Annotated in this window: 39 protein-coding genes and 3 pseudogenes; 33 read left to right on the top strand and 9 right to left on the bottom strand. The window is 34.2% G+C overall.

Features of this window, described 5'->3' with window-relative positions; genetic code table 11:
* Positions 1-89: 89 nt before the first annotated feature.
* On the bottom strand, positions 90-368 hold the full coding sequence (locus FD18_RS09200; protein ID WP_057719620.1) for a DUF1827 family protein: 279 nt from the start codon (positions 366-368) through the stop codon (positions 90-92).
* Positions 369-494: 126 nt separating this feature from the next.
* On the bottom strand, positions 495-2,663 hold the full coding sequence (locus FD18_RS09195; protein WP_057719606.1) for an ATP-dependent Clp protease ATP-binding subunit: 2,169 nt from the start codon (positions 2,661-2,663) through the stop codon (positions 495-497).
* A gap of 207 nt (positions 2,664-2,870) precedes the next feature.
* Between FD18_RS09195 and FD18_RS09190 the strand changes: the two genes are divergently transcribed.
* The 5 genes from FD18_RS09190 (at position 2,871) to FD18_RS09170 (ending at position 6,533) form a co-directional block, all read left to right on the top strand.
* Positions 2,871-3,053, top strand: a complete 183-nt coding sequence (locus tag FD18_RS09190; protein ID WP_057719605.1) for a hypothetical protein — start codon at positions 2,871-2,873, stop codon at positions 3,051-3,053.
* A 119-nt stretch (positions 3,054-3,172) separates the two neighbouring features.
* Positions 3,173-3,439 carry a phosphocarrier protein HPr gene (locus FD18_RS09185; RefSeq protein ID WP_004893814.1) on the top strand — a complete coding sequence of 89 codons (267 nt, stop codon included), beginning with the start codon at positions 3,173-3,175 and terminating at the stop codon, positions 3,437-3,439.
* A complete protein-coding gene (gene ptsP, locus FD18_RS09180; RefSeq protein WP_057719604.1) occupies positions 3,439-5,178 on the top strand; it encodes a phosphoenolpyruvate--protein phosphotransferase in 1,740 nt (579 codons plus the stop codon). The genes FD18_RS09185 and ptsP overlap by 1 nt, the downstream gene beginning before the upstream one ends.
* A gap of 198 nt (positions 5,179-5,376) precedes the next feature.
* On the top strand, positions 5,377-5,778 hold the full coding sequence (spxA, locus tag FD18_RS09175) for a transcriptional regulator SpxA (protein WP_023599818.1): 402 nt from the start codon (positions 5,377-5,379) through the stop codon (positions 5,776-5,778).
* Between the two features lie 101 nt (positions 5,779-5,879).
* The gene (locus FD18_RS09170; RefSeq protein ID WP_057719603.1) at positions 5,880-6,533 is read left to right on the top strand and encodes an adaptor protein MecA; all 654 of its coding nucleotides are present in this window, start codon (positions 5,880-5,882) and stop codon (positions 6,531-6,533) included.
* Between the two features lie 69 nt (positions 6,534-6,602).
* On the opposite strand, the pseudogene FD18_RS09540 reads toward FD18_RS09170, so the two are convergent.
* Positions 6,603-7,100 (bottom strand): annotated as a pseudogene (locus tag FD18_RS09540) (transposase); the annotation flags it as partial.
* 277 nt (positions 7,101-7,377) lie between these two features.
* Between FD18_RS09540 and FD18_RS09160 the strand changes: the two are divergent.
* Positions 7,378-8,238 carry a competence protein CoiA gene (locus FD18_RS09160; RefSeq protein WP_057719602.1) on the top strand — a complete coding sequence of 287 codons (861 nt, stop codon included), beginning with the start codon at positions 7,378-7,380 and terminating at the stop codon, positions 8,236-8,238.
* A gap of 19 nt (positions 8,239-8,257) precedes the next feature.
* Here the strand turns inward: FD18_RS09160 and FD18_RS09155 are convergent, their stop codons facing one another.
* Both FD18_RS09155 and FD18_RS09150 read right to left on the bottom strand, forming a co-directional pair.
* Positions 8,258-8,863 (bottom strand): DsbA family protein, encoded by a 606-nt coding sequence (locus FD18_RS09155; protein WP_057719601.1) that lies wholly within the window; start codon positions 8,861-8,863, stop codon positions 8,258-8,260.
* Positions 8,864-8,931: 68 nt separating this feature from the next.
* Positions 8,932-9,555 (bottom strand): CYTH domain-containing protein, encoded by a 624-nt coding sequence (locus tag FD18_RS09150; RefSeq protein ID WP_057719600.1) that lies wholly within the window; start codon positions 9,553-9,555, stop codon positions 8,932-8,934.
* Positions 9,556-9,632: 77 nt separating this feature from the next.
* Here FD18_RS09150 and yjbM point away from each other — a divergent pair, with 77 nt between their 5' ends.
* The 4 genes from yjbM to FD18_RS09130 all read left to right on the top strand — a co-directional run bounded on the left by yjbM (position 9,633) and on the right by FD18_RS09130 (position 13,836).
* Entirely contained in the window at positions 9,633-10,259 is a 627-nt protein-coding gene (gene yjbM, locus FD18_RS09145) for a GTP diphosphokinase (protein ID WP_057719599.1), read from the top strand.
* Positions 10,259-11,062 (top strand): NAD kinase, encoded by an 804-nt coding sequence (locus tag FD18_RS09140; RefSeq protein WP_057719598.1) that lies wholly within the window; start codon positions 10,259-10,261, stop codon positions 11,060-11,062. The genes yjbM and FD18_RS09140 overlap by 1 nt, the downstream gene beginning before the upstream one ends.
* Complete coding sequence (locus FD18_RS09135; RefSeq protein ID WP_057719597.1) at positions 11,062-11,961, top strand: RluA family pseudouridine synthase; 900 nt, start codon at positions 11,062-11,064, stop codon at positions 11,959-11,961. Before FD18_RS09140 ends, FD18_RS09135 begins: the two co-directional genes overlap by 1 nt.
* Positions 11,962-12,060: 99 nt before the next feature.
* The gene (locus FD18_RS09130) at positions 12,061-13,836 is read left to right on the top strand and encodes an oleate hydratase (protein WP_057719596.1); all 1,776 of its coding nucleotides are present in this window, start codon (positions 12,061-12,063) and stop codon (positions 13,834-13,836) included.
* Between the two features lie 149 nt (positions 13,837-13,985).
* Here the strand turns inward: FD18_RS09130 and FD18_RS09125 are convergent.
* Together FD18_RS09125 and FD18_RS09120 are read right to left on the bottom strand one after the other, a co-directional pair.
* Positions 13,986-14,459 (bottom strand): annotated as a pseudogene (locus tag FD18_RS09125) (DNA/RNA helicase domain-containing protein); the annotation flags it as partial.
* Between the two features lie 90 nt (positions 14,460-14,549).
* On the bottom strand, positions 14,550-15,572 hold the full coding sequence (locus tag FD18_RS09120; protein ID WP_057719595.1) for a lactonase family protein: 1,023 nt from the start codon (positions 15,570-15,572) through the stop codon (positions 14,550-14,552).
* 126 nt (positions 15,573-15,698) lie between these two features.
* Between FD18_RS09120 and FD18_RS09115 the strand changes: the two genes are divergently transcribed.
* The 13 genes from FD18_RS09115 (at position 15,699) to FD18_RS09055 (ending at position 29,906) form a co-directional block, all read left to right on the top strand.
* A complete protein-coding gene (locus tag FD18_RS09115) occupies positions 15,699-16,079 on the top strand; it encodes a PTS glucitol/sorbitol transporter subunit IIA (protein ID WP_057719594.1) in 381 nt (126 codons plus the stop codon).
* Between the two features lie 18 nt (positions 16,080-16,097).
* Positions 16,098-17,288, top strand: a complete 1,191-nt coding sequence (locus tag FD18_RS09110; RefSeq protein ID WP_057719593.1) for an AI-2E family transporter — start codon at positions 16,098-16,100, stop codon at positions 17,286-17,288.
* A gap of 61 nt (positions 17,289-17,349) precedes the next feature.
* The gene (locus FD18_RS09105; RefSeq protein WP_057719592.1) at positions 17,350-17,907 is read left to right on the top strand and encodes a tRNA (cytidine(34)-2'-O)-methyltransferase; all 558 of its coding nucleotides are present in this window, start codon (positions 17,350-17,352) and stop codon (positions 17,905-17,907) included.
* A gap of 2 nt (positions 17,908-17,909) precedes the next feature.
* Complete coding sequence (locus FD18_RS09100; RefSeq protein WP_057719591.1) at positions 17,910-18,344, top strand: DUF1149 family protein; 435 nt, start codon at positions 17,910-17,912, stop codon at positions 18,342-18,344.
* 21 nt (positions 18,345-18,365) lie between these two features.
* Positions 18,366-20,798, top strand: a complete 2,433-nt coding sequence (locus FD18_RS09095) for an FtsK/SpoIIIE family DNA translocase (protein WP_057719590.1) — start codon at positions 18,366-18,368, stop codon at positions 20,796-20,798.
* A 115-nt stretch (positions 20,799-20,913) separates the two neighbouring features.
* The gene (locus FD18_RS09090) at positions 20,914-22,014 is read left to right on the top strand and encodes a M16 family metallopeptidase (RefSeq protein WP_235499917.1); all 1,101 of its coding nucleotides are present in this window, start codon (positions 20,914-20,916) and stop codon (positions 22,012-22,014) included.
* Positions 22,011-23,246 carry a M16 family metallopeptidase gene (locus FD18_RS09085; protein ID WP_057719589.1) on the top strand — a complete coding sequence of 412 codons (1,236 nt, stop codon included), beginning with the start codon at positions 22,011-22,013 and terminating at the stop codon, positions 23,244-23,246. The genes FD18_RS09090 and FD18_RS09085 overlap by 4 nt, the downstream gene beginning before the upstream one ends.
* A complete protein-coding gene (gene ymfI / locus FD18_RS09080; RefSeq protein ID WP_057719588.1) occupies positions 23,246-23,974 on the top strand; it encodes an elongation factor P 5-aminopentanone reductase in 729 nt (242 codons plus the stop codon). Before FD18_RS09085 ends, ymfI begins: the two co-directional genes overlap by 1 nt.
* A 58-nt stretch (positions 23,975-24,032) precedes the next feature.
* A complete protein-coding gene (locus FD18_RS09075) occupies positions 24,033-25,082 on the top strand; it encodes a helix-turn-helix domain-containing protein (RefSeq protein WP_057719587.1) in 1,050 nt (349 codons plus the stop codon).
* Complete coding sequence (gene pgsA / locus FD18_RS09070) at positions 25,082-25,645, top strand: CDP-diacylglycerol--glycerol-3-phosphate 3-phosphatidyltransferase (protein WP_057719586.1); 564 nt, start codon at positions 25,082-25,084, stop codon at positions 25,643-25,645. Before FD18_RS09075 ends, pgsA begins: the two co-directional genes overlap by 1 nt.
* A 161-nt stretch (positions 25,646-25,806) precedes the next feature.
* Positions 25,807-26,916: a recombinase RecA gene (recA, locus tag FD18_RS09065; protein WP_057719585.1), complete on the top strand. Its 1,110-nt coding sequence runs from the start codon at positions 25,807-25,809 to the stop codon at positions 26,914-26,916.
* Positions 26,917-27,039: 123 nt separating this feature from the next.
* Positions 27,040-28,662: a ribonuclease Y gene (rny, locus tag FD18_RS09060; RefSeq protein ID WP_057719584.1), complete on the top strand. Its 1,623-nt coding sequence runs from the start codon at positions 27,040-27,042 to the stop codon at positions 28,660-28,662.
* 101 nt (positions 28,663-28,763) lie between these two features.
* Positions 28,764-29,906 (top strand): glycosyltransferase family 4 protein, encoded by a 1,143-nt coding sequence (locus tag FD18_RS09055; RefSeq protein ID WP_057719583.1) that lies wholly within the window; start codon positions 28,764-28,766, stop codon positions 29,904-29,906.
* A gap of 26 nt (positions 29,907-29,932) precedes the next feature.
* Here FD18_RS09055 and FD18_RS09050 read toward each other — a convergent pair whose 3' ends face one another.
* On the bottom strand, positions 29,933-30,598 hold the full coding sequence (locus FD18_RS09050; RefSeq protein ID WP_057719582.1) for a YigZ family protein: 666 nt from the start codon (positions 30,596-30,598) through the stop codon (positions 29,933-29,935).
* A gap of 123 nt (positions 30,599-30,721) precedes the next feature.
* Between FD18_RS09050 and FD18_RS09045 the strand changes: the two genes are divergently transcribed.
* The 10 genes from FD18_RS09045 to trxB all read left to right on the top strand — a co-directional run bounded on the left by FD18_RS09045 (position 30,722) and on the right by trxB (position 41,103).
* Positions 30,722-31,909: a helicase-related protein gene (locus FD18_RS09045; protein WP_235499926.1), complete on the top strand. Its 1,188-nt coding sequence runs from the start codon at positions 30,722-30,724 to the stop codon at positions 31,907-31,909.
* Complete coding sequence (locus tag FD18_RS09040; protein ID WP_057719580.1) at positions 31,906-32,577, top strand: ComF family protein; 672 nt, start codon at positions 31,906-31,908, stop codon at positions 32,575-32,577. The genes FD18_RS09045 and FD18_RS09040 overlap by 4 nt, the downstream gene beginning before the upstream one ends.
* 81 nt (positions 32,578-32,658) lie before the next feature.
* Positions 32,659-33,204: a ribosome hibernation-promoting factor, HPF/YfiA family gene (gene hpf, locus FD18_RS09035; RefSeq protein ID WP_057719579.1), complete on the top strand. Its 546-nt coding sequence runs from the start codon at positions 32,659-32,661 to the stop codon at positions 33,202-33,204.
* 158 nt (positions 33,205-33,362) lie between these two features.
* Positions 33,363-35,762 carry a preprotein translocase subunit SecA gene (gene secA, locus FD18_RS09030; RefSeq protein ID WP_057719578.1) on the top strand — a complete coding sequence of 800 codons (2,400 nt, stop codon included), beginning with the start codon at positions 33,363-33,365 and terminating at the stop codon, positions 35,760-35,762.
* Positions 35,763-35,842: 80 nt separating this feature from the next.
* Positions 35,843-36,959, top strand: a protein-coding gene (gene prfB, locus FD18_RS09025; protein ID WP_143464499.1) for a peptide chain release factor 2 whose coding sequence is annotated in 2 segments (ribosomal slippage) — positions 35,843-35,914 and positions 35,916-36,959 — 1,116 coding nt in all. Because the reading frame shifts where the segments join, the coding sequence is not laid out codon by codon here.
* Positions 36,960-36,977: 18 nt separating this feature from the next.
* Positions 36,978-37,256, top strand: a complete 279-nt coding sequence (locus tag FD18_RS09020) for a hypothetical protein (protein WP_057719576.1) — start codon at positions 36,978-36,980, stop codon at positions 37,254-37,256.
* Positions 37,249-38,208, top strand: coding sequence for an HPr(Ser) kinase/phosphatase (gene hprK / locus FD18_RS09015; RefSeq protein ID WP_057719575.1), 960 nt, complete (start codon positions 37,249-37,251; stop codon positions 38,206-38,208). Before FD18_RS09020 ends, hprK begins: the two co-directional genes overlap by 8 nt.
* Positions 38,205-39,041: a prolipoprotein diacylglyceryl transferase gene (gene lgt, locus FD18_RS09010; RefSeq protein WP_057719574.1), complete on the top strand. Its 837-nt coding sequence runs from the start codon at positions 38,205-38,207 to the stop codon at positions 39,039-39,041. Before hprK ends, lgt begins: the two co-directional genes overlap by 4 nt.
* A 35-nt stretch (positions 39,042-39,076) precedes the next feature.
* The gene (locus tag FD18_RS09005) at positions 39,077-40,096 is read left to right on the top strand and encodes an NAD(P)H-dependent glycerol-3-phosphate dehydrogenase (protein WP_057719573.1); all 1,020 of its coding nucleotides are present in this window, start codon (positions 39,077-39,079) and stop codon (positions 40,094-40,096) included.
* 71 nt (positions 40,097-40,167) lie between these two features.
* Entirely contained in the window at positions 40,168-41,103 is a 936-nt protein-coding gene (trxB, locus tag FD18_RS09000) for a thioredoxin-disulfide reductase (RefSeq protein WP_057719572.1), read from the top strand.
* Positions 41,104-41,192: 89 nt separating this feature from the next.
* On the opposite strand, the pseudogene FD18_RS10310 reads toward trxB, so the two are convergent.
* Positions 41,193-41,304: pseudogene (locus FD18_RS10310) on the bottom strand (UDP-glucose 4-epimerase GalE); the annotation flags it as partial.

Raw genomic sequence — 41,304 nt, 5'->3', positions numbered from 1 at the left:
CTGTCGATAGAATATCATAGATATCCATCAACAGGATTTATTATAGAGCCAAAAAAGCCGTGGAACAACTCCACGGCTTTTTTGCGATTTTAACGATCACAAGTGATAGAAATGATTTTTCTACTTTTATCAACTGTTATATCATAAATTCGATCTTCATGAATTAGACGCTTAATAACAAATTCTACTTCATCTTGTCTAATAGAACGTTTATGATTTTCCATAACGATTTCAATTTTATCAGCTGTTTCGCTGTATACTACTGTGGTATTACCTAAAGAGTAAACTTTTACGAATTGACTATTAGTAGCTGCTAATTGTCTTTGGACTAAATCACGGTAGCTATTTGTAACATCAATTAAATGCATCATATTTATAACCTCGATATATAAATGTGTCTTTGAAACCCCAAATTAAGTATAACCTTTTTATAGAATTTATAAAAATAAAAATAAGAGTCACAAATTATGTGGCTCTTATTTGATCTTAAATAATTAATTTTCACTAATTGCTATTTCACCGTCAACTACATCAGCCTTTAGTTCTTTAGCTGCTGGATTATCTAGTTTATAGTCTGCTACTTTATCTTCAATTTCTTCTTGGATTGTACGACGAAGTGGACGAGCACCCATAGAAGGATCATAACCTTTTTCGACAAGAAGGTCTTTTGCTTCAGATGTAACATCAATATGTAGGCCTTGATCTTTTACCATATCATTGGTATTTGTAAGCATTAAATCAACAATCTTGATTAAGTCTTTCTTATCAAGTGCATTAAATTCAACTATATCATCAAGTCTATTTAAAAATTCAGGTTTAAAGTATTGACCTAAGCTATTCTTAAATTGTTCTTGATGGCTGTTTTCAGCTGCAAAACCTACGCTAGCTTCTTTGATTCCTTGACCAGCATTAGAGGTCATAATGATGATGGTATCTTTAAATGAAACTGTGCGACCTTGCGAATCAGTTAAGCGGCCATCATCGAGAATTTGCAAGAATAGGTGAAGTACATCAGGATGAGCTTTTTCAATTTCATCAAATAAAATTAAGCTATATGGATTATGACGTACTCTTTCTGTTAATTGACCAGCTTCCTCGTAGCCCACGTAACCAGGTGCAGAACCAATTAGTTTCGATACAGAATATTGTTCCATATATTCACTCATATCGAATCGAATCATCGCATCTTCTGTACCAAAGATTTGTTTGGCTAATTGTTTCGCTAATTCTGTTTTACCTACACCAGTCGGTCCTACAAATAAGAATGAACCGATTGGACGACCAGATTTGTTAAAACCAACCCGATTTCGTCTTATTGCACGAGCAATAGTTTCAACAGCTTTGTTTTGACCAATTACATTATCTTTAAGGTCAGTAGCTAAGTTCTTTAATTGTGTTTCTTCTTGTTTCTGTAAGTCGCCGACAGGAATATTAGTTTTTTCCTCCACGATCTTATTCATGATCTTTTCAGTAATTTTAGGTGTTTGATCAGGATCTACTTTCTGATCTTTTAATTTCTCATACTTTTCAATTTGATCACGATAGTAGGCAGCCTTTTCATAATCTTCGTTTTTTAAAGCATCTTGCTTTAAACTTTCAGCAGCATCCAGTCTTTCCTTGATCTTTTCACTATCAACATAAGGAATGGTGAGATTCATTCTTGAACCGGCCTCGTCTAAAAGATCGATGGCTTTATCAGGTAAGAAACGATCTTGAATGTAGCGGGAGGAAAGATCTACTGCAGCTTGTATAGATTCATCTGTATAGTGAACATGGTGGTAGTCTTCGTAACGCTTACGAATGCCTTGTAAAATCTTAATTGTTTCTTCAGTTGTAGGTTCTTTAACCTCCACTGGTTGGAATCTACGAGCAAGGGCAGAATCCTTTTCGATGTTTCGATATTCCTTAATAGTAGTAGCACCAATTAATTGGAAATCTCCACGAGCTAAGGCTGGTTTAATAATGTTACCAGCATCCATACCGCCTTCAGCGTTACCAGCACCAACTAATTCATGAATTTCGTCGATAAATAGGATAATATTATCATTTTGCTCTAATTCTTTAATCAGTTGTTGCATTCTTTGTTCAAATTGACCGCGAATTCCAGTACCTTGAACCATTGAGACCATATTTAAAGAAATGATCCTCTTGTCTTGAAGTTTAGCAGGGACTGAACCATCGACAATTTGTTGTGCTAATCCCTCGACAACAGCGGTTTTACCAACACCAGCTTCTCCAATAAGAACTGGATTATTTTTAGTCCGTCTGTTTAAAATTTCAATAACGCGAGCAATTTCTTTATCACGACCAATAACTGGATCAATTTTACCCTTTTTTGCTAAGTCGGTTAAATCCGTACCATACTGGTCGAGTAGAGATTTTTGACCACCGTTATTTCCACCTCGACGGCCACCACCCATTTGCATACGTGGATCACGGCCTTGAGGATTATTTTGTTCATTATTGTTATTATTTAAGGCGTTGAATAAATCACTAAAATCGCCAAAAAATGCATTGTTATTATTCATACTATTATTTTGTCCTTGTTGATTTTTCAATTCTTGATAACATTGTTGACATAATGAAATTTCACGATCTTGCCCATTTACATTTGTATAAAGATGAATGGAGGCAGGACGTTTATGACAGTTATCACATAGCATTAATATTTCCGCCTTTCTTATAATATTCAGGCCATATTCCTATTTTAGCACTCTTGATATATGAGTGCTAACTTGCTAATATCATAGTACGGATACTTACTAATTGCAAGTGCTAAGCTCAGATTTTTATAGGAAATTGATATAATTAGGATAAAGAAGAAATTTTTTTATAAAGATATAGAAACTTTAAGGAGAGAAGTATAAGGAATGAATTATGAAGAAATATTAGATAAAATCATAAGTGGTGAATTGAAAGAATATAGAGTTAGTCCCAAAGATGCTTTTCAATTCCAATTGGCTCTTAGAAGCTATGGTAAAAGACAGAGGATAACTGGGATTGCCCAAAGAGGTGGGGATATAATTTATACCTTATCTGACAATGAAAATTAAGTACTTTATAATGTAAACATTTACATTTGTGTTGTTTTCATTTAGAAAACATGATAACCTAATAAACGAGTGGGTATAAAACTCCCGATTATTTTTGATTTTAAAGGAGATAATTTAAAATGGAAAAACGCGAATTTCATATTATTGCTGAAACTGGTATTCATGCTCGTCCAGCTACTTTGTTGGTACAAGCTGCTTCTAAGTTTAACTCAGATATTAACTTGGAATACAACGGTAAATCAGTAAACTTGAAGTCAATCATGGGTGTTATGTCTTTAGGTGTTGGCCAAGGTGCAGATGTAACTATTACTGCTGATGGTGACGACGCTAAAGAAGCAATTGAAGCTATTGCTGACACTATGAAAAAGGAAGGTTTAGCTGAATAATGTCGAAAACTTTAAAGGGAATTGCAGCCAGTGATGGTATTGCAGTTGCACCAGCCTACCTTTTGGTAGAACCTGACCTTTCGTTTTCTAAAACCTCAGTTAGCGATGTTGATGCTGAAGTAGCTCGCTTTAAGAAAGTTGTTGAAGAATCAACTAAAGAACTTGAAAAAGTTCGTGATAAAGCTAAGGAAAGTTTAGGAGCAGAAGAAGCTCAAGTTTTTGACGCACACCTTCTCTTCTTAAGTGACCCAGAATTTACTGGTGCCATTGAACAAGAAATCAAAGATCAAAAAGTTAATGCTGAAGCAGCATTAGATGAAACTGCTCAAAAATTCATTACTATTTTTGAAGGTATGACTGACAATGCATATATGCAAGAACGTGCAGCCGACGTACGTGATGTTTCAAAGCGTCTTATGGCACATCTTCTTGGTAAAAAATTGCCAGATCCTGCAGCTATTGACCATGAAGTTGTAGTAGTAGCCTACGATTTAACACCAAGTGATACAGCTCAACTTAACAAGAAGTACGTTAAGGGATTTGTAACTGATGTTGGTGGTAGAACTGCTCACTCAGCAATCATGGCTCGTTCATTGGAAATTCCAGCTGTTGTTGGTACTGAAACGATTACTAAAGATGTTAAAGATGGCGATATGCTTATTGCCGATGGTTTAGACGGCGATGCTATCATTAATCCAACTAATGCTCAAATCGAAGAATACACTAAGAAAGGTGAAGCCTTCGCTAAGCAAAAGGAAGAATGGAAGAAGCTAAAGAATGAACCATCTGTAACTGCTAATGGTAAGAAGTTCATTATTGCTGCTAACATTGGTACTCCTAATGATATGAAGGGTGTAAAAGAAAACGGTGCTGAAGCCATTGGTTTGTACAGAACTGAATTCTTATACATGGATTCAAAAGACTTCCCATCCGAAGAAGCTCAATTTGATGCTTACAAGAAAGTTATCGAAGATATGGATGGTAAGCAAACTATCATTAGAACTTGTGATATCGGTGGTGACAAGCACTTAGATTACTGGGATCTTCCAGAAGAAATGAACCCATTCTTAGGTGTTCGTGCTATTCGTCTTTCAATGCAATACAAGGATATCTTTAGAACTCAATTAAGAGCTTTACTTCGTGCTTCTGCATATGGTCCATTAGGAATTATGTTCCCAATGATTGGTACCTTAGCAGAATTACGTGAAGCTAAGCAAATCTTAGCTGAAGAAAAAGATAAACTTGCCAAAGAAGGCGTTAAGATCGGTGAGGACTTACAAGTTGGTATGATGATCGAAGTTCCAGCTGCTGCTGTATTAGCTGATCAATTTGCTAAAGAAGTTGATTTCTTCTCAATTGGAACTAACGACTTAATCCAATATACTATGGCTGCTGATCGTGGTAATGATAACGTTTCTTATCTTTACCAACCATACAACCCATCTGTTTTACGTTTGATTAAGCACACTATTGATGGTGCTCATGAAAACGGTATTTGGTGTGGTATGTGTGGTGAAGCTGCCGGTGATGACATTATGTTCCCAATCCTTTTGTCAATGGGTCTTGATGAATATTCAATGAGTGCCACTTCAATCTTACGTATCAGAAGTTTGATGAAGAAGATCAATACTGATGATATTAAAGAATTAGCTAATAAAGCATGCTTCGTTTCAGAAACTGCTGATGAAAACAAGAAGTTAGTTGAAGAAACTATGAAGAAGCTTGGCATTATTGATTAGAAGAAAAAAGAGTACTGTAAAGGTACTCTTTTTTTGTTAAAACTTCACACAAACTTCATTATTTGCTGATAGAGTATAACTTGTAAGCTAATAAAAGAAATTTGATTACAACTTACAAGCTCAAAGTATTTGTGATATAATATTTTATGTAAGTGGAACAGTAGTTATTTTTCTACACGCAAAGGAGTGTGGAGTTAAGTGTTAAATTTATATACATCACCAAGTTGTACTTCATGTCGTAAAGCAAAGGCATGGTTAAAGGAACATGATATTTCCTTTAAAGAGAGAAACATTTTTGCCAATCCTTTGAATAAGGAAGAAATCATGCAAGTTCTACGTATGACTGAAAATGGTACAGAGGAAATTATTTCTACTCGTTCTCGTACTTTCCAAAACTTAAAGATCAATTTAGATGATCTATCAATTGATCAATTAATTGATCTTGTTGAAAAGAATCCTAGTTTATTAAGACGTCCAATCATTATGGATGACAGACGTTTGCAAGTTGGTTATAACGAAGACGAAATTAGAAGATTTCTTCCTCGGAAGGTACGTCGTTTAGAACTTGAAGAAATTCAAGCAATGACTGCTGATTTTTAATTAATTATTTAAAAACGTTAGCTTTTTTAAGCTAGCGTTTTTATTTGAACAACAAAATAGGTTACAATGTATTACAGACAAAGACTCCGAGGTGATAATAAGTGGAAGTACACAGAATAAGTGAAAATACCATTCGTGTAACGATGGATGCGGATGAACTTAAAGAGCGTGGGATAACGATGCTCGATTTGTTGGGAAACAAAAGTCAAATTCAAAAATTCTTCTATCAGATTTTAAGTGAAGTCGACACTGATCATACTTTTGCCAAAGGAGATCCGGTTACTTTTCAAGTTATGCCAAGCAGTTCTGGATTAGAGTTACTTATTTCTAAAGTTCCAGATAGTGACACGGACACTCGCGATGATTCAAGTGATCAATTACGAGATCTTTTAAAGGGATTAGGTACTGAATCAGATACTGATCAACGTAGAACGGAAATTAACGATCAAGATAAACTAGTAAGTGACAATCGTCGTGTTTTTAAACTGGAAAGTATTGATTTAGTTGCTGCATTAGCAGATGCACTAAAGGTTGATGGATTAGCATCTAGTTTATATACTTACCGACATGAATATTACTTAGATTTATCTTACTTAGATGACAACTATGTAGAATTAAAACCTGAAGATACCTGGGTAATTGCAAATGAATATGGCAATGGGATGACTGAAAAGCAATTCCAAAAGATAAAGAAAAATGCTAAGTGTTTAATTAGACAAGATGCATTAGGAAATTTAAGACAATATTTTGATTAAAAAATAAAAGGAGATGAAAAAATTGGCTGTTTGTCAAATCCTGTTGATGACCAGTTTTAGATTAAGGAATTAGGCAACTAAAGAATAGTTGCTTGATTCCTTTTCTTTTACAATATTTTCTTCTAGTTTAATTCTAATTAATAAGTGGCTAAAACTACTATAGCCATAGGCTGTTCGTTCATTTGTTTAATCTTACGATTAACTCCTTCAAGACAGCCATTAGAATAGCTGGAAGAAATGCTATTTAGAATGCCAGTATAATTGTGTTTAAAAATTAATAAGGTTTGATGAATTTGCTTACCGACAGCTTGTTTTGAGTGAAGCAAGTGAATGATCTGCTTTTCGTCTTTGCTTTGAATAGCAGCCATAAAGTCTTGCATAATCAATATGTGTTTTCAAGTTCTTTACTGCAGTCTAAGCCGTCTTCTTATTGAGCTTGTCATATTTCATGAGGTAAAGCTTCCAGGTGGATTTTAAGAGCTTATATTCACGACTTTGTTTCTTAAACTGTTTCATCGTTTGTACACGTAGACTATTGAAAGCCCCGATAAGCATCTGAACCATATGTTTGAGATTATGAGAATGGCGGTAAGGACAATGGAGCTGAATAAGCTCAGCTACATATATATTATGATATTTGCCATTAATACATTTTTTAAAATAATCGGAAAAAACAATAATGAATTGGTCGTAGAAGGATTTTAAGTTAGGAGAGGATATGGCCTCTTTCTTTATGCAATAAAAAATCCTGTCGATAGGATATCATAGATATCCATCAACAGGAAAAAGTATAGAGCCCAAAAAAATTTATCTCCTTTTTGCGTATATAATATTGGGCGATAAAATGTATGCTGCGATTTTAAATCAAAAATTAGTCTTGGCAGTCAATGAAGCAGAGCAAGTTAATCGAGGAATAAAGAAATTAAATCAGGATTGTTATCTATGTCCATCTTGTAGGCATCGAATGATTTTGATCTTATCTGAAGATAAGACACCATTTTTTAAGCACTTTTATCAGGTAAAAGGGACAGGAGAAAAAGAAGAACATTCGCAGGCAAAAATCCTTTTATGTACTGCTCTAAAGGCCAATGGAATTCAGGCGGAAGTAGAAGTTTCACTTTTAGATCAACAATTAAGAGCGGATGTACTGGTAGAAAATAAATTATCTTTTGAAGTTCAATGTGCTCCTTTAAGTGAAGAAGAGTTTAATCATCGACATCAATTATACAAACAAATAAATATTAAAGATATTTGGATTGTTGGAAAAAGACATTATTTGAAGAAGAAAATTAATCAATCGCAGGAAATTTTTCTTAGGTATAGTCCTAAATGGCAGTGGTATTATCTAGAAATTGATCCATTTAAATGTTTGATAAGGCTTAAATATAATATCTTAAAAGCAGCAATTAGTTCAGAAATTCAATATGATGTTAAAACTTTTCCGTTAGATGAAGAAGGTGTAGCAGAATTATTTTTATTTACTCCAGTTAAAAAGATTTTTAAGGTGTCCGATATTAAAGATCAAAAGAAATATTTGCAAAAACAACTGGTTCAAAAAAGTAAGATTGGATTGAAAATTGGAAGCCTATTATATCAATTGCATTATTCAATAGATGATATACCTAAAGAATTATTTTTGCAGCTGCGAAAGCCGAAAGATGCAAGTCCAATATTAACTTTTCTACAAAAAAAGCTAGATGACTAAAAAGTCAACTAGCCGAAAATTACAATAGGCGTAAACTATTATCACTACTAGTCTGTTTATCCCCAGCGATAGCAGCTTCAATTTCTTCGCGATTTGCGCAACCTTCAATCATCATCCCTGAATCACCACGGTCATCATCATAGTTAAAGATGATCGTAGTTGGTGTAGTGATAACATTTAAGTCGTCAGCAAGTTTTAAATCCTTATCCATTGAGAGCTTAATGTAGTTTGACTCTCTATTTTTATTGAAGTTTTTAATTGAAACATCTAGAGAAGTTAAAATCTCATTAACAAGCTCTCGAGAATAAGTCTTACCCATATCATTAATTGCATGTTGTAATTTAATAATATATTGTCTGGCTTTTTTATTACCAACGATTAATTTTAGAGTGTGATAATCTTTAGTTGCATTATAAGCACTTTGACTAAAAGTGTTGAAAACTCCGACATTACTTGAAGCAAGATGCCGAGCCTTGATATCGTTTCGAATCGTATTCATGTTAGTTATGGGTATAAAGTGGTAAGAAATGTTTTGTTTATAACCACTGACTGCAGCACTTATTTCCCGTTCATTTTGATAACAGTTAATCCCAATTGGATTAACAAAGAAAAATATTTCAAACAATTTGTTTTCCTCCGTCCAGGTTCATGAATACTTTATCAGAAAATGGACAAAATGAGAAAAATTTTGTTTTATTTTTTGTGTTCCCAAGCACGTTGCACCTTGCTTTGGTTAGTATTTTCTTTGTTAACTTTGAAATTAAATTGTTTTTCTAATTCAGCAAGTACTTTTTTGATAGTAGCTGGATCATCATTTTCAATTTCTAATTCGAAGTCATAATATCCATCTGGAAATTCTGTTAAGTCTAAAGTTAATTCACAGTTTTCTGGACCAGTTGCTAATATTCTGCGAGTTTGGCTCCATGAAATTAACTTTAAAGAGTGAATTGCTTCGTTAGAATAGTGTTTTTGTAAATAATCACCAACATCACCGCCGAACAAGAAGAAAGTACCTTCATATGCACTTTGAGTCATTTGTTCGGCTTGAGCAACGGAAAGTAGATCGTTTATTTCAATGCGTTCGCTATACTTATTTTCTTTAGGATTGTTTTCTTTAACCTTAATTGTTTGTTCAGCGTGGTCAACAAGAATTCTAATTCTTAAACTTGCGTCACTATTTTTTAGATCAAAATCAGGTGTATCAAAATAATAATTCTTTTGGATAAAGTCTGACTTAGCAGTAAAAGCATCACGCATTTTTTTGTAAGTTTCTTCATCTAGTAGTGTTTTTGATTCAATTTCTAAATTTTTACTCATAATTTTATCCTTTCAGTAGTTAATGTTATCCCTCTCTATGGTAGAATAATTTTGTTTGAAACGGAAAGGATTTATACATGAAAGATTGGGATTTATTTTTATGGCCTTATCAACAGGCTGTTTCTGAATTAAAAGTTAAATTTCGATCACTTAGACAAAGTTTTTTAAACAAGGGTGAGCATTCGCCGATTGAATTCGTGGTCGGACGCGTTAAAACAGTCGATTCAATTAAAGAGAAGATGACAAGGCGAGTTATTGCCCCTGATGTCATTGAAAATGATATGCAAGATATTGCTGGAATTCGGATTATGTGTCAATTTGTAGATGATATCTATCGAGTGGTTGACCTAATTCATCAGCGGCAAGATATGCAAGTAATTGAAGAAAGAGACTATATTCAAAACGCAAAACCGTCTGGATATCGTTCTTACCATATGGTAATTTCATATTCTGTTTTCTTACCAGATGGACCAAAGAAGATAATTGCTGAAATTCAAATTCGTACTTTAGCAATGAATTTCTGGGCAACGGTAGAACATACGTTAAATTATAAATATCAGGGGAAATACCCGGAGGATATTTCTAAGCGACTTAAAACTACAGCTGAAGCTGCTTATAAGTTAGATGAAGAAATGTCATCAATTAAAGATGAAGTGCAGGAAGCACAAAGAATTTTTACTAAATCTAAAGGAAAAGAACAATAATGAAAGTCGCACTCGTTTATAATGAAAAAGTTGAAACCTTGGCAGTAGTTAAGGCATTAGAAAAATTACTTGATTCTAGAAAGATAGAAATTGATCCTGAAAATCCTGATGTCGTAATCACAATTGGAGGAGATGGAACTTTAATTTCTGGTTTTCATAAGTATCAAAATTTAGTTGATCAAATAAGATTTATTGGTGTACATACGGGACACCTAGGCTTCTATACTGATTGGCGTAATTTTGAAATTAACAAAATGGTGGATAATCTGACTAAGAAACAGCCATCTTCTGCTTCTTATCCTTTATTAGAATTAATCATTACTACCGGTTCGGGTGAGAAGAAAAAATTGCTTGCCTTAAATGAAGCAACTATTAAACGAGTTTCGAAGACTTTAAAAGCAGATGTTTATATTAGAGATCAATTCTTTGAAAGCTTTAAGGGGGATGGCTTATGCGTTTCAACTCCTACCGGTTCTACTGCCTATAGTAAATCTCTAGGGGGTGCAGTTATTCATCCACGTTTAAAGGCCTTGCAAATGACTGAAATAGCATCTATTAATAATCGCGTATTTAGAACTTTATCGTCTCCAATTGTGATTGCCCCTGATGAATGGATAACTATTAAGCCAGAAAGTGATGATCACTACGTAGTAACTTACGATGGATATGAATTTAATCATAAGCATATTAAGAAGATTGAATATCGTATTTCTCAACATGTGATTCGCTTTGATAAATATCAACATACCCATTTTTGGAATAGAGTAGAGGATGCCTTTATTGGCCAACCTAAAAATAAATAATGCAGTACTTTAAATTAAAATTTGAAAATAAAACACCTCAGAAATTGGGGCGTTTTTTATTAAGAAATGGTTTCTCTAAAAGAGCTTTAACTAACAGTCAACATCATGGTGGAATGATTTTAGTAAATCATCATCGTCGCTTCACTAGCTATCTTTTACATCCTGAGGATGAAGTGATTTTTATTTTAGGTGAGGAGAAGAAAAATCAATGGCTAAAACCATCTATTAATCAACTTAATATTGTTTTTGAACAGCATGATTATTTGGTCGTTAATAAAGAAGCTGGCGTTTTGTCGATTCCATCACGTTATGAAGATAATGATGCCGTAGTCAACAGATTACTATATTATTTTCAGAAAAATGGACAGAAAGAACTTAAACCACATGTTATTACAAGACTTGATCGTGATACGTCAGGATTAGTTTTAGTTGGGAAAAATTCAGTTGCTCATGCTCGATTTAGCAAAATGGGGAAGGATTGCTTTATTAAGAAATATCATGCGATTGTGCATGGCAATTTTAGTAAAGAACAAGAAACAGGTATTATCAATGCGCCAATTGGTAAATTAGATGCCGGTGTTAAACGCGGAGTAGTAGCTAATGGTCAACGCTCGATTACAAAATATCGTGTTTTAGATCAAGTTAATGGTGCAAGCTTAGTTGAATTACAATTACTAACTGGTCGAACCCATCAAATCAGAGTTCACATGCAATATCTTGGACATCCCTTGTATGGTGATCTTCTGTATGGGATTAAAGATAATTTTGAGCGACAAGCTTTGAATTGCTTTTATCTTAAGTTTGATGATCCTTTTTCGAAATGTAAGCAGGAGATTACTATTTCAGAACCAGCTGATATGAAATGTTTGTGGCAAAGCCTAATAAGTAATAAATTATAAATATAATAGTTAAATACATTGACTATTGTAACCGCTTTACATAGAATCGAATATAAGAAATGTTAATACTATCCGAATGTAGAAAAGAGGATCACTTGTATGTATTATTCAAAGGGAAATTATGAAGCTTTTGCAGACACAAAAAAAACAGCAGATGTGGATAAAAAATCTGCTTACATTATTGGTAGTGGATTAGCTGGTCTTTCGACAGCATTCTTCTTAGTTAGAGATGCCAAAATGGCTGGTGACAAGATTCATATTTTGGAAGAATTAGATGTCGCTGGAGGTTCTTTAGACGGAACTAAGCGTCCTAATGCTGGCTTTGTAGTTCGTGGTGGTCGTGAAATGGAGGACCACTTTGAATGTATGTGGGACATGTATCGTTCTGTTCCTTCATTGAGAATTCCTGGTGCATCTTATTTAGATGAATATTATTGGCTTGATAAGGAAGATCCTAACTCGTCAAATTGTCGTTTAATTCATAAACGTGGTAATGAACTACCAACTGATGGTTTATATCAACTAGGCTCACATGCTAGTGAAATAGTTAAACTAGTTTTGACACCAGAATCTGAGATTCAAGGAAAGACTATTGAAGAATGGTTCTCTCCAGAATTCTTTAAGTCTAATTTCTGGACTTATTGGTCAACAATGTTTGCCTTTGAAAAATGGCATTCACTTGCGGAAATGAGAAGATACTGCATGCGGTTTATTCATCATATTGATGGATTACCAGATTTTACGGCCTTGAAATTTAATAAATATGATCAATATGATTCTATGGTTAAGCCATTACTTAAATACTTGAAGGATCATGGAGTTAAATTTGAATATGGAGTTCAAGTTGAAAACGTTTTAGTTGATCATGAAGGAAACGAAAAAGTTGCTAAAAAGATTGTCATGAAAAAGAATGGCAAGCAAGAAGATATCGACTTAACTGAAAATGATCTTGTTTTTGTAACTAACGGGTCAATTACTGAAAGTTCAACTTATGGTAACCAAACTACGCCAGCACCAATCACTCATGCTAAAGGTGGTTCATGGAGATTATGGGAGAACTTGGCTAAGCAAGATCCTGCTTTTGGACATCCAGATGTCTTTAGTGAAAACTTACCAGAAAAATCATGGTTTGTTTCTGCAACTACAACCTTGAAGAATAAGAAAGTAGCTCCTTATTTTGAAAGATTAACTAAACGTAGTTTATATGATGGAAAAGTAAATACTGGTGGTATTATTACAGTTACTGATTCTAACTGGGGCTTAAGTTTTACTATACATCGTCAACCGCACTTCCCAACGCAAAAGCCAAATGAAATCGTAGTTTGGATTTATGCTTTATATTCAGATACTGAAGGAAATTATATTAAGAAGAAGGTAGTTGACTGTACCGGACAAGAAATTGCTGAAGAAATGCTTTATCACTTAGGTGTACCAGAAAGTGAAATCAAAGAACTTTCTTCAGAAGAAAACATGAATACTGTTCCTGTATATATGCCTTATATAACTAGTTACTTCATGCCTCGTCATGATGGTGACCGTCCAGCCGTTGTACCAGAAGGTTCAAAGAATTTAGCCTTTATTGGTAACTTTGCTGAAAGTCCTACTAGAGATACTGTCTTTACTACTGAATATTCAGTTAGAACTGCGATGGAGTCCGTTTATACCTTGCTTAATGTTGATCGAGGCGTGCCAGAAGTATGGGATTCTGTCTATGATATTCGTGAATTGCTTCGGGCTATGTACTACATGGCTGACAAGAAGAAGTTAGCAGATCAAGAAATACCTCTTCCTGAAAAGCTTGCTGTAAAGGTAGGAATGAAGAAGATCAAGGGAACATGGATTGAAGAATTGCTTGAAGAAGCAAATTTGATTTAAGATTGTAACAATTTATTTAAATGAGAATTCGAAAAAAGGTTACGGCGTTTTGAAGTCGTAACCTTTTTCTTATGCTGTAAATAATTATTGGGTATCTAATTTTTTGAACATTTCAATATCGGTAATTTTATCTAAATTAACTTAAATTTTATTTTGACTCGGGATCTGACTAATTGATTATCATGATAGAAATTATTATAGTGAGCAGGTTTTGAAAGAAGTAAATGTGCTTCATCAATAATAACAATATCTGCTTTTTCTTGTTTTTTATCTAATTGATTGATGAAACTAGTTGGTCTTTGAAAATTCTTTTTTAGTAATTCTGGCAGCGGACCAGCAATTTGTTTATAAACCTTAAGAATTTCAGGATGATTTACTAGAAAATAATTATTAGTTTGATAAAAATTACTATTTTTATAATGTCGTAACTTTTATATTTGATCAAAGAGGGAAGAAAGTACAACACTTTTTCCAGTTCCTGCATCACAATAAATGGTAAAAATCGCGGGGAAGTTATTTTGAAGATGTTGATTAGTAAAATCAATAATTTGAGTAATTAAATTTTGTTGTTCAGCAGTTAATTCTTTTAATGGGGAAAGTTTATCAGTAGCATTATTTTGCATGTGGATACTTGCTTTTTAAGAAAGATAAAATAAAAGCCATGAAAAACATGGCTAAATACTATTTTGAAAATTTATGATAGCTGTAGAAAATTAATCTTCTTCAAATAATACACGTGTAGCTTCTGGTACAGGAATATATTTTTGAAGAGGGGTTAAGCTACCTGTTTCGGAATTGCGCCGGTATAAGGTAGCATTATTAGTATTTTGATTAGCTACTACAAGATATTTTTCGCTCTTATCCCAATTGAAGTCGCGTGGGAAGGAACCAAAGACAGAAATTCTTTGAGCTAGTTCAAGTTTTCCATCATTTAAAACTTTGAAGACAGCAATTGAATCATGTCCACGATTAGAAACGTAGATAAATTTCCCATCTTTAGAAATTCTAATTGCTGCAGCACCATTATGATCGGTAAAGTCTTCAGGAATAGTTTTATATGTTGCAATGTCCTCAAAGTCCCAAGTTTGTTCGTTTAAATGAGCGACATTAACTTGACTAGATAATTCGCCAACAATGTACATAGTTTTACCATCAGGTGAAAATGTAATATGACGAGTACCAAAGCCCTTTTCCATTTGGTAGCGAGCTAGATGTTTTAATTTATCTCCCTCTAGTCTATAAAAATCAACGGCATCAATTCCAAGATCGCATGAAACTAAATTACCGGCTGGAGTTTCATCAAAGAAATGAGGATGAGCTGCATCCTGCTCTGGTCTTGGTCCATGTCCTTCATGTTTTTCATTTGTGACGAAGGTTAATTTTCCATTTTCATCGTAAGAAAAAACGTTGATGGTTGCTAAATGATAGTTTGCAGTGAAGACTAAGTGCTTTTGTGGATCAACGCTAATATAACAAGGAGCTGCGCCCTCATGAAGGTAAGTATCCAATTGTTCTGCTTTTTCGTCTTTAATTCGATAAGTAGCAATTCCACTTTGGTTACCATTTTGAATGATAGTAAATAGTAAATCGCCAACTAGTTGAAAATAAGTTGGACGATCAAGTTCAACAATATTTTTAACATTGTCTAATTTAATATCATTTCCATTATTTTCTGCATCTGCAGTATAAATGCCTTTTGAATCATGGCTAGTATAGCCACCAAACCAAACTTTCATATTATCCTCCTAATTAAAAATATGTCATTTTCATTTTCTACCTTTTAACTGAAATAGGCAATTGTAATTAAGTATTATCGCCTAAACGTAGCTGTATGGTAAAATTTAAAGGAGAGGTTGATAAAAATGAAATGGAATTCTACAATTACTGCTATTGGATCAGAGGCATTAGATCCAAAAGATAATATCGTAATTTTATTTGATAATAAAGTAACAGATAAACTAAGAGATGTTGCTGTATTGCAAAAATTTGATCAAGCAACACCTGTTGAAAAGTTTGTTTTTAAAAAAGACGATTCAATTACGATTGATGGGACAACATATTTATCTTTGTATGTTGGTCCAATGGTACAGATGAATATGCAGGCTATTGGACATGCAACACTAGTCTTTACTGATGAAGTACCAAAGAAGCCAATGACAAATGCGATCTATCTAGAAAAAGATCCTAAGGAAAAAATGCCTGAATTTAAAGTGGGAGACTGGATCACCTACGAACATAGATAAATAGATAAGAGGAAAGCTATGGAGGTAAAGAAACATCATCATACAAGTAATATCTTTGTGAAATGGTTTTTAAATAATCGTTTTAGCATAGCATTACTTAATATCTTGTTGTTCTTTTTAATTATTCTGGTATTTAACCAAATTTCATTTGTGTTAAATCCTTTCTGGACATTTTTTAATGCAATTTTGCCACCAGTATTAGTGGCATCCATTCAGTATTATTTAATGAATCCAGTAGTTGATTGGATGGAAAAGAAATTAAAAGTGCCCCGTATTATTACAATTATTTTGTTATTTGTAATTGTTTTAGGTGGACTAATTTGGATTATTAATACGCTAATTCCAATTATTCAACATCAGACTGATTCTTTAATTAAAAATTGGCCAACTTATTGGCAGGATGCTCAAAAAGGTTTTGAAAAGATGATCCGCGATCCGCGCTTAAATGGAGTACGTGGGGGAATTAATCATGCTATTTCTGATGCACAAACCAAAATGTTTAAAACTGGTCAAGATAGCTTTAATTTAGCTTTGAGCAATTTATCCTCTGCTGTTAATGTAATTACAATGATTTTTATGACTCTGTTAACAGCACCGTTTGTTTTATTCTTTATGTTAAAAGATGGCCATCGCTTGAATCCGTATGTGACTAAGTTCGCTCCTCAAAGACTACAACCGAGTTTTTCAAGCTTACTTAGTGATATTAATGGAGCAGTTGCTGCTTACATTAGGGGACAAATTACTGTTGCCTTTTGGGTTGTAGTGATGTTTGCGATAGGTTATTCGATTATTGGGTTAAATTATGGAATTACTTTAGCTGTTTTAGCAGGTATATTAAATATGATTCCATATTTTGGGACCTTTATTGCATTTGTTCCAGCAATTATTCTGGGGTTAATTAATTCGCCAATGATGCTGGTTAAAATTTTAATAGTTTTCGCAATTGAGCAAACCCTTGAAGGTCGTGTTATTTCTCCATTAGTAATGGGGAATAAGATGAACATGAATCCTGTTACAACAATTTTATTATTGATTGGAGCGAGTGCCGTTGCAGGACTATGGGGCGTAATTTTTGCAATTCCTGTTTATGCAGTAGTTAAAATTATTGTAACTAGACTATTTAATTACTATCGTAAAATTTCTAACCTTTATGAAGAAATATCAGTATCAGATAATGATAATGATTTGAAACCTAAAGAATCAAATTAAAAATAAGCGTGGTACTTGCCTTTCTACAGGTGCTACGTTTTTTTACAAAAGGAGTTTTTTGATGACTAATCATGTTGTACTATATGAACCACTAATGCCAGCAAATACTGGAAATATTGCTCGTACTTGTGCTGGTACCAATACAGTTTTGGATTTAATTGAACCATTAGGTTTTCAAATTGATAACAAGAAAATGAAACGTGCCGGTCTAGATTATTGGGACAAAGTCGATATTAAAATGCATGATGATTTAGAAACGTTTTTGAAAACTCTAGGTCCAAATGATGAGATGTACTTAATTTCAAAGTTTTCTTCTAAGAATTATGCTCAAGTAGACTATACTGATCCTGATAAAGATTATTATTTTGTTTTTGGAAAAGAAACAACTGGTTTACCAGAAACTTTCATGAGAGAGTATTATGATCGTAATCTACGAATTCCGATGTCTGATAATATTCGTTGCTATAATTTATCAAATTCAGTTGCCATGGTTTTATTAGAAGCTTTAAGACAGCAAGGTTTTCCAAATATGGAAAAGAGCCATCATTATGAAAATGATAAGTTGAAAGATAATTATAACCGTCCAGAACGTTATGAAAGAAATTTAGGAGATAAGTAAAAATGGATTTTAAAAATATGACCCCAATTGTTGTAAGAGCATTTCATTACGATTTGAATGACGAGCAGCAAGTAAAGAATGAAGTTAATGTTTCTTTGAGACAAGTTTACCAAGATTTGGATGATGGAACTCAAGATGAAGGAAAGAATGGTAAGTATTTTGAAATTGCTGTTCCATTCGAAGTTGCGCCAGCTCCGGGAGACTTTACCGTTAGTGGCGTTGTTACGAGAGTTGTTCAATTTATTGATTACTTTGGTGATGGATCCGATTTAGAGCCATCAGATTATCAATTACTTTCTAGACCACTAGTAGAACAAATTGAAACTCTAACTTATGAAATTACCCAATTAACTTTAGATCATCCTGTAAATCTTAGCTTCAAATCAAACTTTAATGAACTAAACAAAAATGATGAAAAAGATAAAGATGATAATTAAACAGATTGAGAAGGTGTCTTGATGGCTAAAAAGCGAAAACGCAGGTCAAAAAGAAAGAAGACAACTACCAAAAAGAAAAAACAAAGTATGGAATGGGTTCTTACGGGAATAGTACTTGTTTTGGTAGCTGTTTTAAGTTGCGTTCATTTCGGTTTGTTTAGTCAACAGTTGATTAACTTAATTCGATTCTTTGTTGGCGATAGTCACTATTTAGCTAGCATTATCCTTGGTCTTTTTGGCTTAATCATGATTATTTATAATCAACCACCTCACTTTAGTCTAAAGCGGGGTAGTGGATTAGGGATCTTCTATTTAGGTTTATTACTATGGGAAAGTGCTCGCGTTTTTAATCAAATGATGATTCATCAAGGCTTTTTAAATGCCTTCTTAACCTCAATTGGTGAAGAATTTGCTCGAGCTCAAATTACTACTAAAGTTGGTGGTGGATTAATTGGTAGTATTCTGTATCAATTTATCTTTCCAATTTTAGGAACTATTGGCGCAGAAGCTTTATCTTTTTTGATGATGCTAGTAGGTATTTTGATGATTTGCAATGTCAAATTTGCAACTTTATTATCAGGCTTTCAAAAGGGTTCACAGTTAGTAATTGAAAAAAATAAAGATGCTGGAGTTGCTATAAAAAGTAAATATGATGATCTAGTTGAAAAGCATGAGCAGAATAAGCAAGAGAAGTTAAATAATCGAGAAAAACTGATGGATCCATTAGATGATCGCGACGAAACCTTTCCAAGTACGGCTGATTTCACTTCCGATCCTTTTTCAACTAAAACTAAGAAGAATGACAAAGAAGACAATGTTCCTCGCTTTGAACCTCAAATTGAAGTTTCTCAGGATAATGCATCTACACTAGAACCAGAAGTCCATGATTCTTTGACTGAGAATTTACCAATATCACATTCTTATGCCGAAGAAGATCAAAAGATGAAACAAGAACTTCAAAATGTTGATCACGGCGACTTAGAAACTAAACAAGGTACGCAAACTAAAAATGCCAATTATAAAAAACCGCCAATTAATTTGCTAGCATCTATAAAAAATGTTGACCAAAGTCAAGACAAAGCATTGATTCAAAAAAACACAGAAGTTTTGGAGTCTACTTTTAAGAGCTTTGGTGTTCATGTAATTGTGAAAAAGGCAGTTTTAGGGCCGACTGTTACTCGTTATGAAGTACAGCCAGCTGTTGGTGTAAAAGTAAGTAAAATTGTAAATTTGGCAGATGATCTGGCCTTAGCTTTGGCTGCTAAAGATATTCGTATTGAAGCACCAATTCCAGGTAAGCCTTTAATTGGAATTGAAGTACCTAATCGAACTACTTCTGCAGTATCATTTAAAGACGTAATGATCCATCAAGATCCTAAAGCAAAAGATCTTTCATTGGATGTACCGCTTGGTAAAGATGTTGAAGGAAAAGTAATATCAGCTGATTTACGTAAAATGCCTCACTTATTAATTGCTGGATCTACTGGATCAGGAAAATCTGTAGCAATAAATACGATTATTACGAGTATTTTGATGAAGTCTTATCCAGAAGATGTCAAATTAGTTTTAATTGATCCGAAGATGGTGGAATTATCTGTCTATAATGGAATTCCTCATTTATTAATTCCAGTTGTTACTGATGCTAAACTAGCTACAAATGCCTTAAGAAAAACTGTTAAGGAAATGGAACGGCGCTACCAACTATTTGCTACTGGTGGTGTGCGTAATATTACTGAATATAATCAAAAGGTGGCCGAGAATAATGCTGATAAAAATAATTCAGTAATGGAAAAACTGCCGTATATTGTGGTAATTGTTGATGAGCTAAGTGACTTAATGATGGTTGCTGGTCATGATGTAGAAGATGCAATTGTTCGTTTAGCTCAAATGGCTCGAGCAGCTGGAATTCATATGATTTTAGCAACTCAACGTCCCAGTGTAGATGTTATTACTGGTTTAATTAAGGCAAATGTACCGTCAAGAATTTCTTTTGCTGTTTCTAGCGGGGTTGACTCACGTACTATTTTGGATCAGGTTGGCGCTGAAAAGCTCTTAGGACGTGGAGATATGCTTTTTTTGCCAATCGGTGCAGCTAAGCCTGAACGTGTTCAGGGAGCCTTTATTTCAGTAACAGAGGTAGAAAAAATAGTATCTTGGGTAAAGGAACAACAAGAAGCAGTATACAACGAAGATATGATTCCATCGAAGAATGATTCTGACTCTCAGACTAATGATGACGATGAACCAAAAGATGAGTTTTACGATCAAGCAGTAGCCTTAGTAAGAAAACAGCAGTCAGCAAGTGTATCAATGCTACAACGTCGATTTAGAATTGGTTATAATCGTGCGGCAAGAATTGTTGATGCAATGGAAGCTAAAGGCATTGTGGGACCTTCTGAAGGATCAAAACCTAGACAAGTACTTATTCCACCAGAAAAGGATGATGAAAAGTAATTATGACAAATATTTCAATTGACCATAATTTAAAATTTAAAACAGCCACTTTGGGCTGTTTTTTGCGTTTGCCTTTAGATAAAAAACTTTAGCTTTAGCAAATATTTTGGCGTGTATGCAAGGCAATGCAAGTAAAGCATTTCCTGGAATTAAGGTTCAAGCAAGAACATTTTCTAATCTGTATAATGCAAGTTTGCAGGTTTTTCCAGAAGTATTTGGAAACCAAATTATTATTTTCTATACAATAAATTTTGTTGAGCCACGTGAAATCTTAGATCCAGATTATAATTATCAAGTAGTCATGGATGCTTTTTTCAAAGTAGTAAAAGAACCATTGTTTGATGAACAATTACTTGAGTTAGCGAAAAGACAGCTTGGACAAGAAGAAAAACAATATTATGAATTGCCAGCTAATTATGCTCTAAATGGATTTTTTAATACTTGGTATCGAGATACTCCAAATTATCAAAACAGTGTTTTTGGTGATAAAAAAACACTCAGAAATACTAGCTTAGAAGAGGTTAAATCATTTTTCGATACTTTGAAAAATGCTCCCGCTTTTTGTTTAGGACAAGCTCAAGATCCTGATAGCTTGACTGATTTAGTTCAAGAGCAACTTGATTGGGCAGGATATTTTGATGATTTTGTGGTACCGACTCTTGCTATTCCAACCAAAGAAGATCCAATTGAAAAGAAAATCCAATTTAGAAGCGAACAAGCACAATTGTTGATTGGTTATGGTTATGATCAGTCTTTACCAGTATCGTTTAAGCAATTTGGTGGACTCTTTTTAGGTGAATATCTTGCTGGGGATGAATCTTCTAAATTGTTTACTGAAGTTAGAAAAAAATTGGGTGCAGCTTATGCAATTGATGCCACTAATTATGTTAATAATTCTCTTTTCTTGATTAGTACAGGTATTGCAAAAGATAAAGTAGCAGCAGCAACTAAGGCAATAAAAGGTGGTGTAGCGGCAGTTCAAAACGGAAAAGTAGATAAGGATGTCTTTGAAAAAGCCAAGGTTGCTTTGAAGCGTAATTATCAAATAAGCGCTGATCGTCAAGATTTGATATTAATTCAAATGTTAGCAAATGCTCTTAGAGGCTATGACCATTCTTTCGCAGAAAGAATTAAGGAAGTTGAACGCTTCAAAATTGATAAATTAATCGAATTTAGTCAAAAATTGTACTTTAATGAAAGCTATTGTTTAAAATGAAAAAATTAGATGTAACAACCAGAGACTATAGTTCTGGTTTTCGAGCAAAAGTAATTCGCAGACCACTTTTTGCTCAAAAATTTATGGGAATTATTGTGGATTTTGGTGGTAGCAATCCACAGAAATTATGTGGGGGAGCTCATTTTTTGGAGCATAAATTATTTGCTAAAAAGAATGGCGATATTTCACAACAATTTGAAGAAATTGGTGCGTCTACGAATGCCTTTACTACATACAATGAAACAATGTTTTATGCTAGTTTTACCGATCATTGGCGCCAGGTTTTACCATTGATTTTTGAATTAGTAGGAACAACACATTTTACTAAAAGCAATGTTTCTAAAGAAGCAAAGATTATTGCTCAAGAGTTAGCTATGTATCAAGATGATCCTAACTGGCAAGTTAACTATGAATTGATGCAGATGATGTTTCCGAAGACTAATTTAGCAGAAGACTTAACTGGTACCAAAAACAGCCTGAAAAAAATGACACCAGAAATTTTGCAAGAGATTTATGATAATAATTATGTTAGTGGCAAAATGGAATTTGTTGCTTGTGGCGGATTTAGCGATAATCAAACTAAAGAAATCTTGCGTGAAGTAGGAAAGCTTGAAAGAAAGTATTTGATTTCTAAAAAAGTTAAGCAAAAAAAAGCCGCGCTTGTAAATCCTAAGAAGCAACATCAAACAATCTTAGACTCTTCTTTAACTACTTCTCGTGTTGGAATAGGAATAAGATTGCCAAATTTTGAAAAATTGGGTTTGCGAAATAGTACAGCGCAAAGCATCTTGGAAATGATGCTGCAAGCCAAATTAGGGGTAACTAGTACTTGGTTTGAAGAAATGCAAAAACAGGGAGTCTTAAATTCGCCAATGGAATTGCAAGTATCTTATACTACAGAGGGTAATTTTGCGACGATTATTGGTGTTTCAAACAAACCGGATTTGTTTTTAGAAAATACTAAAAAACAATTGCTAGAAGTGCCAATAAGCGAAGAAGCATTTGTCTTTCAAAAGAAAGAAGCCTTGGCTCAGACGATTAGAGAATTTGATGATCTTAGTACAATTGCGATTGAAGAAGCTGAGTACGGTCTTGAAAATGATACGTTTAATGAAGCTGCGTGGGCAATTCAATCTTTAAGTTTTAGTGAATTTTATACAGCAATCGATAATATTTTAGCTAAAAGTGATATATTTACTACAATTTTAAAAGGTAAAGAGGAAGCTGATTAATGAAGCGTGCAATAATTTTTGGTGCTACTGGTGGAATTGGGAGAGCAATTGCTAGTCGACTTGCTGAAACTGGTTGGTCCTTATACATTCATTACAATCATAGCAGCCAAGAAGCTAAAAAAATGGTAGATGAATTTGTTGAAAAATATCCACAACAAGAATTTTTTCCATTAGAACTTGATTTTCTGGCTAAAGATGAGAGTATTAAAAAAATTATTTCAAGTTTACTTCCCTTAAGTGCTGCTATTTTTACACAGGGAATTACAAATTATCAATTTCTTAGCAGTCAGAATCTAGAGCAAATAGAAAACGTTATTCGAATTAATCTTTTAATGCCTATAAAAATTACATCGCTTCTAGAATCACAACTTTTAAATCGTGAACATGGACGATTAATATTTATTGGATCTGTTTATGGCGGGCAAGCTAGTGCATTAGAGAGCGTATATAGTGCAAGTAAAGGTGGCCTATCTAGGTTTGTACAAGGTTATGCTCGTGAAGTTGCGTCAGCTCATTTAACGGTAAATGTTATTGCTCCTGGAGCAGTTGACACACCAATGAACGCAATTTTTGATGCAGAAACTTTAAATGAAGTAAAAAATGAAATTCCCGCTGGAAGATTAGCTGAACCGAAGGATGTAGTATTTTGGGTGGAAAATTTACTTGATGAACGATCGGACTATTTGACAGGTCAAACAATATATGTTGATGGTGGTTGGCTTGTTTAAGTGATGATTAGTTTGGTATACTCATATTTGAATTATTGCAAAAAGTTGAGAGGATATTATGGCAGATATTGGAGATAAATTACGCAGTGCTCGTAAAGCAAAGGGTATGTCAATTGAAGATGTTGAAAAAATAACTAAAATTCAGCGTAGATATCTTACTGCAATTGAAAATAATGATTTTGATCAATTGCCAGGAGATTTCTATGTCAGAGCTTTTATTAGACAATTTGCTGATGTAGTTGGTTTGAATGGTAAAGAATTGCTAGCAGATTATAAGTCTGAAGTACCCGAAGCAAAGCCTGAAGAATATGTCGAAAATTCAATCGACAATAAGAGTGAGAGGATTAAGGAAACCACCAATAACCGTAAAGGTATGTGGCGTAGTTACTTGCCACAGATTGCAACAGTAGTTGGAGTTGTATTAGTAATTTTAGTAGTTTATATTGTTTATACTCGCTTCTTTACTGGTACTAACCAACAATCAGCAAATCAAGCCGAAAATGTAACTGTTTCTTCTTCTCGTATTAAATCTTCAAAATCCAAAACTTCATCAAAGAAGAAATCAATTCCAAAGAATGCAAGTTCAGAGGTTAAAATTTCTAGTTTAGGTAATAATAGTTACCGTGTTAGTGGGATGAAGAATGATCGGACTTTAACTTTAGGAACAACTACTAATGAAGTTTGGGCACAAATTTTAGTTAATGGTTCTTCTGTTTGGCAAGGAACTTTGAAGGCTAATGGTAAACATTCAGTTCAACTACCAGAAAATGTGAATAATGTTTCTGTACAAATGGGAAATAGTGTTTCAACTACCTTAACTTTAGCTGGTAAAAAAGTAGATGCACGTAGTAAAACTAACCCAGCATCACCATTAACTTTAAAATTTACTTTTAATAGCAAAGATAGCAAAAACAGTAATAATCAACAAAATAATGTTGCGACTCAAAACTCTCGTTCTACTAATACTGTAAATACACAAACTCAGCAAAATCAAAATACTCAAAACAGCCAAAGCGTACAAAATAATCAAAATGTGCAACAAAATGTAAAAAATACGCAAGGACAAACAAATACTAATCAAAATAATGGAGGTCAAAGTAACCGTTAATGAACTTACCAAATAAATTAACTATGTTCAGAATCTTTATGATTCCAGTCTTTATGCTGGTTCTAATTTTTAATTGGCCAGCTGGTGGGACAACTTTCTTAGGAACACATATTTACTGGTCTCATGTATTAGCTGCTGTAATTTTTGCTGTAGCTTCAATAACTGACTTTTTAGATGGACATATTGCCCGTTCAAGAAATTTGGTTACTAATTTTGGAAAATTTGCTGATCCATTAGCAGATAAGATGTTAACGATGACAGCATTTGTATTTTTGATCTCATTAGATTTAGCACCAGCATGGGTTGTAGCGATCATTGTTTGCCGTGAGTTAGCTGTTACGGGTTTACGTTTGATTTTAGCTGAAAATAAAGGTCAAGTTTTAGCAGCAAAGATGCCAGGTAAAATTAAGACAACTACACAGATGTTATCAATTATTTTCTTATTATTTGGTGATGTATACTACATTGGTACTATTTTGTTGTATATTTGCCTAATCTTTACTATTTACTCAGGTTATGATTACTTTAGACAAAGTGGCGATGTATTTAAAGGTGAAATATAGATTTGAAAGAAGCAGGAATGCTTCTTTTTTTTGAAAAAAATTATTGGAATTTTGCGTAATAAATTATAGAGAATATAATATTGAACGTTAGTTCGTATTTCTCTTGCTTTTAGGTAATAAAACCAAGTATAATTATTGTAAATGCATAAGGAGGAAGAAATTTGGCTAAAGATGATAAAAAGAAGGCCCTAGATATTGCCTTAAAGAAGATTGAAAAAGACTTTGGAAAAGGCGCAGTTATGCGTATGGGTGAAAAAGTAGACACCCAAATTTCCACTATTCCTTCTGGTTCACTAGCTTTAGATGCAGCTCTTGGAGTTGGTGGATATCCACGTGGACGAATTATTGAAGTATACGGCCCAGAAAGTTCTGGTAAAACTACTGTGGCTCTGCATGCTGTTGCAGAAGTACAAAAGCGTGGTGGAACTGCAGCGTATATTGATGCTGAAAATGCCATGGATCCAGCTTACGCGGAAGCTTTAGGCGTAGATATTGATTCATTGATTTTATCTCAACCAAACACTGGAGAAGAAGGTTTACAAATTGCTGATACATTAATTGCAAGTGGTGCAATTGATATTTTAGTTGTCGACTCAGTAGCTGCCTTAGTGCCAAGAGCTGAAATTGATGGTGATATGGGAGACTCTCATGTTGGGTTGCAAGCAAGATTAATGAGTCAAGCTCTTCGTAAACTTTCTGGAAATATTTCTAAAACTAAAACAATTGCTGTTTTCATTAATCAAATTCGTGAAAAAGTTGGGGTTATGTTTGGAAATCCTGAGACAACTCCGGGTGGTCGTGCTTTGAAGTTTTACTCTACCATCCGACTAGAAGTACGTCGTGCGGAACAAATTAAACAAGGTTCAGATGTTATTGGTAACCGTGTAAAATTAAAGGTTGTTAAGAACAAAGTAGCTCCACCATTTAAAGTTGCTGAAGTAGATATCATGTATGGTAAAGGTATTTCTCAAACTGGTGAATTAATTGATATGGCTGCTGATAAGGATATCATTAAAAAGGCTGGTTCTTGGTACTCATATGGCGATGACCGTATTGGACAGGGTCGTGAAAATGCTAAGCAATATCTTGAAGAACATCCAGACGTTTACGATGAGGTAAAAGCAAAAGTACGTGAAGCATATGGAATTGATGCTAAAGCAATTGAGGAACGAGAAAATCCTGAAAAAGTAAAGCAAGAGCAGGAAAAAGAAAAGGAAGCATCAGCTAGAAATAAAGATATTTCTAACGAGAAAAGTACAAAAAAAGAGTAAACAGATCCAATTAAACCTTGGCATTTAAATGCTAAGGTTTTTTGTATGATTGACATCACTTGCGGATACTTTTATTATTAATAATGTGTGAAATAATTCTATAAAAAGGCGATAGTAAAAGATATGATAAATACAATTTTAGTTCCTGTTGCTGTCGCTATTATTTCTGTCTTTGTTGGAGGTTGTGCTGGTTATAGTATCCGTAAGAATAAATGGGAAACTCAAGCACAAAATGCAGCTCATGATGCAAAACACATCTTGGCAGATGCGGAAAGTAAGGCTAAAGCTGTTGAAGCTGATCTTGCTTCACAAAAAGAAGCAATGAAGAAGGCTGCGGCTGATGCAAAGAAAGAAAAAATCTTGGAGGCACAAGAAGAAATTCATCATTATCGTGAAAGAGTAGATAATGAACTTAATGAGCGTCGACAAGAAGTTTCTAGACAAGAGAATCGCTTACTGCAACGTGAAGATGCAATTGATCATAAAGATAGTCTGCTGGATCAAAAAGATTCCCAGCTCACACAAAAAGAAAACCAAATTAAAAAATTGCAGGCTCACGTCTTGGAAAAAGAAAAGAGAGCCAATCAGTTAATTATTGAACGTGAGCAGAAGCTCTATGAAGTTGCAGAGTTAAATCAAGAAGATGCTAAAAAGATTGTTTTAGATAAACTTTCAGATCAATTAGTGAAAGAAAGAGCTGAAATGATTGAAGAAAGTAATCAACTTGCTCAAGCAAAAGCCGATCATTTTGCTCGTAAAGTAATTATTGATGCAATTCAAAGTAGTGCAGCAGATACAGTTTCTGAAAAGACTGTCTCAGTTGTTAATTTGCCAAGCGATGATATGAAAGGACGTATCATTGGTCGTGAGGGTAGAAATATTCGTTCTTTTGAAGCATTAACTGGTGTAGATGTAATCATTGATGATACTCCAGATGTAGTTGTCTTAAGTGGTTTTGACCCAATTAGACGAGAAATTGCCAAAAGAGCATTGGAGCGTCTAATTAAAGATGGCCGAATTCATCCCGCACGAATTGAAGAGATGGTTGATCGAGCTCGTAAAGAAGTAAATGATGATATTTACGAAGCCGGTGAAAGTGCCTTGATGGAACTTGGCATTCATAAGATGCATCCAGAATTAGTAAAGATTTTGGGCCGATTGAAATATCGTACTTCTTATGGACAAAATGTTTTGTCACACTCTATTGAAGTAGGTAAATTAACAGGTGTAATGGCTGCTGAACTTGGTTTAGACGAAAAAATAGCGGTACGCGCAGGATTATTACACGATATTGGGAAGTCTATTGATCATGAGATCGAAGGCTCCCACGTAGAAATTGGTGTTGAACTTGCACGCAAGTATCATGAACCAGATTTGGTTGTGAATGCAATTGCTGCTCACCACGACGATGTTCCAAAATTATCATTTATTGCGGAATTAGTGGTAGCTGCTGATACAATTTCCTCAGCTCGTCCAGGTGCTAGAAGCGAATCTTTAGAGAATTATATTCGTAGATTAGAGCAACTAGAGACCATAGCGAAAGGCCATGTTGGTGTTAAGCAAGCATATGCAATTCAAGCAGGCCGTGAGATAAGAGTAATGGTTGAGCCAGATAAAATTTCTGACGCTCGAACTACTATTTTGGCTCATGACATTAGAAATCAAATCGAACAAGATATGGAATATCCTGGTAACATTAAAGTTACAGTTATTCGAGAAAAACGTGCTGTTGCAATAGCTAAATAAAAAAGACGAATCTTTAAGATTCGTCTTTTTTATTTATAGTTTATTGTGTTTATATTTAGTGGTAGGTATAATGAAAAAAGAAGTTTAGAAAGTAGATTGTTATGTTTCAAACAATTGTAAAAATATTCTTATTAGTAATCATTACTGCTGCTATAACTCCTTTTATTAGAAAATTAGCTTTTGTATTAGGTGCGGTTGATAATCCAAATGCTCGTCGTATTAATAAAAAGCCAATGCCTACTATTGGTGGACTAGCAATCTTTGTTGCTTTTAATATTGGACAATTTGTCTTATTGAGGCAGGATTTTCCAACTCATGAACTTTTTTCTGTATTATTAGCATCTAGTGTTATCATTCTAACTGGATTAATTGATGATATTTTAGAATTAAAGCCAAGACAGAAGATGTTTGGAATCTTTATTGCTGCTCTAGTAGTATATTTTTTAGCGGAAATTAAGGTAAAAGAATTAAGCTTGCCACTCTTAGGACATGTTCAGTTAGGCTGGTGGAGCTTTCCACTAACTATTTTCTGGATTTTAGCTTTAACCAATGCTGTTAATTTAATTGATGGCTTGGATGGCCTTGCTACCGGAGTTACTATGATTTCACTCGTAACGATGGGAATTGTAGGATTTTTCTTTCTGAAAAGTTGGCAACATTATGTTCCGATTACCTGTATTATGCTTGCGGCCTGCTTGCTAGGATTTTTACCCTATAATTTTCATCCAGCAAAGATTTTTCTAGGAGACACGGGAGCGCTTTATATCGGATTCATGATTTCCGTATTGTCTCTAAAAGGATTAAAAAATGTAACTTTTGTATCTTTATTAGTTCCAATACTTATTTTGGGTGTCCCAATTACTGATACTGTTTATGCAATGATTAGACGAAAATTAAATAAGAGAAATATTTCACAGGCTGACAAGCATCACTTGCATCATCAATTGTTGAGAATGGGTCTAAGCCATCGTCAAACAGTTTTAGCAATTTATGGAATATCGCTTATTTTTTCATTTGTGTCATTGCTGTCACTTGTTTCTCCAAGATGGGGAATTTGGCTATTAATTTTAGGCTTATTATTTGCGGTAGAATTATTCGTCGAAACTATTGGCTTATTGGGTGAAAAATATAAGCCCTTACTTCATTTCTTGCAGAGAACAATTAATAAGATGGAGCGTGCAGATCCAGAGGTAAAAGTAAGACGTTTAAATAAAAAAAATACAGACAAAAAAGATTTACATTAGTGTATAGCACTAACGTAAATCTTTTTTTATTGCTCATGAAAATTGAAATCGGTAATGGGAATTTCATTAAAGCGTTGATCAAGCTTTTTAAATTCTACTTTTCCTGATAATAAATTAGTTAGATCTTCTTCAACTTGAGGTATTTGCTCAAGATCTAGAAAAATTTGAATAGTTACATCAGTAGTATAGGCTTGGTTAGCAATTAAAATTTTACTTTCTTCTAAATAATGATTAACTTCATCAAGACGATTATAAGGAATAGAAAATTCAATTCTTTGTTGCATAACGCATTTTACAACACCAATGCTTTGAGCGGCTTCGGTAATTGAATTAGAATAAGCCCGAATTAATCCGCCAGCTCCTAATTTAGTACCGCCGAAATATCTAGTAACAACTGCGGTTACGTTTTTTAATTTCATTAGTTGAAGAGCTTTTAGTTCTGGAATACCAGCCGTCCCAGATGGTTCACCATTGTCACTTGCCTTAACTTGGTCATCGTTTAAGCCGATTGTGTAAGCATATGTATTGTGATTTGCATCATGATATTTTTTAGAAATCTTCGCAATAAAGGCTTGAGCTTCTTCAACAGTTTTAGTTCGAGTAAAGGAACAGATAAATCTACTTTTCTTAATAACTATTTCATGTTGTCCTGATTTACTAATGGTTAAATAATTTTTTCGCTTTAACGACAAAAAATCGCCTCCAATTGCGTAATTAATATTAGGGTGATCGAAATGAATAAATTAAAAGGACGGCAATGGATCTATGATCAAAATAACCATAACATAAACATTAAAACGACAAAAGTGCCAGCAATGATAAATGGAGTTTGCCAAAGATGTAATACTGAATCGTCTTTTAGCCTGCCAGATGGACGCAAGTATTGCAGAGAATGTATTGGGCTAGGGAGGATAAGTGAAGGGGATGAATTAGAGAGAAGTTTAGAGAGCAGTTCATATTCGCCTTTACTCAATCCACTTAGTTGGAACGGAAAGCTGACAGAACAACAAGATGTGATTTCAAAAGGACTCGTTCAATCATTTAAGGAAAAAAGAGATCATTTAATTCATGCCGTAACTGGGGCTGGTAAGACTGAAATGCTTTTTAAGGTTGTAGAGACTGCTTTGAAAAATGGAGCAAGAGTTGCAATTGCAACACCTAGAATTGACGTAGTGGATGAATTATTTCCACGTTTTCAAATAGCTTTTAAAGCTGTAAAGATTGGTAAATATCACGGACGAGAATATCACGAAGCCGAAGATGAACAATTTATCATTTGTACTACGCATCAACTTTTAAAATTTTATCAAGCATTTAATTTGATTGTGATTGATGAAGTGGATTCGTTCCCATTTTATGAAAACAAAATGCTACACTTTGCCGCTGAAAAAGCAATCAAAGAAACGGGTTGTACCTTTTTTCTAACAGCAACACCTGATGAGGAGTTATTAAAAAAAGCAAAAAGAAAAGCTATAAATTATTCCTTACTTAAAAGGAGATTTCACCAAGGTTTGTTACCGGTACCTAAAGAAAAATACTTTTTAAAACCATTTATTTCTAAAAAAGGTAAGATTCATCCTGCCTTAATTAGTCAGATCAAAAAGATTCTTACGATGAAAAAGCCGCTTTTAATTTTTGTCCCTCGAATTAAAGAACTACCAATTTATCAGCAGCATTTAAGGACATCGTTTAATAAAAATAAAATTGTTAGCGTCTATGCAGGAGATAAAGAGAGACAAGAGAAAGTAGCTAAATTTCGTACAGGAGAAATCGATATTTTGTTAACAACAACTATTTTAGAGCGCGGGGTAACCTTTAAGCATGTTCAAGTAATTGTGATTGCAGCTGATGATCCAATTTATAATACACCCAGTTTAGTTCAAATTGCTGGAAGAGTAGGACGAAGTGCCGATGATCGAAATGGATTAGTAATGTTTTGTTATCACAAATATACGAAAAGCCTAAGGGCAGCCATGAAACAGATTAGGATGATGAATAAATGAGTAAATGTTTATTGTGTAATTCTAATTTTAGAAGACAAATTAATTACGAAAAGTTGCTTTCTTTTACTAAAATTAAAGAAAAATATACTTGTAATTTTTGCTTAGAAAATTTTGCTAAAAAGTCGAGTAAATTATGTAGGGGATGTAGTAAAGAAGTAAAGAAAGAAGGTTTATGTTCTGATTGTCTTCAGTGGCAAAAAATATATGGAAACAATTTATTAGACAATAAGTCTTTATATAAGTATAATGACGCTTTCCATGATCTTATGGTGCGATATAAAAGATATGGTGATTATATTTTATGTCATGTTTTAGTTGAATTAATTGATAATTTACCAGTAGCTGATTATTATGTCCCTGTACCTAGTTCTCCTAGCCATTTGGAGAGACGCGGTTTTGATACGATAAGGTCTATTTATCAGAACTTAGTTCCGCTGACTAATTTATTAATTAAAAACGATAATGAAAAAGCACAAGGCGAGAAGAATAGGAATGAGCGCTTATTAACTAAACAGACATTTCTAGCTATTAAAAAGGAAAATATTAATGGAAAAATTTTATTATTGGATGATATTTATACTACTGGGAGGACGCTTTATCATGCGCGGGATGCACTTTTAGAAGTATATTCTAATTGTGAAATAAATAGTTTTATAATAAGTAGATAAATCATTAGTAAAACCGCTTACAATTTGCTATACTAGATATGTAAAGAAAAACGTCATAAGACGTTGGAAGGAGAATCTACAATGTTAAAATACAATGTTCGTGGAGAAAATATCGAAGTTACTGATGCCTTAAGAGATTATGTTCAAAAAAGATTGACAAAGCTCGAAAAGTACTTCGAAATTAATTCTGATGTAATTGCTCACATCAATTTGAAGGTTTATCCAGATCACACTTCTAAGGTTGAAGTAACTATTCCACTTCCATACTTAGTTTTACGTGCAGAAGATACAACTGATGACATGTACAAGAGTATTGACTTTGTTTCTGAAAAGTTAGAGCGTCAAATTAGAAAATACAAGACTCGTATTAACAGAAAGAGTCGTGAAAAGGGACTAAAGGATTTCTTCTATGAAGATTTAGAGGAAGAAAAGAAGACCCCTAAAGAATTTGATATTGTTCGTAACAAGCACTTAGACTTAAAGCCAATGAGTGCTGAAGAAGCGGTTTTACAAATGGATCTATTAGGTCATGACTTCTTTGTTTTTGAAGATGCAGATACTAATGGAACAAGTATTGTTTATCGCAGAAATGATGGTCGTTACGGCCTAATTGAAACTAACGAATAATTAAGGTGATTTTAAAAATTAATAGTCTCTTAAGCAATAATAAAGCTTGAGAGGCTTTTTCTTGCAATAGTAGGTTTCTCATTTTTACAATTTAATGTTAAAATTACATAGTATTATTTTAGATTTGTGCACAAAATTTAAACTTAAGGACCGATTAAATGGCTAATATTCTTAAAAAAATTTATGACAATGACAGAAAAGAATTAAAGAAATTTGAAAAATTAGCAACTAAGGTAGAATCTTTAGCAGACGAATATGAAAAGTTGTCTGATGAGCAATTACAAGCAAAGACACCTGAATTTCGCAAGCGTTTAGATAATGGTGAAACATTAGATGATATTTTGCCAGAAGCTTTTGCGACAGCTCGTGAAGGTGCTAAGAGAGTTTTAGGATTATATCCTTTCCGCGTTCAAATTATTGGTGGTATTGCACTTCACTATGGTAATATTGCTGAAATGATGACTGGTGAAGGTAAGACTTTAACTGCGACTCTACCTGTTTATTTGAATGCTTTGACAGGTAAAGGTGTTCATGTTGTAACGGTTAACGAATACTTGTCTAGCCGTGACGAAAGTGAAATGGGACAGCTTTATAAGTGGCTAGGTTTAACTGTAGGTTTGAACCTTAACTCAATGTCTGCAGATGAAAAGCGAGACGCTTATAATTGTGATGTTACTTACTCAACCAACTCTGAATTAGGTTTTGATTATTTAAGAGATAATATGGTTGTTTACAAGGATCAAATGGTTCAACGTCCGCTTAACTATGCAATTATTGATGAGGTTGACTCGATTTTAATTGATGAAGCTAGAACACCTTTGATCATTTCTGGTCAAGCAGAGCAAGCAAACAGTGAATATATCCGTGCTGATCGTTTTGTCAAAACTTTAACTGAAGATAAAAGTGACGATGATGCGGATGATGATGAAGATCATGGTGACTACAAAATTGATTGGCCAACAAAAACTATTAATTTAACTAATCAAGGAATTAAAAAAGCTTGTGAACACTTTGGTTTAAAGAACTTATACGATATCGATAACCAGGTTTTAGTTCACCACATTGATCAAGCTTTGAGAGCTAACTACCTTATGTTAAAAGATATTGATTATGTGGTACAAAATGGAGAAGTTATGATTGTTGATTCCTTTACTGGACGAGTAATGGAGGGACGTCGTTACTCTGATGGACTTCACCAAGCTATCGAAGCTAAAGAAGGAGTTAAGATCCAAGAAGAATCTAAGACTCAAGCAACAATTACTTATCAGAACTTCTTTAGAATGTATAAGAAATTGGCTGGTATGACTGGTACGGCTAAAACAGAAGAAGAAGAATTCCGTGAAATTTATAACATGGAAGTTATTACTATTCCTACTAACCGACCAATTGCACGTAAAGATTTGCCAGATATCTTATATCCAACTCTTGATTCAAAGTTTGAAGCTGTAGCAAAGGAAATCAAAGAACGTCATGCAAAGGGACAACCGGTTTTGGTTGGTACAGTTGCGATTGAAAGTTCAGAGCGTTTAAGTCAAATGCTTGATCAAAAGGGCATTCCACATGCAGTTTTGAACGCCAAGAACCATGCTAAAGAAGCAGAAATTATCATGAATGCTGGTCAAAGAGGAGCAGTTACAATTGCAACGAACATGGCTGGTCGTGGTACTGATATCAAATTAGGGCCTGGTGTTAAAGAATTAGGTGGCTTAGCAGTTATTGGTACTGAACGTCATGAATCTCGTCGTATTGATAATCAGCTTCGTGGTAGATCTGGTCGTCAAGGAGATCCTGGTATAACAAGATTTTATCTTTCATTAGAAGATGATTTGATGAAGCGTTTTGGTGGAGATCGCGTAAAGCTCTTCCTTGATCGAATCTCGAATAATGATGACTATAAAGTTATTGAATCACGGATGATTACTAAGCAAGTTGAATCAGCTCAAAAGCGTGTTGAAGGTAACAACTACGATACTCGTAAGCAAACTTTGCAATACGATGATGTTATGCGTACTCAGCGTGAAATCATTTATGGTGAAAGAATGCAGGTTATCTCTGAAGAAAAAACATTGAAGCCTGTATTAATGCCGATGATTAGACGGACTATTGATCATCAAGTTGATATGTATACACAGGGTGATAAAAAAGATTGGCGTAATGATCAGTTAAGAGATTTCATTTCGTCTGCTATTACTGATGAAGAAACTACTAAAAAGCTTAATATGAAGCACTTAAGTGCTGAAGAATTAAAGAAGCGTCTTTATAAGATAGCAGAAGATAATTATGCTGAGAAAGAAAAGCAACTTGCTGATCCAGAACAAATGCTAGAATTTGAAAAGGTTGTTATCTTGCGTGTTGTAGATGAACGCTGGACTGATCATATTGATGCAATGGATCAATTGAGACAATCTATTAGTTTGAGAGGATATGGTCAACTTAATCCATTAGTGGAATATCAAGAAGCAGGCTATAGAATGTTTGAGGAAATGATCAGTGATATCGAATTTGATGCCACCCGTCTATTTATGAAGGCTCAAATCAGACAGAATATTAGTCGATAAAACAAAAAGGGAGGCAGATAATGTCTCTCTTTTTTGCTATTATTAAAGTAATAATAATTTAAGTAATGCGAGGAATTAATATGGAAATTAGTGAAATTCAAGCAGAATTAAATAAGCTTAGTCCTAAATTAGATCACTTCAGGAGGTCTCTTTGACTTCGACTCATTAAGTGAAAGTATTGCAATTAATGAGCAGAAAATGGCTGAGCCTGGTTTTTGGGATAATCAAGATCAGGCACAGAGTTTGATTAGTGAAACTAATCAAATGAAGGAAAAAAGTGAGAATTTTAAGAATCTTGAAGAAAAATTTGATGATGCTCAAACGGCCTTGGAACTCCTTAAGGCAGATCCAGATCCTGAATTAAGTGAAGAATTATCCGAAGAAATGGGTTCTTTATCACAAAGTTTTCATGATTATGAATTATCATTACTGTTATCAGATAAGTATGATCAACATAATGCTTTGATGGAAATTCATCCAGGTGCTGGTGGTACCGAAGCCATGGATTGGGCTGATATGTTGTTAAGAATGTACCAACGTTATGCTTCTAACCATGGTCTAAAATTCGAAATTGAAGATTATGAACCTGGTGAAGAAGCAGGAGCTAAAAGTGTAAGTATCCGAATTCAAGGCAAGAACGCCTTTGGCTTACTTAAGTCGGAAAATGGGGTTCATCGTCTTGTAAGAATTTCACCTTTTGATTCAGCTAAAAGAAGACATACTTCTTTTGCTTCAGTTGAAGTAATTCCTGAAATTGATCAGAGTATTGAAGTTGATATTAATCCAGATGACTTACGAATTGATGTTTATCGCTCTAGTGGTGCTGGTGGACAGCACATTAACAAGACTTCAAGTGCCGTAAGAATTACCCACTTGCCAACTGGTATTGTTACTTCATCTCAAGCTCAACGTTCTCAGCTTCAAAACAGAGAAACTGCAATGAATATGTTGCGTGCTAAATTGTTCCAGCTTGAAGAAGAAAAGAAGAGAAAACAAACCGAAGAGCTTAAAGGGAATCAAAAAGAAATTGGATTTGGTTCACAAATTAGATCTTATGTTTTTCATCCATATAATATGGTAAAAGATCATCGAACTAATTTTGAAACCAGTGATGTAAATGGTGTAATGGATGGAAAATTAGATGATTTTATCTATGCCTATTTACAATGGTTATTAAGTCAAAGAAATCCAAATTAAAGTTGAAGGAAAAAACCTATGGGATTTGTAACTATTTTAATATTAGTATTGGTTGCCTTGGTTATTTTGAGTATCTTGTTTGCAGTATTTAAGTTCTTTATTGGACTTTTACCACTTGCATTAATTGTTGCTTTGATAATTTGGCTAATGGCTAAGTTTTCAGGTAGTAAAAAAGATAATAAGGTTTCAGATACTCATAATCCAGTTCAGCATCCTGCTAATAATCAAAAGCGAAAGAAAGCACGAAATGTTTCAGTCAAAGATGTAGAAGATAAAGAGGACAACAAAAATGGTTGAAGCAGTTAAAGTTAGTGAATTAGTAAAAGATGTTCCTTCACTTAAGATTGTTGAAGGAAAAGAATATTTAAATGAAAAGGTAATTAATACTTCTGATATCTCACGTCCTGGATTAGAATTAACGGGATATTTTGATTTTTATCCTAAAAATCGAATTCAGCTTTTAGGGAGAACCGAAATTTCTTACAGTGCTCGCTTAGATCATGATTTGCGTGAGAGAGTATTCAATAAAATGGCTACTCCGGAAACACCTTGTTTTATCGTGTCTCGTGGATTGCCAATTCCTTCTGAATTACTTGAAGCAGCGGATAAAGAAAATATTCCGGTTTTCTCTAGTAACATGGCTACCACACATCTTTCTAGTGTTATTACGCAGTTCTTAGATGAGCAATTAGCTCTTAGAAAGAGTATGCATGGTGTATTAGTCGAAATCTATGGTATGGGTGTACTAATTGTTGGTAATTCTGGTGTTGGTAAGTCTGAAACTGCCCTAGATTTAATTAAGAGGGGCCATCGTTTAATCGCAGATGATCGAGTTGATGTTTATCAAAAAGATGACAAAACCGTAGTTGGAGAAGCTCCAAAAATTCTAAAGCATTTAATGGAAATTCGCGGAATTGGAATTATTGATGTCATGAGCTTATTCGGAGCTGGTGCGGTTAAGAATAGTACTGAAATCAAACTAATTATTCGTTTACAAAATTGGGATCCTAAAGCTAATTATGATCGTTTAGGATTTAATGAAAAGACGCAAGAAATTTTTGAAGTAGATGTACCGCAAGTAACTGTCCCAGTTAAAGTTGGTCGAAACTTAGCAATTATTATTGAAGTTGCAGCCATGAACTTTAGAGCTAAGAAGATGGGATATGATGCAAGTCAAAAATTTGAACAGAATTTAACTGAGTTAATTTCAGATAATTCTAAAAAAAGTGAGGGTGAAAATAAAAAATGAGTTTAGCGTTAAATCCCGTAGCCTTTACTTTAGGATCACTTCAAGTTAAATGGTACGGGATCTTAATGGCTACTGGTGTATTGGTAGCAACTTTAATGGCTATTAATGAAGGTAAAAAAAGGCATATCCTGCCTGATGATTTTATTGATTTCCTTCTTTGGGCAGTTCCAATTGGCTTTATTGGGGCACGTATTTATTATGTGGTTTTTGAATGGGGTTACTTTTCACAGCACCCAGATCAAATAATCGCTATCTGGAATGGTGGAATTGCTATTTACGGTGGATTAATTGCTGGATTAATAGTCTTGTTAGTTTTCTGTCATCAGAGAATGTTACCACCGTTTTTGATGCTTGATATTATTGCTCCGGGTGTTATGGCTGCTCAGGTAATTGCTAGATGGGGTAATTTTATGAATCAGGAAGCGCATGGTGCAAAAACAAGTTTGGCGTTTCTAGAAAGTTTACATTTACCTCATTTTATTATTCAGCAAATGTATATCAATGGCGCTTATTATCAACCAACTTATTTATATGAATCTACTTTAAACTTGATTGGTTTGATTTTGATTTTAAGTTTACGACATAGAAAACATCTCTTTAAGCGCGGCGAAATCTTTTTAAGTTATGTGATTTGGTATTCAGCTGTTCGTTTCTTTGTTGAAGGGATGAGAACTGATAGCTTGTATATTGCTAATACAATTAGAGTTTCACAAGCCTTAAGCTTAGTATTATTCTTTGGTGCGATTATTTTATGGGTTTATCGGCGTAAAGTTGTAAAGCCAAAATGGTATTTAGCTGGTAGTGGATTGAAATACCCGTATAATAGAGATTGAAAGAAATAGGTTTTATAGAAAGTTTGAGTAAGAAAATGGCAAAAATTACAGTTTTAGGTAATGGTTCATGGGGTTCTGTTCTTGGATCAATGTTAGCAGATAACGGAAATGATGTTGTGTTATATGGAAACATTGATAGTGTTAACAAAGAAATTAACGAACACCATACTAATGCTCACTATATGAAGAATTGGAAGCTTAATCCAAATGTCCCAGCTACTGGAAATTTGGAGAATGCTTTAGATGGGGCTGAAATTGTTTTATTTGTTTTACCAACTAAAGCAGTACGTATTGTTGCTAAGAAGGTACGTAAAATATTAGATAAAACTGGTGCTACTCCTCTATTAGTAACTGCTACTAAAGGAATTGAACCAGGTAGTAAAAAATTAATTTCAGATATTTTAACTGAAGAAGTTTATCCTAATAATAGTGAAAGAATTGTTGCTATTTCTGGTCCTAGTCATGCTGAAAATGTGGCCCAAAAAGATCTGACTGCAATCGCATGTGCTTCTACTAGTGAAGAAAATGCTAAACGAGTTCAAGAATTATTCTCAAATAATTACGTTCGCTTCTATACTAATGATGACTTAGTTGGAGTTGAAGTAGGTGGAGCAGTTAAAAATGTTATTGCAATTGCCGCTGGTATTTTAGTTGGTAAAGGATATGGCGATGATGCTAAAGCTGCTTTAATGACTAGAGGGTTAGCTGAAATTACTCGTTTAGGCGTTAAATACTTTGGTGCTAAGCCAATGACGTTCTCAGGCCTTTCTGGTATTGGTGATTTAATCGTAACGGCTACTTCATCTAATTCTCGTAATTGGCGTGCTGGGAAGCAAATTGGTGAAGGAAAGAGCCTGGACTATGTCTTAGAAAATATGGGACAGGTTGTGGAAGGTGCTACTACTGTTAAAGCTGTCCATGAATTAGCAGAAGAAAAGAATATTGATATGCCGATTAGTGAAGCAATTTACCGTGTTCTTTACGAAAATGCTGATGTTGATGAAGAAATTAAGACAATGATGGGAAGAAACCCAAAGCCTGAAATTCAACTTTAGGCAAAAAGATTGCAATTTTTATTTTTTAATAGTAAGATATACTTACGAAAAGTAAGAATTGAGGCGAGAATATGTCTGAGAAAAAGACTTATGATGTAATCGTAATTGGAGCAGGTCCTGGTGGATTGACTGCTGCATTATATGCCGCTCGGGCCAACTTAAAGGTTGTAATTCTTGATCGCGGTATTTATGGTGGTCAAATGAATAATACAGCTGGTATTGATAACTATCCTGGCTTTGTAGATATTCAAGGACCTGAATTAGGTGAGAAGATGTATCAGACTGCAACAAATGCTGGAGCTGAATTTGCGTATGGCGACGTTCAAAGTATTGAGCAGGATGGTAAGAAGAAAATTGTTAAAACTGATTCAGGTGAATATGAAGCTAACGCTGTTGTTATTGCAACTGGTGCAGTTCATAAGCATCTTGGAGTACCAGGTGAAGAAGAATATGCTGGAAAAGGTGTCTCTTACTGTGCGGTATGTGATGCTGCTTTCTTTAGGGATGAAGATGTTGCAGTAATTGGTGGCGGTGATTCTGCTATTCAAGAAGGCCTTTACTTAGCTCAATCAGCTAAGTCGGTTACTGTTATTCATCGTCGTGATCAACTTCGCGCAAAGGCTGAATTACAAAAGAAGGCCTTTGAAAATGATAAAATGAAATTTATCTGGAATGCTCAGACTGAAGAGATTGTTGGCGATGGAAATAAAGTAGTCGGCGTTAAATACAAGGATAAAGAAACTGGTGAAGAAAAAGAAGTACAAGTAGCTGGTGTATTTATCTATGTTGGTATTCAACCACAAACTGCTGCCTTTAAGGACTTGGGCATTACTGATGAACAAGGCTGGATCTTAACTGATGACCATATGCGTACTAGACTTGATGGTGTCTTTGCCTTAGGGGATGTTCGCTCTAAGGAACTTCGTCAAATCACTACGGCTGTTGGTGAAGGAAGTATTGCTGGTCAAGAAGTATACAATTACTACCAAGGCTTAAGTGAAGAATAAGACCTATCTAAAATTAAAAGCTGTCTATCATGAGTTGGTAGACAGCTTTTGTTGTACGTGAAATTAAAATTATTATTTTGCTTTATTCTCTACTTATCTTCATAGCCCTTTGGGTGGCTTTTGTGCCAGTTCCAAGCAGTTGCGATAACGTCATCAACATTTTCATGTTTTGGCTTCCAGCCTAGAACTTTACGTGCCTTA

Source organism: Lactobacillus taiwanensis DSM 21401, assembly GCF_001436695.1.
Classification (GTDB): domain Bacteria; phylum Bacillota; class Bacilli; order Lactobacillales; family Lactobacillaceae; genus Lactobacillus; species Lactobacillus taiwanensis.
This window is presented reverse-complemented; position numbering and strand designations above follow the sequence as displayed.

Bases quoted from the DNA above. Each gene is read 5' to 3' on its own strand.
- FD18_RS09200 (WP_057719620.1), bottom strand. From the start codon at position 368: ATGCATTTAATTGATGTTACAAATAGCTACCGTGATTTAGTCCAAAGA.
- FD18_RS09195 (WP_057719606.1), bottom strand. From the start codon at position 2,663: ATGCTATGTGATAACTGTCATAAACGTCCTGCCTCCATTCATCTTTAT.
- FD18_RS09190 (WP_057719605.1), top strand. From the start codon at position 2,871: ATGAATTATGAAGAAATATTAGATAAAATCATAAGTGGTGAATTGAAA.
- FD18_RS09185 (WP_004893814.1), top strand. From the start codon at position 3,173: ATGGAAAAACGCGAATTTCATATTATTGCTGAAACTGGTATTCATGCT.
- ptsP (WP_057719604.1), top strand. From the start codon at position 3,439: ATGTCGAAAACTTTAAAGGGAATTGCAGCCAGTGATGGTATTGCAGTT.
- FD18_RS09160 (WP_057719602.1), top strand. From the start codon at position 7,378: ATGTATGCTGCGATTTTAAATCAAAAATTAGTCTTGGCAGTCAATGAA.
- FD18_RS09150 (WP_057719600.1), bottom strand. From the start codon at position 9,555: ATGAGTAAAAATTTAGAAATTGAATCAAAAACACTACTAGATGAAGAA.
- yjbM (WP_057719599.1), top strand. From the start codon at position 9,633: ATGAAAGATTGGGATTTATTTTTATGGCCTTATCAACAGGCTGTTTCT.
- FD18_RS09140 (WP_057719598.1), top strand. From the start codon at position 10,259: ATGAAAGTCGCACTCGTTTATAATGAAAAAGTTGAAACCTTGGCAGTA.
- FD18_RS09135 (WP_057719597.1), top strand. From the start codon at position 11,062: ATGCAGTACTTTAAATTAAAATTTGAAAATAAAACACCTCAGAAATTG.
- FD18_RS09130 (WP_057719596.1), top strand. From the start codon at position 12,061: ATGTATTATTCAAAGGGAAATTATGAAGCTTTTGCAGACACAAAAAAA.
- FD18_RS09120 (WP_057719595.1), bottom strand. From the start codon at position 15,572: ATGAAAGTTTGGTTTGGTGGCTATACTAGCCATGATTCAAAAGGCATT.
- FD18_RS09115 (WP_057719594.1), top strand. From the start codon at position 15,699: ATGAAATGGAATTCTACAATTACTGCTATTGGATCAGAGGCATTAGAT.
- FD18_RS09110 (WP_057719593.1), top strand. From the start codon at position 16,098: ATGGAGGTAAAGAAACATCATCATACAAGTAATATCTTTGTGAAATGG.
- FD18_RS09105 (WP_057719592.1), top strand. From the start codon at position 17,350: ATGACTAATCATGTTGTACTATATGAACCACTAATGCCAGCAAATACT.
- FD18_RS09100 (WP_057719591.1), top strand. From the start codon at position 17,910: ATGGATTTTAAAAATATGACCCCAATTGTTGTAAGAGCATTTCATTAC.
- FD18_RS09095 (WP_057719590.1), top strand. From the start codon at position 18,366: ATGGCTAAAAAGCGAAAACGCAGGTCAAAAAGAAAGAAGACAACTACC.
- FD18_RS09090 (WP_235499917.1), top strand. From the start codon at position 20,914: ATGCAAGGCAATGCAAGTAAAGCATTTCCTGGAATTAAGGTTCAAGCA.
- FD18_RS09085 (WP_057719589.1), top strand. From the start codon at position 22,011: ATGAAAAAATTAGATGTAACAACCAGAGACTATAGTTCTGGTTTTCGA.
- ymfI (WP_057719588.1), top strand. From the start codon at position 23,246: ATGAAGCGTGCAATAATTTTTGGTGCTACTGGTGGAATTGGGAGAGCA.
- FD18_RS09075 (WP_057719587.1), top strand. From the start codon at position 24,033: ATGGCAGATATTGGAGATAAATTACGCAGTGCTCGTAAAGCAAAGGGT.
- pgsA (WP_057719586.1), top strand. From the start codon at position 25,082: ATGAACTTACCAAATAAATTAACTATGTTCAGAATCTTTATGATTCCA.
- rny (WP_057719584.1), top strand. From the start codon at position 27,040: ATGATAAATACAATTTTAGTTCCTGTTGCTGTCGCTATTATTTCTGTC.
- FD18_RS09055 (WP_057719583.1), top strand. From the start codon at position 28,764: ATGTTTCAAACAATTGTAAAAATATTCTTATTAGTAATCATTACTGCT.
- FD18_RS09045 (WP_235499926.1), top strand. From the start codon at position 30,722: ATGATAAATGGAGTTTGCCAAAGATGTAATACTGAATCGTCTTTTAGC.
- FD18_RS09040 (WP_057719580.1), top strand. From the start codon at position 31,906: ATGAGTAAATGTTTATTGTGTAATTCTAATTTTAGAAGACAAATTAAT.
- hpf (WP_057719579.1), top strand. From the start codon at position 32,659: ATGTTAAAATACAATGTTCGTGGAGAAAATATCGAAGTTACTGATGCC.
- secA (WP_057719578.1), top strand. From the start codon at position 33,363: ATGGCTAATATTCTTAAAAAAATTTATGACAATGACAGAAAAGAATTA.
- FD18_RS09020 (WP_057719576.1), top strand. From the start codon at position 36,978: ATGGGATTTGTAACTATTTTAATATTAGTATTGGTTGCCTTGGTTATT.
- hprK (WP_057719575.1), top strand. From the start codon at position 37,249: ATGGTTGAAGCAGTTAAAGTTAGTGAATTAGTAAAAGATGTTCCTTCA.
- lgt (WP_057719574.1), top strand. From the start codon at position 38,205: ATGAGTTTAGCGTTAAATCCCGTAGCCTTTACTTTAGGATCACTTCAA.
- FD18_RS09005 (WP_057719573.1), top strand. From the start codon at position 39,077: ATGGCAAAAATTACAGTTTTAGGTAATGGTTCATGGGGTTCTGTTCTT.
- trxB (WP_057719572.1), top strand. From the start codon at position 40,168: ATGTCTGAGAAAAAGACTTATGATGTAATCGTAATTGGAGCAGGTCCT.